Source organism: Arsenicicoccus sp. UBA2120 (assembly GCF_002330965.1).
Lineage (GTDB): Bacteria > Actinomycetota > Actinomycetes > Actinomycetales > Dermatophilaceae > Arsenicicoccus > Arsenicicoccus bolidensis.
This window is the reverse complement of record NZ_DCYC01000016.1, coordinates 1-51,992: the sequence shown is the minus strand read 5'-3', so window position 1 is coordinate 51,992 and position 51,992 is coordinate 1. Positions and strand designations below refer to the sequence as shown.

Annotated in this window: 50 protein-coding genes; 22 read left to right on the top strand and 28 right to left on the bottom strand. The window is 72.1% G+C overall.

What is annotated here, in order from left to right; all coding sequences use genetic code 11:
* Both B2P18_RS01585 and B2P18_RS01580 read right to left on the bottom strand, forming a co-directional pair.
* Positions 1-492 (bottom strand): DEAD/DEAH box helicase (locus B2P18_RS01585; protein ID WP_286955598.1); only part of this gene is annotated, 492 nt, incomplete at its 3' end.
* Positions 493-725: 233 nt separating this feature from the next.
* A complete protein-coding gene (locus tag B2P18_RS01580; RefSeq protein ID WP_286955597.1) occupies positions 726-1,130 on the bottom strand; it encodes a hypothetical protein in 405 nt (134 codons plus the stop codon).
* 129 nt (positions 1,131-1,259) lie between these two features.
* Between B2P18_RS01580 and B2P18_RS01575 the strand changes: the two genes are divergently transcribed.
* The 5 genes from B2P18_RS01575 to B2P18_RS01555 are packed head-to-tail and all read left to right on the top strand — an operon-like array spanning position 1,260 to position 6,346.
* On the top strand, positions 1,260-1,667 hold the full coding sequence (locus tag B2P18_RS01575) for a pyridoxamine 5'-phosphate oxidase family protein (protein ID WP_029212615.1): 408 nt from the start codon (positions 1,260-1,262) through the stop codon (positions 1,665-1,667).
* A 43-nt stretch (positions 1,668-1,710) separates the two neighbouring features.
* A complete protein-coding gene (gene pta, locus B2P18_RS01570; protein WP_286955595.1) occupies positions 1,711-3,816 on the top strand; it encodes a phosphate acetyltransferase in 2,106 nt (701 codons plus the stop codon).
* A gap of 31 nt (positions 3,817-3,847) precedes the next feature.
* Entirely contained in the window at positions 3,848-5,050 is a 1,203-nt protein-coding gene (locus B2P18_RS01565; protein WP_286955594.1) for an acetate/propionate family kinase, read from the top strand.
* 13 nt (positions 5,051-5,063) lie between these two features.
* The gene (locus B2P18_RS01560; protein ID WP_286955593.1) at positions 5,064-5,921 is read left to right on the top strand and encodes a HipA family kinase; all 858 of its coding nucleotides are present in this window, start codon (positions 5,064-5,066) and stop codon (positions 5,919-5,921) included.
* Positions 5,918-6,346 carry a DUF3037 domain-containing protein gene (locus B2P18_RS01555; protein WP_286955592.1) on the top strand — a complete coding sequence of 143 codons (429 nt, stop codon included), beginning with the start codon at positions 5,918-5,920 and terminating at the stop codon, positions 6,344-6,346. Before B2P18_RS01560 ends, B2P18_RS01555 begins: the two co-directional genes overlap by 4 nt.
* On the opposite strand, the gene B2P18_RS01550 is transcribed toward B2P18_RS01555, so the two are convergent.
* Together B2P18_RS01550 and B2P18_RS01545 are read right to left on the bottom strand one after the other, a co-directional pair.
* Positions 6,343-7,240, bottom strand: a protein-coding gene (locus B2P18_RS01550) for an IS5 family transposase (RefSeq protein ID WP_286955591.1) whose coding sequence is annotated in 2 segments (ribosomal slippage) — positions 6,343-6,882 and positions 6,884-7,240 — 897 coding nt in all. Because the reading frame shifts where the segments join, the coding sequence is not laid out codon by codon here. The genes B2P18_RS01555 and B2P18_RS01550 overlap by 4 nt on opposite strands.
* Positions 7,241-7,658: 418 nt before the next feature.
* Complete coding sequence (locus B2P18_RS01545; protein WP_156911443.1) at positions 7,659-8,219, bottom strand: hypothetical protein; 561 nt, start codon at positions 8,217-8,219, stop codon at positions 7,659-7,661.
* A 141-nt stretch (positions 8,220-8,360) separates the two neighbouring features.
* On the opposite strand from B2P18_RS01545, the gene B2P18_RS01540 reads away from it, so the two are divergent.
* From B2P18_RS01540 to B2P18_RS01530, 3 genes are all read left to right on the top strand, one after another.
* A complete protein-coding gene (locus B2P18_RS01540; protein ID WP_286955590.1) occupies positions 8,361-8,609 on the top strand; it encodes a type II toxin-antitoxin system Phd/YefM family antitoxin in 249 nt (82 codons plus the stop codon).
* A gap of 44 nt (positions 8,610-8,653) precedes the next feature.
* A complete protein-coding gene (locus B2P18_RS01535; protein WP_286955589.1) occupies positions 8,654-9,010 on the top strand; it encodes a PIN domain-containing protein in 357 nt (118 codons plus the stop codon).
* Between the two features lie 108 nt (positions 9,011-9,118).
* Entirely contained in the window at positions 9,119-9,655 is a 537-nt protein-coding gene (locus tag B2P18_RS01530) for a GNAT family N-acetyltransferase (protein WP_286955588.1), read from the top strand.
* Positions 9,656-9,708: 53 nt separating this feature from the next.
* Here the strand turns inward: B2P18_RS01530 and B2P18_RS01525 are convergent, their stop codons facing one another.
* The 6 genes from B2P18_RS01525 to B2P18_RS01500 form a co-directional block, all read right to left on the bottom strand.
* The gene (locus B2P18_RS01525; RefSeq protein ID WP_286955587.1) at positions 9,709-10,047 is read right to left on the bottom strand and encodes a type II toxin-antitoxin system PemK/MazF family toxin; all 339 of its coding nucleotides are present in this window, start codon (positions 10,045-10,047) and stop codon (positions 9,709-9,711) included.
* Between the two features lie 401 nt (positions 10,048-10,448).
* Positions 10,449-11,012, bottom strand: a complete 564-nt coding sequence (locus tag B2P18_RS01520) for a nucleotidyltransferase family protein (RefSeq protein WP_286955586.1) — start codon at positions 11,010-11,012, stop codon at positions 10,449-10,451.
* A 267-nt stretch (positions 11,013-11,279) separates the two neighbouring features.
* Complete coding sequence (locus B2P18_RS01515; protein ID WP_029210099.1) at positions 11,280-11,606, bottom strand: type II toxin-antitoxin system PemK/MazF family toxin; 327 nt, start codon at positions 11,604-11,606, stop codon at positions 11,280-11,282.
* Entirely contained in the window at positions 11,603-11,809 is a 207-nt protein-coding gene (locus B2P18_RS01510; protein ID WP_029210098.1) for an antitoxin MazE-like protein, read from the bottom strand. The genes B2P18_RS01515 and B2P18_RS01510 overlap by 4 nt, the downstream gene beginning before the upstream one ends.
* 405 nt (positions 11,810-12,214) lie before the next feature.
* On the bottom strand, positions 12,215-12,394 hold the full coding sequence (locus tag B2P18_RS01505) for a hypothetical protein (RefSeq protein WP_286955585.1): 180 nt from the start codon (positions 12,392-12,394) through the stop codon (positions 12,215-12,217).
* A gap of 400 nt (positions 12,395-12,794) precedes the next feature.
* Positions 12,795-16,265 (bottom strand): ATP-binding cassette domain-containing protein, encoded by a 3,471-nt coding sequence (locus B2P18_RS01500; RefSeq protein WP_286955584.1) that lies wholly within the window; start codon positions 16,263-16,265, stop codon positions 12,795-12,797.
* A 140-nt stretch (positions 16,266-16,405) separates the two neighbouring features.
* Here B2P18_RS01500 and B2P18_RS01495 point away from each other — a divergent pair, with 140 nt between their 5' ends.
* Positions 16,406-16,969 carry a YbhB/YbcL family Raf kinase inhibitor-like protein gene (locus tag B2P18_RS01495; RefSeq protein WP_286955583.1) on the top strand — a complete coding sequence of 188 codons (564 nt, stop codon included), beginning with the start codon at positions 16,406-16,408 and terminating at the stop codon, positions 16,967-16,969.
* Positions 16,970-17,057: 88 nt separating this feature from the next.
* Complete coding sequence (locus B2P18_RS01490) at positions 17,058-18,494, top strand: GuaB1 family IMP dehydrogenase-related protein (RefSeq protein WP_286955582.1); 1,437 nt, start codon at positions 17,058-17,060, stop codon at positions 18,492-18,494.
* Positions 18,495-18,518: 24 nt separating this feature from the next.
* Here B2P18_RS01490 and B2P18_RS01485 read toward each other — a convergent pair whose 3' ends face one another.
* The 7 genes from B2P18_RS01485 to B2P18_RS01455 all read right to left on the bottom strand — a co-directional run bounded on the left by B2P18_RS01485 (position 18,519) and on the right by B2P18_RS01455 (position 25,079).
* Positions 18,519-19,061: an isochorismatase family protein gene (locus B2P18_RS01485; RefSeq protein WP_286955581.1), complete on the bottom strand. Its 543-nt coding sequence runs from the start codon at positions 19,059-19,061 to the stop codon at positions 18,519-18,521.
* Between the two features lie 119 nt (positions 19,062-19,180).
* Entirely contained in the window at positions 19,181-20,590 is a 1,410-nt protein-coding gene (locus B2P18_RS01480; RefSeq protein WP_286955580.1) for a sugar porter family MFS transporter, read from the bottom strand.
* A gap of 136 nt (positions 20,591-20,726) precedes the next feature.
* Positions 20,727-21,539 carry a TrmH family RNA methyltransferase gene (locus B2P18_RS01475; RefSeq protein WP_286955579.1) on the bottom strand — a complete coding sequence of 271 codons (813 nt, stop codon included), beginning with the start codon at positions 21,537-21,539 and terminating at the stop codon, positions 20,727-20,729.
* Between the two features lie 13 nt (positions 21,540-21,552).
* The gene (locus tag B2P18_RS01470) at positions 21,553-22,320 is read right to left on the bottom strand and encodes a sulfite exporter TauE/SafE family protein (protein ID WP_286955578.1); all 768 of its coding nucleotides are present in this window, start codon (positions 22,318-22,320) and stop codon (positions 21,553-21,555) included.
* Positions 22,321-22,400: 80 nt separating this feature from the next.
* The gene (locus tag B2P18_RS01465) at positions 22,401-23,678 is read right to left on the bottom strand and encodes an SPFH domain-containing protein (RefSeq protein WP_286955577.1); all 1,278 of its coding nucleotides are present in this window, start codon (positions 23,676-23,678) and stop codon (positions 22,401-22,403) included.
* 3 nt (positions 23,679-23,681) lie between these two features.
* Positions 23,682-24,146 (bottom strand): NfeD family protein, encoded by a 465-nt coding sequence (locus tag B2P18_RS01460; RefSeq protein ID WP_019284843.1) that lies wholly within the window; start codon positions 24,144-24,146, stop codon positions 23,682-23,684.
* Between the two features lie 138 nt (positions 24,147-24,284).
* On the bottom strand, positions 24,285-25,079 hold the full coding sequence (locus B2P18_RS01455) for an ABC transporter ATP-binding protein (protein WP_029210084.1): 795 nt from the start codon (positions 25,077-25,079) through the stop codon (positions 24,285-24,287).
* Positions 25,080-25,120: 41 nt separating this feature from the next.
* On the opposite strand from B2P18_RS01455, the gene B2P18_RS01450 reads away from it, so the two are divergent.
* Positions 25,121-25,882 carry a hypothetical protein gene (locus tag B2P18_RS01450; protein WP_286955576.1) on the top strand — a complete coding sequence of 254 codons (762 nt, stop codon included), beginning with the start codon at positions 25,121-25,123 and terminating at the stop codon, positions 25,880-25,882.
* A 122-nt stretch (positions 25,883-26,004) separates the two neighbouring features.
* Here the strand turns inward: B2P18_RS01450 and glgA are convergent, their stop codons facing one another.
* Positions 26,005-27,198, bottom strand: coding sequence for a glycogen synthase (gene glgA / locus B2P18_RS01445; protein WP_286955575.1), 1,194 nt, complete (start codon positions 27,196-27,198; stop codon positions 26,005-26,007).
* Positions 27,199-27,369: 171 nt separating this feature from the next.
* Here glgA and glgC point away from each other — a divergent pair, with 171 nt between their 5' ends.
* The 5 genes from glgC to cphA all read left to right on the top strand — a co-directional run bounded on the left by glgC (position 27,370) and on the right by cphA (position 33,506).
* A complete protein-coding gene (gene glgC, locus B2P18_RS01440) occupies positions 27,370-28,623 on the top strand; it encodes a glucose-1-phosphate adenylyltransferase (protein ID WP_029210079.1) in 1,254 nt (417 codons plus the stop codon).
* Between the two features lie 26 nt (positions 28,624-28,649).
* Positions 28,650-29,417 carry a phosphoserine phosphatase SerB gene (serB, locus tag B2P18_RS01435; RefSeq protein WP_286955574.1) on the top strand — a complete coding sequence of 256 codons (768 nt, stop codon included), beginning with the start codon at positions 28,650-28,652 and terminating at the stop codon, positions 29,415-29,417.
* A gap of 12 nt (positions 29,418-29,429) precedes the next feature.
* On the top strand, positions 29,430-29,591 hold the full coding sequence (locus B2P18_RS01430; protein ID WP_156911082.1) for a hypothetical protein: 162 nt from the start codon (positions 29,430-29,432) through the stop codon (positions 29,589-29,591).
* Between the two features lie 20 nt (positions 29,592-29,611).
* Complete coding sequence (locus B2P18_RS01425; RefSeq protein WP_286955573.1) at positions 29,612-30,508, top strand: cyanophycinase; 897 nt, start codon at positions 29,612-29,614, stop codon at positions 30,506-30,508.
* A gap of 184 nt (positions 30,509-30,692) precedes the next feature.
* Positions 30,693-33,506, top strand: a complete 2,814-nt coding sequence (gene cphA, locus B2P18_RS01420; protein ID WP_286955572.1) for a cyanophycin synthetase — start codon at positions 30,693-30,695, stop codon at positions 33,504-33,506.
* 462 nt (positions 33,507-33,968) lie between these two features.
* Here cphA and B2P18_RS01415 read toward each other — a convergent pair whose 3' ends face one another.
* Positions 33,969-36,221 carry a tetratricopeptide repeat protein gene (locus tag B2P18_RS01415; RefSeq protein ID WP_286955571.1) on the bottom strand — a complete coding sequence of 751 codons (2,253 nt, stop codon included), beginning with the start codon at positions 36,219-36,221 and terminating at the stop codon, positions 33,969-33,971.
* A gap of 268 nt (positions 36,222-36,489) precedes the next feature.
* On the opposite strand from B2P18_RS01415, the gene B2P18_RS01410 reads away from it, so the two are divergent.
* Positions 36,490-38,238 carry an ABC-F family ATP-binding cassette domain-containing protein gene (locus B2P18_RS01410; protein WP_286955570.1) on the top strand — a complete coding sequence of 583 codons (1,749 nt, stop codon included), beginning with the start codon at positions 36,490-36,492 and terminating at the stop codon, positions 38,236-38,238.
* A gap of 81 nt (positions 38,239-38,319) precedes the next feature.
* On the opposite strand, the gene fabI is transcribed toward B2P18_RS01410, so the two are convergent.
* Together fabI and fabG are read right to left on the bottom strand one after the other, a co-directional pair.
* The gene (gene fabI / locus B2P18_RS01405) at positions 38,320-39,081 is read right to left on the bottom strand and encodes an enoyl-ACP reductase FabI (protein ID WP_029210074.1); all 762 of its coding nucleotides are present in this window, start codon (positions 39,079-39,081) and stop codon (positions 38,320-38,322) included.
* Between the two features lie 76 nt (positions 39,082-39,157).
* Positions 39,158-39,883, bottom strand: a complete 726-nt coding sequence (fabG, locus tag B2P18_RS01400) for a 3-oxoacyl-ACP reductase FabG (RefSeq protein ID WP_029210073.1) — start codon at positions 39,881-39,883, stop codon at positions 39,158-39,160.
* 120 nt (positions 39,884-40,003) lie between these two features.
* Between fabG and B2P18_RS01395 the strand changes: the two genes are divergently transcribed.
* Both B2P18_RS01395 and B2P18_RS01390 read left to right on the top strand, forming a co-directional pair.
* Positions 40,004-40,435: a DUF3099 domain-containing protein gene (locus tag B2P18_RS01395; RefSeq protein WP_286955569.1), complete on the top strand. Its 432-nt coding sequence runs from the start codon at positions 40,004-40,006 to the stop codon at positions 40,433-40,435.
* Positions 40,432-40,632, top strand: coding sequence for a hypothetical protein (locus B2P18_RS01390; RefSeq protein WP_029210071.1), 201 nt, complete (start codon positions 40,432-40,434; stop codon positions 40,630-40,632). The genes B2P18_RS01395 and B2P18_RS01390 overlap by 4 nt, the downstream gene beginning before the upstream one ends.
* A gap of 43 nt (positions 40,633-40,675) precedes the next feature.
* Here the strand turns inward: B2P18_RS01390 and moaA are convergent, their stop codons facing one another.
* Positions 40,676-41,713, bottom strand: a complete 1,038-nt coding sequence (moaA, locus tag B2P18_RS01385) for a GTP 3',8-cyclase MoaA (RefSeq protein WP_051273946.1) — start codon at positions 41,711-41,713, stop codon at positions 40,676-40,678.
* A 56-nt stretch (positions 41,714-41,769) separates the two neighbouring features.
* Between moaA and B2P18_RS01380 the strand changes: the two genes are divergently transcribed.
* Both B2P18_RS01380 and B2P18_RS01375 read left to right on the top strand, forming a co-directional pair.
* Positions 41,770-42,711, top strand: a complete 942-nt coding sequence (locus tag B2P18_RS01380) for an SURF1 family protein (protein ID WP_286955567.1) — start codon at positions 41,770-41,772, stop codon at positions 42,709-42,711.
* Positions 42,708-43,541 (top strand): class I SAM-dependent methyltransferase, encoded by an 834-nt coding sequence (locus B2P18_RS01375; RefSeq protein ID WP_286955566.1) that lies wholly within the window; start codon positions 42,708-42,710, stop codon positions 43,539-43,541. Before B2P18_RS01380 ends, B2P18_RS01375 begins: the two co-directional genes overlap by 4 nt.
* 31 nt (positions 43,542-43,572) lie before the next feature.
* Here B2P18_RS01375 and B2P18_RS01370 read toward each other — a convergent pair whose 3' ends face one another.
* The 6 genes from B2P18_RS01370 to B2P18_RS01345 all read right to left on the bottom strand — a co-directional run bounded on the left by B2P18_RS01370 (position 43,573) and on the right by B2P18_RS01345 (position 50,761).
* Complete coding sequence (locus B2P18_RS01370) at positions 43,573-45,441, bottom strand: ABC transporter ATP-binding protein (protein ID WP_286955565.1); 1,869 nt, start codon at positions 45,439-45,441, stop codon at positions 43,573-43,575.
* Between the two features lie 114 nt (positions 45,442-45,555).
* Complete coding sequence (locus B2P18_RS01365) at positions 45,556-46,335, bottom strand: enoyl-CoA hydratase/isomerase family protein (RefSeq protein WP_286955564.1); 780 nt, start codon at positions 46,333-46,335, stop codon at positions 45,556-45,558.
* A gap of 57 nt (positions 46,336-46,392) precedes the next feature.
* Entirely contained in the window at positions 46,393-46,689 is a 297-nt protein-coding gene (locus B2P18_RS01360; RefSeq protein WP_286955600.1) for a type II toxin-antitoxin system VapC family toxin, read from the bottom strand.
* Between the two features lie 32 nt (positions 46,690-46,721).
* Positions 46,722-47,987, bottom strand: a complete 1,266-nt coding sequence (locus B2P18_RS01355) for a DUF480 domain-containing protein (protein ID WP_286955563.1) — start codon at positions 47,985-47,987, stop codon at positions 46,722-46,724.
* A complete protein-coding gene (locus B2P18_RS01350) occupies positions 47,984-49,093 on the bottom strand; it encodes an NYN domain-containing protein (RefSeq protein ID WP_286955561.1) in 1,110 nt (369 codons plus the stop codon). Before B2P18_RS01350 ends, B2P18_RS01355 begins: the two co-directional genes overlap by 4 nt.
* Before the next feature lie 69 nt (positions 49,094-49,162).
* Positions 49,163-50,761, bottom strand: coding sequence for an ABC-F family ATP-binding cassette domain-containing protein (locus B2P18_RS01345; protein WP_286955560.1), 1,599 nt, complete (start codon positions 50,759-50,761; stop codon positions 49,163-49,165).
* 175 nt (positions 50,762-50,936) lie between these two features.
* Here B2P18_RS01345 and B2P18_RS01340 point away from each other — a divergent pair, with 175 nt between their 5' ends.
* Positions 50,937-51,863 (top strand): KPN_02809 family neutral zinc metallopeptidase, encoded by a 927-nt coding sequence (locus B2P18_RS01340; RefSeq protein WP_029210061.1) that lies wholly within the window; start codon positions 50,937-50,939, stop codon positions 51,861-51,863.
* Positions 51,864-51,992 lie beyond the last annotated feature (129 nt).

The window sequence follows — 51,992 nt, the reverse complement described above, 5'->3', positions numbered from 1 at the left end:
GGCCATGTGGTCGGCCTCGTCCAGGATCGTGATCTCGATCCCGCCGAGGTCGCACAGACCCTGCTGGACGAGGTCCTGCAGCCGACCGGGGCAGGCGATGAGGATGTCGACGCCACGCTTGAGCGCCGACACCTGCGGGCCCTGGCCGACCCCGCCGAAGACGGTCAGCGTGCGCTGGCCCTCGGCCGCGACGAGCGGCGCGGCGGCCGCCTCGATCTGGGTGGCGAGCTCACGGGTCGGCGCCAGGATCAGCGCGCGGGGGCGGCTCGGGGTGCGGCGGCTGCCCGACGACGCGAGACGCGTCACGAGCGGCAGCAGGAACGCGTAGGTCTTGCCGGAGCCGGTGCGGCCCCGACCGAGGACGTCGCGGCCGGCGAGCGAGTCCGGCAGGGTGACGGCCTGGATGGGCGTCGGCTCGGTGATGCCCTTGCCCTCCAGGACAGAGGACAGGGACGTGGGCACGCCGAGGCGCGCAAAAGCATTGTTGCTCAAAACATCTCCGTAAGACGGCGAGCGTCTCGCCGGGCACGAGCGACGCGATGACGCATCGACGTGTGCACCTGGCGCGCCGGCACGAGCCGACGAGCGTGACCGGGGTGAGGACACCGGTCGTGACACCTGCAGCCCGAGGCAAGACAGGGCGGACCGCTGCCCAAACCCTACGCCATCGACGGCGAGGTTCTGGTCAGCCGCGCTGGGAGAGGCTCAGAGACGCTCAATGACGTTCAGCGACGCACGTGGCGATAGACGCGCGAGGCGGCCACCGCACCCACCGTGAGCGTCGTCGCGAGGCAGCCGATCGGCAGCGGCAGGCAGCAGCCGCCGACGGAGACGGAGGTGCCGTTGCGGGTGCGCGTGCTCCAGTGCGGGAAGGGGAAGAGCCTCGGGCCGGACCGGCCGGACTCCTGCGCCTCGTACTGGCCCTGCTGGCCGCCATACTGCCCAGGCTGTCCACCGAACTGTCCGCCCTGCTGGCCGTAGGCGTCGGTCGGGTTACCGTAGGCGTCCGTCGGGCGGTTGGCGTAGGCGTCACCGCGGCGCGGGTCGTAGGCGTCGCCGGGGCGCGGGTCGTAGGCGTCGCCGGGCCGGGGGTCGTAGGGGCCGGAACCGGGCTGCGGGGGGTAGGTCATGGCAGGTCGGATACCCCGGTCGCCCGGGGGCTCAACCCTCGGGCCTCCGACCGCGCGGGCGCGCGGGCGTGAGGAAGCAGACACGACGCTCCGGTCGACAACCCCCGGGGGCGGGTCTTGGATTGACCCATGAGCGACGTCAACGAGCCCGTGCAGCAGATGACCGAGGAGCAGTGCTGGGAGCGGCTGGGGTCCACCACCTTCGGCCGACTCGCCACCGCCGCCGTCGGGGACGTGCAGATCACCCCCATCAACTACGTCGTCCACGACGGACGCCTCGTGTTCCGCACCGCCGAGGGCAGCAAGCTCGCCTCCCTGGTCGTGGCCTCGCGCGTCGCCATCGAGATCGACGACGTCACCACGCAGACCGCGTGGAGCGTCATCGGCAAGGGCGACGCGCACGTGGTGCACAACATGGACGAGGCGGACCGCCTCGAGGAGCTCGGCCTGCACCCGTGGGTGGACACGCGCAAGGAGGTCTTCGTCCTCGTCGAGCTCGACGAGGTCTCCGGGCGCGTCTTCGCCCTCGCCCGCTGACCCCGCCCGACGTCGACGGGCGCTGGCCGTTACCCTCGTCCCTGTGGAGACCAGCGTCTATGTCGCGTCCGCCGAGGGCCACAGCGGTAAGTCCGCCGTGGCCCTCGGGCTGCTCGAGTCCCTGACCCGGCGCTATGCCCGGGTCGCGGTCTATCGACCCGTGACCGAGGGGGTGCCCGAGGACGACACGGTCCTCGCGACCGTCCTGTCGCGCAGCTCGGTGCCGTTGTCGCCGGCCGAGGCGGTGGGCGTGTCGTACGACGACGTCCACCAGGACCCGGACGGCGCGCTGTCCCGGATCGTCGAGCGCTACCACGAGATCCAGCACGACGCCGACATCGTCCTCGTGCTCGGCTCCGACTTCACCGACGTCACCAGCCCGACCGAGTTCTCCTACAACGCCCGGATCGCCGCCAACCTCGCGGCCCCGGTCCTGCTCGTCGTCGGCGCGCACGGCCGCGAGACCGAGGACGTCGCCACCGTCGTCGAGATGGCCCTCACCGAGCTGCGCACCAACTCCGCCACTCCCCTGGCCGTCGTCGTCAACCGCGCCGACGCCGCTGCGGAGGACCTCCGGGCGGCGGTCCAGGGCGTGACGGCGGGCTCCGCGGGAGGCGCCGGCCTGCCGACATACGTCATCCCGGCCTCGACCGTGCTGTCCGCCCCGACGGTCCGCGACCTGCTCAAGGCCACCGACGCCGAGCTGATCTCCGGGGACGAGTCGCTGCTCGACCGCGAGGCGCTCGCCTTCGTGACCGCGGCGATGACCATGCCCAACGTGCTCGACCGGCTGCTCGACGAGTCCCTCGTGCTGACCCCCGGCGACCGGGCCGACGTGCTGCTGAGCGTGCTGCTCGCGCACCAGTCGAGCACCTTCCCGAGCATCGCCGGCGTCATGCTCAACGGCGGCTTCGAGCTGCCCCCGCAGGTGCGCCGGCTGATCGACGGCCTCGGCTCGAGCCTGCCGATCATGACCACGCAGGGCGGCACCCACGACACCGTCATGGCGCTGAGCGGGGTCCGCGGCCGGATGACGCCCGCCTCGACCCGCAAGGTCGCCACCGCCGTCGAGCTGTTCGCCGAGCACGTCGACACCGACGCGCTGCTCGGCCACCTGCGCGAGCCGCACCCCTCGATCGTCACGCCGCTGATGTTCGAGCACCGCCTCCTCGAGCAGGCCCGCGCCGCCGACCGCCACATCGTGCTGCCGGAGGGCCAGGACGACCGGATCCTGCGCGCCACCGAGATCCTGCTCAGCCGCAAGACGGTGCGCATCACGCTGCTCGGCGTCGCCGATGAGCTGCAGGCGCGGGCGCGCGAGATCGGCGTCGACCTGACCGGCGCCCAGATCATCGACCCCCAGGACCCTGACCACGTCGAGCGGTTCGCGGCGCGCTATGCCGAGCTGCGGGCGCATAAGGGCATGACCGTCGAGCGGGCCCGCGAGGTCGTGATCGACCCGTCCTACTTCGGCACGATGATGGTGCTGATGGGCGAGGCCGACGGCATGGTCTCCGGCGCGGTCAACACCACGGCCCACACGATCCGGCCGGCCCTCGAGGTCGTCAAGACCAATCCCGGTGTCTCCGTGGTCAGCTCGAGCTTCCTCATGTGCCTCAAGGACCACGTGACGGTGTATGGCGACTGCGCCGTCAACCCCGACCCCGACGCCGAGCAGCTCGCCGACATCGCCATCTCCTCGGCGCAGACCGCCACGGCGTTCGGGATCGAGCCGCGCGTGGCGATGCTGTCCTACTCCACCGGCACGTCCGGGTCCGGCGCCGACGTCGACAAGGTCCGCGCGGCGACCGAGATCGTGCGCCGCCGCGCGCCGGAGCTGCTCGTCGAGGGACCGATCCAGTTCGACGCCGCCGTGGACCCCGCGGTCGGGTCGAGCAAGGCGCCCGGCTCCGCCGTCGCCGGGCAGGCGACCGTGCTGATCTTCCCCGACCTCAACACCGGCAACAACACCTATAAGGCCGTCCAGCGGACCGCCGGCGCCGTGGCGATCGGCCCGGTGCTGCAGGGCCTGCGCAAGCCGGTCAACGACCTGTCCCGCGGCGCCACCCTGCGCGACATCGTCAACACGGTGGCGATCACCGCCATCCAGTCCACCCTGCCCGCGCCGGCCGCCCAGTCGGTCGACTGACCCCCCGACCCGCCGAGCCAGAGAGCCTCCCATGCCGTCCGTCCTCGTCCTCAACGCCGGGTCGTCCTCGCTGAAGTACCAGCTCGTCCAGGTCGGCACGCGTGACGTGCTCGCTGTCGGGCTGGTCGAGGCGATCGGGCTGCCCAGCGCCAAGATCACCCACACCGGCGGCGGCGACAAGGTCGCCAAGGCCATCGACTGCCCCGACCACAAGGCCGCCATCGCCGCCGTGGTCGAGATGTTCGACCGCGTCGGGCCGAGGCTCGCCGACGCCGAGCTCGTGGCGGTCGGCCACCGCGTCGTCCACGGCGGCGAGAAGTTCAGTGACGCCGTCCTCGTCACCGACGAGCTGCTGGACACGCTCGACGAGCTGACGCCGCTCGCGCCGCTGCACAACCCCGCCAACCTCGTCGGGCTGCGCGCCGCGCTCGAGCTCTTTCCCGACCTGCCGCAGGTGGGCGTCTTCGACACCGCCTTCCACCAGACGATGCCGGACTACGCCTACACCTACGCCGTCCCGCACGAGTGGCGCGAGAAGCACGGCGTGCGCCGCTACGGCTTCCACGGCACCTCGCACCTCTACGTGTCGCAGGAGGCCGCGCGGATGCTCGGCAAGGACCCGAGCGAGGTCAGCGTCATCGTCCTGCACCTGGGCAACGGTGCCTCCGTCACCGCCGTCCAGGGCGGCGTCAGCATCGACACCTCCATGGGCCTCACCCCGCTCGAGGGCCTGGTCATGGGCACCCGCAGCGGTGACATCGACCCCGCGATCCCGATGCACATGGTCCGCGCCGCCGGCCTGACCATGGAGGAGGTCGACCACGCGCTCTACAAGGAGTCGGGGCTCAAGGGCCTGACCGGGCACAGCGACAGCCGCGACGTCGAGGACCTGCGCGCCTCCGGCGACGACCGCGCCCGCCTCGCGCAGGAGGTGTCGACCTACCGGCTCAAGAAGTACATCGGCGCCTACGCCGCCGCCATGGGGTCGCTCGACGCCATCGCCTTCACCGGCGGCATCGGTGAGAACTCCGTCGTCGTGCGGCGCATGGCGACCGAGGGCCTCGGCATCCTCGGCATCGAGGTCGACCCCGAGCTCAACGCCGGCCGCTCCAAGCAGGCCCACGACATCGCCACCGCCGACTCGCGGGTGCGCGTCTTCGTCATCCCGACCGACGAGGAGGGCGAGATCGCCCGCCAGACCTACGCGGTCGCCAAGGAGGCCGGGCGCGTATGACGGTCGCCCGCCGATGACCCTGTCCACCGCCCTCGCGCGGGTGACGGCGACACGCTACGTCCTGCCGCTGCGTGAGGGCGGCTCGCTGCCCGGCCTCGTGGAGGCGTCCGACGACGGCACCTATGTCATGAAGCTGACCGGCGCCGGCCAGGGGCCGCGCGTGCTCGTGGCCGAGGTCATCGTCGCCGGGCTGGCGCGGGCGCTGGAGATCCCGACGCCCGAGCTCGTCATGCTGGACCTGCAGGAGCCGATCGCGCGGTTTGAGCCCGACGAGGAGGTGCAGGACGTCCTGTCCGCCAGCCTCGGGCCCAACCTCGGGGTCGACTACCTGCCCGGCGCGTTCGGGTATGACGGGTCGCGGCCGCCCTCGGCGGGTCTCGCCGGGCGGATCCTGTGGCTGGACGCCCTCACCGCCAACGTGGACCGCACGTGGAGCAACCCCAACCTGCTGGTCTGGCACGGGCGGACGTGGGCGATCGACCACGGGGCGGCGCTGTACTTCCACCACTCGTGGCCGTCCCGCGGCGTCGACCCCGCCCGGTTCGCCGCGCAGCCCTACGACGCCGAGCGGCACATCCTGCGCGGCCCGGCGGGTGACGTGTCGGCGCTCGACGGTGCGTGCGCTGCGGTGCTGACGCCGGACGTGGTGCGGGCAGCCGTCGAGGCGGTGCCCGCCGAGTGGCTACACCCCGTCGAGGGCCTCGCCGGCCTGGACTCCCCGTCGGCCGTGCGTGCGGCATACGTCGACTGCCTGCTCGCCCGGCTGGCCGACCGCTCGGCCTGGCTGCCCGGCCCGCCCGCGGGGCCGCCGAGCGAAGGACCGGAGGACCTGGCCCGGTCCCAGGAGGCCCGCCGGCGGTGGACCCGATGAGCGAGCCGGCCCGGCGCCTCGTCCCGACCGCCGACGCCGAGCGCTCCCCCTGGTTCGCCTACCAGTACCTCGTGCTGCGCGCCGTCCCCCGCGTCGAGCGCGAGGAGTTCGTCAACGTCGGGGTCGTGCTCTACAGCCAGGACGCGGGCTTCCTGGACGCGGCCGTGCACGTCGACGCGTCGCGGCTGCGGGCCCTCTGCGCGGACATCGACCTCGACGCGCTGGGCGACGGGCTCGAGACCGTTCGGGCCGTATGCCGTGGCGAGGCCGTCGCGGGGCTGGACGCAGCGGCCCGGCCCTGGCGCAGGTTCGGCTGGCTGGAGGCGCCCCGCAGCACGGTGATCCAGCCGTCACGCCCCCACGGCGGGCTCACCCGCGACCCCGCGGCCGAGCTGACCACCCTGCTCGACCGCCTCGTCCGCTAGGGCGTGTCTCTTAAAGTGGGCAGCCATAGGAGGATCGCGCGGAGCAGGACGCCGGCCCGGTAGGTCAGGGCGAGCTTGTCGTACCTGGTGGCCAGGGCGCGCCATTGCTTGACGCGTTCGAAGCCGTTCTCGACGACGTGGCGTTTGGCGTACGCGGTGGGGTCGGTCTTGGGTGGGCGTCCTCCCCGGGCCCCGCGGCGCTTGCGGTTGGCTTGCTGGTCGCGGGGCTCGGCGATCACGGCGGTGATCCCTCGGCTGCGCAGCAGGGCCCGGTGGGCCCGTGAGGAGTAGGCCTTGTCGGCCATGACCGCGGTCGGGGTGGTCCGGGGCCGCCCGGGCCCGACGCGTGGGACCCGAACGGCGTCAAGCAGGTTCGTGAACATCCGTGAGTCGCTGCCCTGCCCCGGACCGAGCAGCACCACCATCGGCAAACCGTTGCCGTCGCAGAGCTGATGGACCTTGGTCGACAAGCCCCCGCGGGAGCGGCCAATCGCGTGATCGTCAGGCTCGACGAGCAGATTCTTGTGATTCGACAAGTCCCCCTGTGAGGCGGGTGGTATTGGTGGCGTGCTGGTGAGCGCGGGCGATGGTGGAGTCCACCGCGACCTGCCAGTCGATGACCTCTGCCGCGTCTGCTCGAGTCAGCAGCGCGCTCAGGACACGGTCCCAGGTGCCGTCCCCGGCGAAGCGGCGGTGGCGCTTCCACACCGTCTGCCAGGGCCCGAACTCGCCTGGCAGGTCCCGCCACGCGATGCCGGTCCGGTACCGGTAGATGATCCCCTCCACCACCGTGCGGTGATCACGAAAACGCCTACCTCGCTTACCATCCGAGGTCGGCATGAACGGTTCGACCAGTTCCCACTCGGCATCCGAAAGCACCCTCATCCGCGACATGCTGTCCAGAATCGCGGGTCACCCCACACGCCATTGGGAGACACGCCCTAGCCGCGAGCACTGCGCTGGGCCCTGCCAGCGCTCGCGCCGTGGCCAACGGGTGGGTTCCACCACCGTCATCGGTGGCCTTCTCCACCCGTTGCCGCGAGCGCTGCCCGCGAGGTGGGTCGCGTGGTTAACGGGTGGATTCCGCCACCGTCATCGGTGGCCTTCTCCACCCGTTGCTGCGAGGCGCTGCCCGCGAGGTGGGCCGCGTAGCTAACGGGTGGATTCCGCCACCGTCATCGGTGGTCTTCTCCACCCGTTACCGCGAAGGCATCGAGGTCGAAGCCCTGGCCGGCCGGGTCTCCATCCCGCCCATCTCCAGAGGACGCGTTGCGTGTGCCGCCTCGTCCGGCTGCGGGTCCTCCTACCAGGATCAGGTCGCGGCGGGGTGCGCCCGCTGAGAATTGCGCCGAGCGGGGAAGTCTCGAACTGTTATGGCCGCAGCCGCCGCCAAAAGGGTCCCCGCGACGACATACTGCGCCGGCCCGAAGGGGCCGCCCGTCTCGTCGATCGAGACGTTGAACGACGCAAGGTGCCACGGACCAATGAGGAGTGCGCTCAAGGCGACAGCCGACATCACGTGCTCTGTGGGTGTCGCTGTGTCCTGGGCAAAGTCGGGCGCCATCAGCGCGGTCACCCACGCGAAACCCATCAAGGGCCAGACCAGGTCGGCAATCGCACCCAGACCGTCGTTCAGGTTGTAGACGGTGGAGGAGGGGTACTGCACCGCGAGGTCCCAGACGAACAGGCACCCGAGGGCGGGAACCAGCCCGACGATCGCCGTCCACCATCGGCCTCGGCTCAGCCCGAGGAGGAGAAAGCCGACCGCCATGGCGAGGTAGGCCGAGGGGTGGGAGTCGACCAGGAAGATGACACCGGCGACGCCGAACGAGGCTGCACACGCCAGCGAGATGGCGCGGCGGGTTCGGCTCATGCCGTCAGTGTCCCGAGCCCGGGCACGGATGGCAACGCTCAGTCCGCAGGCCAACCCCCCCCCGGGGCCTCGCCATGGTCCGAGCTCACGATCCGGGGCGCCAGACGCCCCGGGATGTAGCACAAGAGTCACCATGGACCTATGGAGACGGTTGGACTACGTGAGCTGAGGCAGGACGCCTCCGGGCTTGTGCGGCGCGTCGAGCGGAGCGAGGGAATCGTCATCACCGTCTCCGGCCGGCCCAGCGACAGACTCGTGCCGGCCCATGAGACCCGCTGGCGCCGGTGGGAGGACGTCGCGGACCTGTTCACTGGACCGGGCGACCCGGACTGGAACGCAGACAGGGAGCTGCTCGACGACACCATGCGAGACCCGTGGGGCGACCAGTGAACGGTCGACCCCAGACGAAAGAACGGGGCCTGCTCGACACGCGTGTGGAGATTGCGAGCGACGCCGACTACGTGCCAGGCGTCCTGGCCATCAGCGCCGCCACCTTGGCAGAGCTGCCCTTCGGAGTCCTCGTAGCGAGCTCTGCGCAGGTGCGCGCCGAGCGGCTCAGGCGCTTGAGCCTCCTCCAACGTCGGTTCGACGCCTTACCCCTCGACGAGGCAGTCGCGGCCAGCTACGGACGACTCGCCGCCGCCGTCGTCGAAGCCGGTCGCCAGCCTCGCCGACGCACCGTGGACTTGCTCATCGCGGCGACAGCCCACGCCCACGATGCCGTCCTATACACCCGCAACCCGGACGACTTCGCCGGCCTCGAGGGACTGATCGACGTTCGCGTGGTGTGACGAACTGCGGCACGCGCGGGTGCAGGACAAGCAGCGGTGTGCGCACGCTGCGCTGTCCGACGGAGCACGCAGGTGGTCGTCCCTCCGCCCCCGTGGCACAGTCGTCTCATGAGTGCGGCAGACCACACTCCTCGGGAGCCGAGGCTGGGGACCCCTCGGCTGGTGCTGCGGCCGTGGCGACCGAGCGAGTCGCCCGTCCTCCGCGAGCTGTGGAGCGAGCGAGACCCGCGGGTGCCGCCCCACCGGCGGATCGGTGACGATGGGAGCCCTACGGTCGAGCAGCTGGCCCAGTCGATTCTCTCCCATCCACCCACGTCGCTCGGGCTCATCGCCGTCGAGCTCGCGGAGAACGGGGAGGTCATCGGCTCCTGCGGGTTGGCGGACGGCGCACGTCCTGGCCCAGGTGAGTCAGAGCTGGCCTTTGAGCTGCTGCGCCGCCATTGGGACCGGGGCTATGCCACCGAGGCGTCGCATGCGGTCCTCGGCCGGGCCAGATCGTCGGGACATCGACGCCTGTGGGCGACGGTTTGGGACTGGAACAGCGCCTCCCGGCGAGTTCTGGCCAAGCTGGGATTCGCCGAGACCGGGGAGCATGAGCTCGACGCGTCCGGTGGAACCTCGCTGCTCCTCGTTCGACAGCTCTGAACACGTATGTCGCAGACGGGTCCTCGCTGACCGGTGGAAAGCGCTCCAGGCCGTCACAGGTCCATGAGCAGGGCAAGGGTCTCGCGGATCTCACCCAGGGACACCGGGCCGACGTTCCCCGTGCGTGCATGGATGCGACTCGTGGCCACCGACCGCACGTGCTGACACTGCGCTGCAGACGGCTCAGCGAGCTGGTTGTGCTCGTCTGGGTCGAGGCGGACCTCGCTGCGGTTCTGGCGCAGGGTTCGGGTCAACGGCACGACCTGGATGACGTTGGGGCCGCCGCCCAAGATTCGAGCGGCCGTGACGACGACGGCTGGCCGGCGCAGGCCGGCCTCGCTGCCCGTGGGCATGCCCAGGTCGAGTTCGACAACGTCACCCGGCGTCAGCATTGAGCCAAGCGACTTCGTCGTCCGACAGCCTCCCCGCCAGGTCGCGTGCTACCGCGTCCTGGTCCAGGGCGCGGATTGCTCTCATCACCGTCTCGTCGACAGTCTCGTGACGCTGAGCCGCCAAGCGGGTCACGCGCGCGTGAGTGGTTCTGCTGACGCGGATCGTCGTTGTTTCGGCCATGGGATGACCGTATGCGCTGTAGACGGTCTCGTCTACAGCGCGGGTCGTGGACTCGGCACGCAGGAGTGTGTCGACGTCGCACGAGTCTGGGAAAGTGTCGGCGAGCCATCACAATTGTGGCGCTGTAGGGCGTCCGTGGCCACCCAGACGTGCGCACCCAGGGGAGGCGCCCCCTGGTCGGACCGACGTCCGTGCGAGTGGCTGTCATGAACTCTGGTCGCTACCAGGGCTCGACGGTGAGGCTGGGCCACCGAGCGGCATAGTCGCACGCTTTGGCGTCATAGACCTGCTTGGGCGCGAGGCGACGGTGCGGGCGGAGGTGCATGCCGAGGACATCGTCGAGGCCGAACGGTGCATAGAGCCGTAGCCCGGACTCGTCCCTGGTGACGCCGACGCAGCAGGCCGTTGAGGCGAAGGCCCGGATGGCGTCGGTGGCGCTGCTGAAGGGAGGGCAGGGCTTCCCGAACTTCTTTTCGTACCAGAGGTGGACGCGTGCCTGGTTCCGGACCTCGAGCGGTGCTGGGATGTCCGCCATGAGCTCGTCGGCGGCGCGGATGACGCCGTCCTCGGCCTCCCAGCTCAGGTCGGAGTCGTCGTGGTAGAAGACGTCGTAGTCCTTGATGCCGTACCCGGCGGGCTTGCCCTCGACGGAGTTCCAGACGTTCTGAAAGACCGCACCCGCCGTCAGCCACCATTCCGTCAGGCCCAATGATGGGAAGCGGTCCAGGACCGCGGCACACACAGGGTCGGCGAGCACCGCCGCCAGCACGATCTCATCGTGCACGTCCGAGGAGTGGCCCACCGCGTCAGCGTCTCACAGGGTCGGCCTCGCGCTTGGTCGTCTGGTCATCGGGCGCGAGACTGGGGCCCATGGGCACCTGGCTTGCATGGGGGGGCTGCTCGAGGACGTCAAGCGAGCGGCGGAGGCCGACGACCGCTCGGTCTCGGCGTGGATCCGCCGAGCCGTCGAGCACGAGCTGTCCCGCTCCGCCTAGAACCTCTGACGTCCGACGCGCGGCAAGAGCGGATGACGTCGGGTCTGCTGGGTGGCCTATCTGGCCAGACCGAGGAACGCCATCAGGGCCCGTTCGACCTCTACGAGGCCTTCGGGAGTCAGCCGACCCACACGAGTACCGACGTTCTCGCGGCGAACGGTAGTGATCTTGTCGATCATGACGTGGCTCTCGTGCTGCAGGCCGGTGAGGTCGTCCGCGACGACGCGAACGCGTAGCAGAGGAGCATCGACCAAGGTCGTCGTCAGCGGCATGACCGTCACCGAGGCGGTACCGGCGAACAGGTCGTCCTGCACGATCAGCGCAGGCCTGGGCTTGGACGCGTACACGCCCCCAGCCACGGTCCACAGCTCGCCGCGTCTCACTCCTCGTCCCAGGAAGCGCTGATCGCCTCGACGAACGGCTGGTCATCGGCCAGCTCGTCCGAGCCTGCGACGATCCCTGCCTGACGGTGCGCCTCCTGCGCAAATCGCTCGCTGCGCACGTCAGGGACCCAGATCTGCACCGGCCGAAGGCCGCGTGCACGCATCCTGCGCCGGTACTCACTGACTCGATGCTTCACCGTCATGCCCACCACGTTACATGTAACAAGCGTTCAGGACCGATAGGTGAAGCGCGCTGCCATCGGCATGAGCGGACGTCCCGAGCCCGACCCACGCTCCGACCCTGACGCCAGACCACCGGAATGGCTCGACGACCAACGTCCGTGAGGAAGTCGTCGAGCGTCTTCGCCATGTCGATCACGTTCCCGTCAGTGCTCGTTGGGCTCACGAGCTTGTCCAACAGACACACGGCGGGGTCGTGCTCCACAACCAGGACGCGGGCTTCGTCGACGGTGCGCGTCGACGCGCTGGGCGACGGGTTCGGGACACTGCGGGCCGTATGCCGTGGCGGGGCCGCCGCGGGGGCGAGCTGACCACCCTGCTGGACCGCCAGCCTCGAACCAACAGACAGGGATCGAGGTGGTGCCGGGTCAGCGCTGAGCCCGCGCCGTGTCGAGCACGACCGAGGTGGAGCCGACCTCGGTGCACGTGAAGGTGATGTCACCCTGGACGAAGTCCTCCCCCTGCGCGCACACGTTGTCTCCTTCGCCGACCTGGATCGTGGCGGTGCCGCCCTGGGTGGCCTCGGCCAGCCTGATCTTCTCCCGCACCCTCCTGAATCGGCCCTGCGAGTTCAGCGAGCGCGGCAGGTCGTGGAACTCGGTGCCTGAGATCTCGAGGCGGCAACTGCCGCTGCTGTCGCACCGACTGCTCCACGAGCCCGTCTCGCACGCTGAGAGCAAAAGCGTCGCGGCGACGGTGCCAAGAGCGGTGGCGAGGTGACGACGAGACCTGGTCATGGGCACGACAGCAGTATAAGGGTGAGGCTAGAGGGTCACGGGTCGACCGTCTCGCCGACCGGCGCGCCGCCGCAGCGTTGTCGTGCACCGCGAACGCGGACATCGTTCTGCAGCTCAGGCAGGTCCCGCGGGTCTGTCGACTCCCAGGTGGTCAGTCGGAGTCGGTCAGTGGTGAGCACCGTGGTCCGCACACCCCACAACCTGGCCTGGCTCACCCGGCGAGGTGTCCCCAGCGTCCGGCGAGGTCGGACCAGGGACCGACCTCGGCGACGCGGCCGTCCACGACCACGACGACGACGTCCGCCTGCGCGAGCGCCGCGCGCTTGGAGCTGGCACCGACGACGGTCATCGACCGGGCGCGCAGGGCCTGCCACAGCTCGATCTCGGTGCGCGCGTCCAGCGCCGAGGAGACGTCGTCGGCGAGCAGCAGCTCGGCGTCGGCGGCGACCGCTCGGGCCAGGGCCAGGCGCTGGACCTGACCGCCGGACAGGCGGACCCCGCGGTGGCCGACGAGCGAGTGGGCCCCGCCGGCCTGCTCGACGTCCGGTCCGAGCCGCGCCACCCCGATGGGGCTCTCGAAGGCACGGTCGAAGCCGAGGCGGACGTTCTCGTCGAAGGTCCCCGACAGCACTCGGGGCACCTGTCCGACATACGCGACCTGACCCGGCCGCAGGAAGACCTCGGGGTCGGTGATCTCCTCGCCGTTCCACCGCAGGGAGCCGCGGTGGTCGGCCAGCCCGGCGACGGCGCGCAGCAGGCTCGACTTACCGGAGCCGACCTGCCCGACCAGCAGCACGAGCTCGCCCCGGTCGATGTCGAGGTCCACGTCCTCGACGCCCACCGTGCCGTCCTCGTGCACGGCGGACAGCCCGCGCATCGACAGGCGCTGCAGCGGCACGCGGGGGGTGGAGGCCGGCTCCGGGGCGGTGCCGGCGACCAGGTCGACGTCCGTCGGCAGGGCGACGAGGTCTGCGCCCCCCGCCATCCGGCTCGTCGCCACCTGCCAGGCGCGCGTGCCCGGGGCCTCGGTGACCACGGCGCCGGCGACCCGGCCGAACCAGTCGAACCCGTTGACCGCGCTGACGACCAGCAGCGCGGTGGCCAGGCCCCACCGGCCCGTCAGGACCCCGCCCCACGCCGCGACGGCGCCGGCCTGGACCATGACGGTGGGCACGCCGTCCAGGAAGGCCTGGACCCGGTGCTCGCGCACCGCGGCTGCCACCCGTCCTGCGTCGACGTGGCGCAGGTGGCGGCGCACCTCCGGCATACGGCCGGCGAGCTTGACCGTGCGGGCCGACTCGAGCACGGACACGAGGACCCGGCCGAAGCGGGCCCGGGTGGCCGAGGCCTGGGCCGCGGACCGCCCGGCGACGGGACGACCCACCGCGGAGGCCGTCGCCGAGGCGACCATGACGACGAGCAGGACGAGGCCCGCCATCCAGGTCCCGGCGGCGATCGCGGTGACCAGGCAGATCAGCAGGCCGTTGACGAAGTCGACCCACCGGTCGGCGTAGCGCGCGTAGCGGTCGGAGTCCATGGCCCGGGCCACGACCTCGCCGGCGGGGACGCGCTCGAGGCGGCGCTGCCCGGTCTGGCCGACGAGCACGGACATGCGTACCCGGAGCAGGACCTCGATCCACCAGCGGGGATAGCGCACGACCGCCGAGGCGAGGGCCACCGGGCCCAGGAGCGTGACGGCCACGACGAGGCCCAGCCACCACCACGGGGAGGCGCCACCCTGGAGGGCCTGCACGGTGTGGCCCCAGGCATAGCCCGTGATGGCGCCCAGCGCGCCACCGAGCGACTGCGCGAGAAAGAGCGACGCGGCGAACAACCCCCACGTCGGTCGCACCGCGAGCACGTTGAGAATGCCTCGGGCCAGGGACGGTCCGTTGCCCGGGTCACGGGGGTTCGGGGGCTCGCCGCGCCGGCGGACGGTGCCCAGAGCGGTGACGGCGGTGCTGCCCTCGGGGGCGACCGGGGTCGTCTCGCCCTCCGGCCGAGGGGCCGGGCGCACGTCCGTCTCCCGCGCCGCCTCCAGGAGGGTGAGGAAGGGGCCGGGCTCGGCGGCGAGCCGGGCCCGCTCCCCCGCCTGCACGACCCGGCCGTCCGCGAGGACGGCGACGAGGTCGGCGCGGGCGATCGTCGACAGCCGGTGCGCGATGAGGATGCCGGTGCGGCCGTGGAGCAACCGCTCGGACGCGGCCACGACGCGGGCCTCGGTGAGGGGGTCCATGCGGGCGGTCGCCTCGTCCAGCACGACGACCTGCACGTCCCGCATCAGCAGCCGGGCGAAGGCGAGCAGCTGCTCCTCCCCCGCGGACAGGACCGTGCCGCCGGGGCCGAGCAGGGTGTCGATGCCGTCGTCGAGACCGGCGACCCAGTCACCGAGCCCCAGCTCGGCCACGACCTCCTCGATCCGGTCGCGGGGCGCGTCGGTGAACAGCGAGATGTTCTGCGCGAGGGTGCCGGCCAGGATCTCGGTGCGCTGCGTGACGACACCCACGGTGCGACGGAGCTCCTGCAGGTCGAGGTCCAGGACGTCGACCCCGCCGAGGAAGACCTCGCCCGGACGCGGGTCGACCGCGCGCGAGACCAGCGAGGCGAGCGTCGACTTGCCCGACCCCGTGCGTCCGACGAGCGCCAGGGTCTGCCCCGCGGGCAGCGTGAGGTCGACGTCGCGCAGCGCGAACGCGCCCTCGGCGTACGCGAAGGTCGCGTGGCGGAACTCCAGGGTCACCGGGCCTGGGGGCAGCTCCTCGCCGCCGTCCGGCTCCGGCTCGACGGCCATCATCTGGCGCAGGCGCAGGATGGCGCCGAGCCCCGCCTGCAGGTCGGGCAGCTGGTCGGCGACGCGACCGATGTAGCCGACGAACGTCGCGGTGATGAGGAAGAGCGTGACGAGCTGGGGGACGGACAGCCGGTCGGTCGTGGCGAGCATGACCCCGACGGCGGCGACGGCGGCGAGCAGGGCGTGGAGGATCACCCCGGTGCGCAGGGTCACCGCGCGCTCGAGGGTCAGCACCTCGTGGAAGCGCCGGTGCACCTCGGCGGACAGAGCGGCAAGACGGCGTATGGCGAACGCCTGGCCGAGGCTCGTCCGCAGGTCGTCCTGCGCGGCGATGCCCTCCTCGAGGGCTGCGGCATGGTCGGTCCACGCGGCCTCCTCCACCACCTTGCGCCGGGCGATCTCGTCCAGGAGGCCGCGCACGGACAGGATGGCGGCCGCCGCGAAGACCGGAAACAGGAGCACCGACGGCCACCAGGTGAAGCCGGCGACGACGAGCATCGGGACGATCGAGACGATGGCGCGCAGCATCATCCAGACCTGGATCCGCACGAGGGAGCCGACCTCTCGGGTGTCGTCGTCGACGCGGTCGAGGATCTCCCCCACAGGCTGCTCCGACAGCGTCGGGAGCGGCTGGCTCAGCGCGGCGTCGAGCAGGTCGTCCCGCAGCCGCCCCTCGGCCCGGTCGGACACGGCGGCCCACAGCCAGCGGCCGAGGGTGTCGACGGCGGCTCCCCCGATGACGCAGGCGGCGAGCACCCACAGGAGGGTCCACGAGACCTGGTCGGCGAGCCGCCCCGCCACCACGGTGCCGAGCGCCGTGCCGACGGCTCCGGTGGTGAGCGCCAGGAGTGCCGCACCGGCCGTGGGGCTCCGGAGGCGGTGCCAGGTCACGGTGCGGTGATCAGCGGGGCGAGCACGGCGGCCGGACACAGTCACGGCGGTCGAGCCTACGCGAGCGAGGAGCCCGACCACCACGGACTTTCGGTGCCCCACGCTGGGTGCGCTCGGAGGGCTCGGCATAGGGTCGGAACATGAGCTCCCTCGACCGACCCATGGCCCCGGACCCCTACGAGCTGCTCCCCCAGGTGGCGTCGTTCACCGTCACCAGCGAGTCCTTCGACGACGGCGCGGACCTGCCCGACGCCCAGCTCTTCGACTCCTGGGGGATGACCGGCGACAACCGGTCCCCCCAGCTGAGCTGGACCGGTGCTCCCGCCGAGACCCGCGGGTATGCCGTCACCTGCTTCGACCCGGACGCCCCCACGCCGAGCGGCTTCTGGCACTGGCTGCTCGTCGGCCTGCCCGCCGACTGCACCTCGCTGCCCGAGGGCGCGGGCGCCGAGCGTGGCAAGCACCTGCCCAAGGGCGCGTTCATGATGGCCAACGACTACGGACTCAAGGCGTTCGGCGGTGCCGCCCCGCCCGCCGGCGACCGCCCGCACCGCTACATGTTCGCCGTGCACGCCCTCGACACCGACGACCTCGGCCTCGACGACACCGCGAGCGGCGCGGCGACCGGCTTCACGCTGGGCTCTCGCACGCTGGCGCGCGCCGTGATCACCGGGATGTGCGAGGTGCCGGGCGACGACGCCTGAGCCCGGCGGCTGAGCCCCTGAGTCCGGGCCGGGGCTGCGCCCGTGGCGAGCCGCTCGTGCGGGCAGTCCTCGCAGTAGACTCGGACGAGTGCGCTTTCTCAACGGCCTGGAGCCGAGCTTCGACCTGACCTACGACGACGTCTTCATGGTCCCGTCCCGGTCGTCCGTCACCTCCCGCCTCGACGTCGACATGTCCACGGACGACGGCAGCGGCACGACGATCCCCCTCGTGGTGGCCAACATGACCGCCATCGCGGGGCGTCGCATGGCCGAGACGGTGGCCCGTCGAGGCGGGCTGGTCGTCATACCCCAGGACATCCCGACCGACATCGTCGCCGAGGTCATCGCGGACGTGAAGTCGCGCCACCTGGTCTATGACACCCCCATCTCGGTCAAGCCGCACCACACCTGCGGCTATGCGCTCGGCCTGCTCCCCAAGCGCGCGCACGGCGCCGCGATCGTACAGGTCGACGACCGGCCCGTGGGCATCGTCACCGAGAACGACCTCGTCGGCGTCGACCGCTTCACCCAGCTGTCCGAGGTGATGAGCACCGAGCTGCTCACCGTCCCGGTGGACACCTCGCCGCGCGACGCGTTCGCCCTGCTGCACGACCACCACCGCAAGCTCGCCCCCGTCGTGGACGCCGACGGCCGGCTCGTCGGTCTGGTCACGCGTCAGGGCGCGCTGCGCGCCTCGCTCTACGCCCCCGCCACCGACGACCAGGGCCGGCTGCGGATCGCCACGGCCGTCGGCATCAACGGCGACGTCGCCGCCAAGGCCGCCGCGCTCGTCGAGGCCGGCTCCGACCTGCTCGTCGTCGACACGGCCCACGGGCACCAGGACAAGATGATCGAGGCGCTGCGCGCGGTGCGCTCCACCGGCATCGACGTGCCGATCGTCGCCGGCAACATCGTCTCCGCCGACGGCGTCCGCGACCTCGTCGAGGCCGGGGCCGACATCATCAAGGTCGGCGTCGGCCCGGGTGCCATGTGCACCACCCGCATGCAGACGGGCGTCGGCCGCCCGCAGTTCAGCGCCGTCCTCGAGTGCGCCGCCGCGGCGCGCGAGCTCGGCAAGCACGTCTGGGCCGACGGCGGCGTCCGTCACCCCCGCGACGTGGCGCTCGCGCTGGCCGCCGGGGCGTCCAACGTCATGATCGGCTCGTGGTTCGCCGGCACGCTCGAGTCGCCCGGCGACCTGCAGCGCGGCAGCGACGGCCGGGCCTACAAGGAGTCCTTCGGGATGGCGTCCAAGCGCGCGGTCGCCAACCGCACGGCCGCGGAGTCGAGCTACGACCGCGCCCGCAAGGCGCTGTTCGAGGAGGGCATCTCCGCCGCGCGCATGTACGTCGACCCGACTCGCCCCTCCGTCGAGGACCTGATCGACGCGATCGTCTCCGGGGTGCGCTCCTCCTGCACGTATGCCGGCGCCCGCTCCCTCGCGGAGTTCCACGACCGCGCGGTGGTGGGGATCCAGAGCTCGTCCGGCTACGCCGAGGGACGGCCGCTGCACCAGTCCTGGTGACCCCTGCGCGGTGAGCGTGCTGTGTCAGCCGCCGAGGGCGTCCGCCGTGGTCGTGACGCTGCCGCGGACGCCTGGCAGGACGGTGTTGTCGGCGTGCAGATTGAGCATGCTGATCACCTGCTCGGGCGCGTACTCCGCGCCCCACTGCCGCAGGTCGCCCGTGGTGTGGGCGTCCGCGACGAGGGTCATGGGGTAACCGCGGTAGAGCCCGCCGTAGAAGGTGCTGCGGATGCAGGCGTCCGTCTGGGCGCCGCACAGGACGACCTCCTGTGCCCCGACCTGCCGGAGCTGGTCCTCGAGGTCGGTGTCGGCGAAGGCATCGCCGTAGCGCTTGTCGACCACGGGCTCCTCGCCCGGGTCGAGCTCGCTCACGATCTGCCACCCGTCCGAGCCGAGGACCAGCTCCTGGTCCGCGTTGTGCCGCACCCAGATCACGGGGACCGAGCGCTCACGCGCCCGGTCGACCAGGGTGCGGACGTTGCCGATGACGGCGTCGCTGTTGATGGACTCGGCCATGACGTCACGCTGGACGTCGACGACGAGCAGGGCTGCTGTGGTGTCTGTCATGGCTCGACGCTAGCGACCGTTGCGGACGGAATCAGTCCTGAGACCGTTCCGTCCGCAACGAGCAGCAGACGTCCAGCACCTGGCCGCACCCCGCGAGGCGGCGGCCCGTCATACGACCGTCAGTGCATGACCGGGGTGGGGCCACCGGCCGAGTCGCGGGGGTCGTGGGTGAGGCCGAGCTTGGCCTCCATCTCCTCGAGCGGCACGCCCTTGGTCTCGGGCATGACCTTGAGGACCCAGAAGAGCTGACCAACCATGAACACCAGGAAGATCGCGAACGCCACGCCGCCGCCGAGGGCGCCGATGATGGGCGGGAAGAAGGTCGAGGTCAGCCACGCGAACACCCAGTGGGTCAGCGAGCCGAGCGACTGGCCGCGGCCGCGGATGCGGTTGGGGAAGATCTCGGAGATGAAGACCCAGATGACCGCGCCCTGGCCGAACGCGTGCGCCGCGATGAAGACCAGCAGGCCGATCAGCACCAGGATGCTCGAGGTGGAGTCGAAGGCCCCGCCCTTGCCCTTCTCGTAGTAGAACATCAGGCCGGACAGGAAGCCGAGGCTGATCAGGTAGCCCACGGAGCCGATCAGCATGAGGCGCTTGCGGCCGATCTTGTCGATCACGGTGAGGGCGGTCATGGTGGCGACGAGGTTCATGAAGCCGACGGCCACCGACATCAGGAAGGCCGCGTCCGTGGAGGCGCCGGCCTTCTTCATGACCTCGGGGGCGTAGTAGAGGATCGCGTTGATGCCGGACATCTGGTTGAACATCGCGATGGTGAACGCGAGCAGGATGACCTTGCGGTGCTCCTTGACGAAGAACGGCACGGAGGGCGCGTTGGCCGCGGACGCCAGCGAAGAGTTGATCTCCTGGATCTGGAGGTCGGCCTCCTCGCGGGTCTGGGTGAGCCGGCCGATGACCTCGCGGCCCTCCTCGCCGCGGCCGTTGGCCATGAGCCAGCGCGGCGTCTCGGGGACGGCCGTCAGCATGATCAGGAAGATCACGGCGGGGACGGCCATGACGCCGAACATCCAGCGCCAGTCGGTGGCCTCGTCGTTGATGATGATGCGGATGAGGTAGTTGGACAGGTAGGCGAGCAGGATGCCCAGCACGATGTTGAACTGCACCAGCCCGACGAGGCGGCCGCGGACCTTGGCCGGGGCGATCTCAGCGGTGTAGATCGGGGCGCACACCGAGGCCGCGCCGACGCCGATGCCCCCGAGGAAGCGGAAGATCGACAGGATCAGGATGTTGGGGGCGAAGGCGGTGCCGAGGGCGCCCAGGACGTAGAGGATGCCGATGACGAACAGGACCTTCTTGCGGCCGAACTTGTCCGCGGGCTGACCCGCCGTCAGCGCTCCGAGGATCGTGCCGAGGAGGGCGACGCCCACGGCCCAGCCCAGCGCCGAGTCCGACAGGGAGAACTGGGCCTTGAGGGCCTCGGTGGTGCCGGAGATGACTGCGGTGTCGAATCCGAAGATCAGACCACCGAGCGATGCGACGAGAGCGCTGCGCAGGACAAGTGGCTTCATGGCGCATGATCCTGCCCCCACCGACCCCGCATCGCGCGCCGAAAAATGGTGCAGGGGCGCAGTTTCGACGATCGTGACCCGAGCGATACCTACCGGGCCGTCAACCGGGCCGTCAATCGGGCGGTCGCCCGGCTGGTCAGACCCCTACCCGCAGCGCCCACATGGCCACCGCCGAGGCCGCCGCGACGTTGAGCGAGTCCACTCCCCCGGCCATCGGGATGCGCACCACCGAGTCCGCCGACGCGACGGTCCGCGCGGACAGGCCGTCGCCCTCGGTGCCCATCACGACCGCGAGCCGCTCCGGCGGCGCGGCGGCCAGCTCGTCCAGGGACACCGAGTCGTCGCTCAGCGCCATCGCGGCGACGTGGAAACCGTTGTCCCGCAGCAGGTCCACGCCGGCAGGCCAGGGGTCGATGCGGGTCCACGGGACCTGGAAGACCGTGCCCATCGACACTCGGATGGAGCGTCGATAGAGGGGATCGGCGCACCGCGGCGTCACCAGGACGGCGTCGACCCCGAGCGCCGCGGCCGAGCGGAAGATCGCGCCGACGTTGGTGTGGTCGACGATGTCCTCCAGGACGACCACGCGCCGCGCAGCCTCCAGCACCGAGCCCACCGTCGGCAGGTCGGGGCGCTGCATCGACGCCAGCGCACCACGGTGCAGGTGGAAGCCCGTGAGGTCCTCGATGATGGGGTGGGTGCCGACATACACCGGGATGTCGCAGGACTCGGCCCAGGTGACGAGGTCGGCGAGGTCGGTGAGCCAACGCTCGGCCATCAGGAAGGAGCGCGGCCGGTGCCCGGCGGCCAGCGCGCGGCGGATGACCTTGTCGCTCTCGGCGATGTAGAGCCCGCGCTCCGGCTCGGTCCGGCGCCGCAGCGCGACGTCGGTCAGCCCCACGTAGTCGAGCAGTCGGGGGTCGGCGGGGTCGGTGATCGCGATGGGCACCGAGCAAGCCTAGTCAGGGAAAGACGACGAGCTTGACGATCGCGGCAACGCCCACGACGACGATCACCGCGCGCAGCGCCGCGGCCGAGATGCGGGTCCCGATCCGGGCGCCGAGCCAGCCGCCACCGAGGGCACCGAGGGCGATGAGCGCCGCCACGTCCCAGCGCATCTGGTCGCGGGCGACGACGATGAAGACGATCGCCGCGACGAGGTTGGTCAGGTTGGACAGGACGACCTTGACGGCGTTGACCTGCTGCAGCGGGTGCGGCAGGAGCAGGCTCAGCAGCGAGATGAGGATGATCCCCTGCGCGGCGCCGAAGTAGCCGCCGTAGACGCTCGTCGCCCCCACGGCCGCCACCGCCAGCCGCGTCCGCCGGGGGCTGACCACGTCCTGGTGCACGGCCTTGGTCCACCGGTTGATGCGCGGCCCGAGCACGACGAGCACCAGCGCCAGCGCGATGAGCACGGGCACGATCACCCGGAACGCCTCGGCCGGCAGTACCAGCAGCAGGACGGCCCCGGTCACGGCGCCGACGCACGCGGCGGGCAGGAAGCGCCGCAGCAGGTCACCGAGGCCGGACAGCAGCGAGCGGAAGCCCGGGATGCTCGTGATGGCGGCGGCGCACAGCCCGAGGCTGTTGGAGATGTTGGCCGAGACCGGCGGGATCCCGAGCAGCAGCAGCGTCGGAAAGGTGATCAGCGTGCCTGACCCGACGACGGTGTTGATGGTCCCAGCGCCGAGACCGGCGAGGACGATGACCAGGGCTTCCCACAGCGACACCCGGCCACCATAGGTGGTGACCGGGTGTCCGTGCCCCGACGGGGCACATGCTGATCAGGCCGTATGCCGTGCGCCCGCCGTCAGCGCTGCTCGCTGCCAGGCGGCGGCGGGGTCGGGCCGGCGGGCGGCTCGACGTGGGGCGCGGCCGGCGGCTCGGCGGCGGGCATCGCCTGGGTCGGCGCCGTCGGCATACCGGCGGGGTCCGTGGTCACGTCCGGGGCCAGGTCGGGCTGCCCGGACGTGGTGACCGGCTCCGCCGCGGGAGCCGCTGCCGGCGCAGCCGACGGCATGGACGCGGAGGCCCCGCCACGACGGCGGTCCTGGGCGTGGTCCTCGGCCTCGCGCTCGGTGGCCTGCGCCTGGCTGCGGGCCTCACGCAGGGCCTCGGCCGGGTCCTGCAGCTGCACGTCGTCGAAGGCCGCGCGGGACAGCTCGGCGTCCGCCGGGGTGTAGGGGTCGGACGCGTCGCTGCCCCAGCCGCCGCCCTTGGTGTCGGTGCCGCCGAGCGCGGAGCCGATGCCCTTGAGCGCCTCGGTGAGCTCGGACGGGATGACCCACAGCTTGTTGGCGTCGCCGCGGGCGAGCTGCGGCAGGACCTGGAGGTACTGGTAGGCGAGGAGCTTCTGGTCGGGCTTGCCGCGGTGGATGGCGTCGAAGACCTGCGTGATGGCGCGGGACTGACCCTGCGCCTCGAGGATGCGGGCCTGGGCCGAGCCCTCGGCGCGCAGGATCGAGGACTGCTTCTCGCCCTCGGCGGTCAGGATCTGGGACTGCTTGACGCCCTCGGCCGTGAGGATCGCGGCGCGGCGGTCACGCTCGGCGCGCATCTGCTTCTCCATCGAGTCCTGCACGGAGTGCGGCGGGTCGATGGCCTTGAGCTCGACGCGGTTGACGCGGATGCCCCACTTGCCGGTGGCCTCGTCGAGGACACCGCGCAGCTGCGCGTTGATCTGGTCGCGCGAGGTCAACGTCTGTTCGAGGTCGAGGGATCCGATGACGTTGCGGAGCGTGGTGACCGTCAGCTGCTCGATGCCCTGGATGAAGTTGGCGATCTCGTAGACGGCGGACTTGGCGTCGATCACCGAGTAGTAGATGACCGTGTCGATGGAGACGACCAGGTTGTCGCTCGTGATCACGGGCTGCGGCGGGAAGGACACCACCTGCTCGCGCAGGTCGATGTTGGCGCGCACCTTGTCGAAGAACGGGACGAGCAGGTGCAGGCCTGCCGTCAGCGTCCGCGAGTAGCCGCCCAGCCGTTCGATGATCAGGGCGGTCTGCTGCGGCACGATCTTGATGGTCTTGGCGATGACGATCACCGCGAAGAGGACCAGGATGCCGAGGACGATCAGGGTCTCCATGGGTCAGATGCCTTCCCGGCTGTCCGCAGCGTCGGCAACGACGGCGGTAGCCCCCTCGATGGACACCACCCGGACCTCCTGGCCCGGGGGTATGGCGGGTTGCCCCGCCTGGGTGCGCGCCGTCCACGTCTCCCCCGCGAGCTTGATCAGCCCGCTCGTGGTGGTCACCGTCTCGGTGACCAGGGCTGCGCGCCCGATGTTGGCACCAGCACCGATGCTGGTGTCCGGCGCGACGGTGAACCGCCGCTTGACCATGGGCCGCACCAGGAGGACGAGCAGCAGGGCGACCACGACGGCGACGACGACCTGCACCGCGAACCCGCCGCCCAGCGCGGCCGTGACGGCTCCCGCCAGGGAGCCTCCCGCCAGCATCAGCCAGAAGAAGTCGACGCTGGCCGCCTCGATGGCCCCCAGGATCAGGGCCAGTCCCACCCAGGCCAGCCAGCCGTTGTCAGCGAACCACTCCATGTCGTCCTACTCTCCTCGTCTCCAGCACGCCGGGCACCACGGGGTGCGCCTGCGGCGCGGACACTTGTATGACGCCCCCCGCGCCCCTGCGGTTCCCCGCGTGGGTCATCGTCGTGGGGGTGATCCGCGCGGGGACGGTCACTCCCCGTCCGGGCGGGCGCGGGCGGCATACCGCTCGCCGTGCTGCTCGAGGACCAGGGGCAGGCCGAAGGTCTCGGACAGGTTGTCCTCGGTGAGAGTGAGCTCGAGCGGCCCGGCGGCCACGACCATGCCGTCGCGCAGGAGCAGCACGTCGGTGAAGCCCGGCGGGATCTCCTCGACGTGGTGGGTGACCAGGACCAGGGCCGGTGACATGACGTCCTGGGCCAGCTCGCCGAGGCGACGCACCAGGTCCTCGCGGCCCCCGAGGTCGAGGCCGGCGGCGGGCTCGTCGAGGAGCATCAGCTCGGGGTCGGCCATGAGGGCGCGGGCGATCTGGACGCGCTTGCGCTCCCCCTCGCTCAGGGTCCCGAAGGTCCGGTCCGCCAGGTGCGCCACGCCGAGGGTGCCGAGCAGTTCGTCGGCGCGCTCCTCGTCCAGCTCGTCATAGCTCTCGCGCCAGCGCCCGATCACTGCGTAGGTCGCCGTCAGCACCACGTCGCGCACCCGCTCCGAGAGGGGGACGCGCTCGGCCGTGGCGGCGCTGGCGATGCCGATGCGGGGACGCAGCTCGAAGACGTCGACCGCGCCCAGGGTCTCGCCGAGGATGCTCGCCGATCCGCTCGTCGGGTGCATGCGCGCGGCGGCCAGCTGCAGCAGCGTCGACTTGCCAGCACCGTTGGGGCCCAGCACGACCCAGCGCTGCCCCTCCTCGATCTCCCAGTCGATCCCCTCGACCAGCGTGGTGTCGCCACGGCGGACCGTGACATCGTCGAACTCGAGGACGTCGCTCATGCTCCGACCCTATGGCACCTCGCGCGCCTACGATGGACGGGATGTCCGAGCTGCCCCTGTCGTGTCGGCTGTCCCTGTGGGTGACGAGCGCGTATGCCGGCCGCCTGCCCCTCGATCGCGCCCTGGTGGCCGCGGCGGCCGAGCTGGACCACGTCTCCGGAGCCGAGCGCGTGCAGGACTGGAGCGCCCTCGGCGAGCGCGTCGTGGCGGTGGCCCTGCCCCGCGCCGGAGCCACCGCCTCGGTGCCGCGCGGCAACCCGGAGCTGGCGGGGGCGGCGGCCGGGGCGGGCGAGTGCTGCTACTCCCCCGCGCTGGGCGTGGCGCTGGTCCCGACCGTCGAGCCGTTCGGGCCTGCGGGGGACGTCGGGTGGGCGGCGCGGTTCACGGCATACGACTGCGACCCGGTGCCGACCCACCGGCTGGAGATGCTGTCGGTCCGCGAGGCGGAACGGGCCCTGCGGGCCGAGATCGCCTCGGCGACGGAGGATCTCGCGTCGCTGGGCGCGGTGTGGGGCGCTGCCGCGCGGGACGTGGCCGACGAGGCGCTGGGCTCGCAGCGCTCGGGCCTGCCGCCCGACCTGCCCGTCCGCGCGGTGTCGGTGATCACCCTGGCCGCGACGGTCGGGCGCATCGCCGACCTGGGGCTCGAGGCGGCCGACCCGTCGCTCGTCGCGGGCGAGGCCGGACGCCGGCTCCAGGCGCTGCGCCGGCTCCAGCGGGCGGCGGACGAGGCGCTGGAGACGGCCACCAACGTGGCGGCGCTGGCGATCGCGGGCTACCTCCCCGCCGACCGCCTCCCCTGACCCCGCCTCCCCGTCCCGTTGTTCCCGCTCCCCCGCCCCCTCCCGCGATCGTGAGGGTTTCCTCCACCATCCTTGGACGAGACGCTCACGATCCTGCGGGATGCGGGATGCGAGGTGCGGGGTCAGGCGTCGAGGACGGTGCGATAGACCTCGAGGGTCTTGTCGCCGATCGCCGCCCACGAGAAGTGCTCGACGGCGCGCTGCCGTCCCGCTTGCCCCATGGCCCGCGCGCGCTCGACGTCCGACACGGCATCCGTCAGCGCCGCCGCCAGGTCGGCGACGAACGTCTCCTCGTCCAGCGGGGTGCCGGAGCCGTCCTGCACCTGCTCGATGGGGACGAGCCAGCCCGTCTCGCCGTCGACGACGACCTCCGGGATGCCGCCGGTGGCCGTGGCGACCACGGCCGCCTCGCAGGCCATCGCCTCGAGGTTGACGATGCCGAGCGGCTCGTAGATCGAGGGGCACGCGAACACCGTGCACGCCGACTCCAGCGCCACGATCTCGTTGCGGGGCAGGTGCTCGGCGATCCAGACGACGCCGTCGCGGCGCGTCTTGAGGTCGTCGATGAGGGCCGTGACCTCGGCCTTGATCTCCGGGGTGTCGGGGGCTCCGGCGGCCAGCACCAGCTGCACGCCCTCGGGCAGGCGGGCGGCGGCCTTGATGAGATAGGGCAGCCCCTTCTGCCGGGTGATGCGGCCCACGAAGCAGACGAACGGCCGGTCCGGGTCGATGCCGTACTTCTCGAGCACCGCCGGGTCCGGCCCGGGCTTCCAGTCCTCGGAGTCGATCCCGTTGTGCACCACGTGGACCCGCGCGGGATCGAGCGCTGGGTAGCACCGCAGGATGTCCTCGCGCATGCCCGCCGAGACGGCGATGACGCCCGCCGCGGCCTCGTAGGCCGACCGCTCCACGAAGGACGAGAGCGCGTAACCGCCACCGAGCTGCTCGGCCTTCCACGGGCGCAGCGGCTCCAGCGAGTGGGCCGAGATGACGTGCGGGATGCCGTTGAGCAGCGACGCGACGTGCCCGCCGAAGTTGGCGTACCACGTGTGCGAGTGCACCAGGTCTGCCCCTGCCACGTCGGCCGCGATCCGCAAGTCCGTGCCCATCGTCACGAGGGCTGCGTTGGCCCCGGAGAGCTCGGGCAGGTCGGCATACCCGGTCGTCCCCTCCTCGTCCCGGGGGCCGCCGAAGCAGCGCACCTGGACGTCGATGTCGCCGCGGGACCGCAGGGCCCGGACGAGCTCGGTGACGTGCACCCCGGCGCCGCCGTAGACCTGGGGCGGGTATTCCTTGCTCACGATGTCGACTCGCACGGGACGAACCTATCCGGCGACGGGGCGGGCCGCTCGTCCAGCGCCGACGACGCGTCTGCCGGAGTCGAATTCGCCGTCGAGCCCGGAGTCGAATTCCGGGCCCGCCACGATTCCCCGCCACGGCCGATCCCTCCCGTGGCAGGCCGATCCCGACGACCTTAGGGTGAGGGCATGTACAACCGCCGCGGCCACAAGAAGGTCCTCGCCATCGTCCTCGCAGGTGGAGAGGGCAAGCGACTCATGCCCCTCACCGCCGACCGCGCCAAGCCGGCCGTCCCGTTCGGCGGCAACTACCGGCTCATCGACTTCGCGCTGTCCAACGTCGTCAACAGCGGCTTCCTCAAGGTCGTCGTGCTGACGCAGTACAAGTCGCACAGCCTCGACCGGCACGTGTCCCGCACCTGGCGCATGTCGCAGATGCTCGGCAACTACGTCACCAACGTGCCGGCGCAGCAGCGCATCGGCAAGGAGTGGTACCGCGGGTCCGCCGACGCGATCTACCAGTCCATGAACCTCATCCGTGACGAGGACCCGGACATCATCGTCGTCGTGGGTGCCGACCACGTCTATCGCATGGACTTCTCGCAGATGGTCGCCCAGCACATCGACACCGACGCCGCGTGCACCGTCGCCGCGATCCGTCAGCCGCGGTCGATGGCGGACCAGTTCGGCGTCATCGACGTCGAGCCGAGCAACCCCTCCAAGATCCGCGAGTTCCTCGAGAAGCCCACCGACCCGGCCGGCCTGCCGGACTCCCCCGACGAGATCCTCGCGTCCATGGGCAACTACGTCTTCACCAAGGACGCCCTGGTCGAGGCGCTCGAGAGCGACAACGCGCGCGACGACACTAAGCACGACATGGGAGGCGACATCGTCCCGGCCTTCGTCGACGCCGGTGACGCCTATGTCTACGACTTCAAGGACAACATCGTCCCGGGCGAGACCGAGCGCGACCACGGCTACTGGCGCGACGTCGGCACGATGGACTCCTACTACGACGCCCACATGGAGCTCGTGTCGCTCAACCCGGTCTTCAACCTCTACAACATGGAGTGGCCGATCTTCACGCAGATGGAGTCGCTGCCCCCGGCCAAGTTCGTCACCGGGATGGCGTCGCGCGCCGCCAAGGTCACCAACTCCACCGTCTGCCCCGGCGTGGTGGTGTCCGGCTCCGAGGTCACGACCTCCGTGCTGTCGCCCGGCGTCAAGCTCAACTCCTACTCCACCGTCGAGGGCTCGGTGCTCTTCGACGACGTGGTGGTCCACCGCAACGCCACGGTCCACAAGGCCGTCCTCGACAAGGGCGTCGACGTCCCCGAGGGCGCGATGGTCGGCGTGGACAAGGAGCACGACCGGGCCCGCGGATACTACGTGACGGAGTCCGGGATCACGGTGGTGGGCAAGGGAGTCCAGATCGTTCCTTGAGCAAGGAGCCATGACCACGACGTCGTATGCCGGACAGCCCACCGGCATACGACGTCGCCGTCTCTAGGCTGGGCACCGTGCCCGACGACACCCCCGCCGCTCCTCTGGTCCGCCGCCCCGAGGTGCTCGAGCGCACGCGGGTCGCGCTGACCGAGGGGCCGCCGCTGCTGCTCACCGACGTCGACTCCACCCTCATCGGGGACGAGGTCATCGAGCTGCTCGCCGCGCACGCGGGCAAGGAGCCCGAGGTGCGCGCGGTGACCGAGGCCGCCATGCGGGGCGAGCTCGACTTCGCGCAGAGCCTGCACGCCCGCGTGGCGGTCCTCGAGGGGCTGCCCGTCACGGTCGTCGAGGCGGTGCGGGCCGCGGTGCGGGTGACGCCCGGCGCGCAGGAGCTCGTCGACGCCGTGACGGCCGCGGGCGGCGTGGTGGGCGTCGTGTCGGGCGGGTTCGTCGAGGTCGTCGGCCCGCTCGCGGAGACGATGCGGATCCACCACGCGGTCGCCAACACCCTCGAGGTGAGCGACGGACGCCTGACCGGGCGCGTGACCGGCGAGGTGGTGGACCGCGCCGTCAAGGCCCGGGTGCTGCGGGAGCTGGCCGAGCGGCACGGCATCCCGATGGAGCGGACGATCGCGGTGGGCGACGGCGCCAACGACCTGGACATGCTGGAGGCTGCCGGGCTCGGCGTGGCCTTCGCCGCCAAGCCCGCGCTGGCCGACCGCGCCGACGTGTGCCTGCCCGGGCCCCGCCTCGACGACCTGGTCGAGCTCCTGGGACTCCCCCGCGCCTGACCGGCGGCTGAGATGAGGCAGCCGGACGAGGACCTCGCGACCACCCTGGACGGACCGGCCCGCACCCGTCGCACGGTGGACGGGATCGTCTCGCTCTGCGGCGCGGCGACCCCGGGCTCCCGCAGCAGCGGCCTAGGGTGGCCCGAGCGCGCCGTGGTCCGTGCGCTGCCATGACACCGGGAGTTGATCCGCACATGTCCGCCCAGCCGGAGCCGACCATCCATCGTTCGCTGCTCATCATCGGCGGCGCCGAGGACAAGATGGGCCGGGCGACGGTGCTGCGGCGCTTCGTGCGGCTGGCCGGCGGCGAGCGGGCCCGCATGGTCGTGATCCCCTCCGCCTCCGCGTTCGCCGACGAGGCCGCCGAGGTCTACGCCGACGTCTTCGCCCGGCTGGGGGCGGAGCGCACGGTCACCGTCGACATCCAGAGCCGCGCCGAGGCCGACCGCACCGACGAGGGCTGCGGGGCCGCTGCCATCGACGAGGCCACCGGCATCTTCATGACCGGCGGCAACCAGCTCAAGCTCGCCCAGCTCATCGGCGGCACCGAGGTCGGCCGGTCGATCCACCAGGCCTACGAGCGGGGCGCCGTCATCGCCGGCACGTCGGCCGGCGCCTCGATCATGAGCCGGTTCATGATCTCCATGGGCGACGAGGGCATCACCCCGCGGCAGCGCTCCAGCCAGCTCACGGCCGGGCTCGACCTGCTGCCCGACGTCATCGTCGACCAGCACTTCGCGCAGCGCACGCGCTACGGACGGCTGCTGTCCCTCGTGGCCGGGTCCCCCGCGCTGCTCGGCATGGGCATCGACGAGGACACCGCCGCCGAGATCACCGACGGCCGCGTCCTCACCGTCATCGGCGACGGCGGCGTCTTCATCGCCGACGCCCGACGGGCCGTCACCGACGCCTACGAGGCCGCCGAGGACGCACCGCTGCTCGTCAGCGGCGCCGTGGTCCACACGCTGCCCGCCGGGTCGACCTTCGACCTGCAGACGGCCACCCTGATGAGCTTCTCCGAGATGCACCCGGACGTCGACGTGCGCCGCTCCGAGCGCGAGCACCCGGACGGGTCCTCGCCCGTCGCCTGAGCCGTCTCCGAGCGAGAGGGCGGCCCGTCGAGGCGGCGGTCCCGGCATACGGCCGCTGGTCTCGCCTGCTCGACCTCGGGCGCAGCCTGCTCACCCCGTCTCACCCCCTCCCAGCACGGACGAAAGGGACAGGGAGGTCGGGTGCCGCTAACGTGGGGGCCGCATCCCCAGCCAGGAGGTCTCCATGGATAGCGCACGTCCCAGCCCCTCCGGGCCGGCCCGACCCGACCTGCGGGTCCTGTCCCAGCGGGTCTACCGCGGGCCCAACGTCTGGTCCTACGAGCAGGCGATCCACCTCGTCGTGGACCTCGGCATCCTGGAGGAGTACCCGACCGACCTGCTCCCGGGCTTCACCGAGCGCCTGGTCGAGCTGCTGCCGGGGCTGCAGCGGCACACCTGCTCGATCGGCACACCGGGGGGCTTCGTCCAGCGGATGCAGGACGGCACCTGGCTGGGTCACGTGGCCGAGCACGTCGCGCTCCAGCTGCAGCAGGAGGCCGGGCACGACCTGCGCCGCGGCAAGACGCGCTCCGTGCGCGGCAAGGCCGGCCAGTACAACGTGATCCTCGGCTACATCGACGAGACCGTCGCCCTGGCCGCCTGCGAGTTGGCCGTCCGCCTCGTCAACGACCTGGTCGAGCACGACGAGGCCTTCGACTTCGAGGCCGAGCTGGACGCCTTCCTCCGGCTCGCGCAGCGTCAGGCCTACGGCCCGTCCACGATGGCCATCCTCGAGGAGGCCGTCAGCCGCGACATCCCGTGGCAGCGCCTCAACCGCGGCTCGCTCGTCCAGCTCGGCCAGGGCGTCCACGCCAAGCGGTTCCGGGCCACGATGACCTCGCTCACCGGTGCGCTGGCCGTCGACATCGCCTCGGACAAGGACCTCACCGCGCAGCTGCTGGCCTCCGCCGGCCTGCCGGTGCCCAAGAGCGAGCTGGTGCGCGACGTCGACGACGCGGTGGCCGCGGCCCGCCGCATCGGCTACCCCGTCGTCGTCAAGCCTCTCGACGGCAACCACGGTCGCGGCGTCTGCCTCGACCTGCGCGACGAGCAGGACGTGCGAGAGTCCTTCCCCATCGCCCAGGACCAGTCCCGGCGCGGGTCGGTCATGGTCGAGTCCTTCGTGACCGGCAAGGACTACCGCTGCCTGATCATCGGCGGCCGCATGCAGGCCATCGCCGAGCGAGTCCCCGCGCACGTCGTCGGGGACGGCGAGCACACCGTCGCCGAGCTCGTCGACATCACCAACGAGGACCCGCGGCGCGGCGTCGGCCATGAGAAGGTCCTCACCAAGATCAAGGTTGACGAGGCTGCCGTCGAGCTCGTCCAGTCGCAGGGCTACGCGATGGACGCGGTGGTGCCGAGCGGCGAGATGGTCAAGCTCGCCCTCACCGCCAACATGTCCACCGGCGGGATCTCGATCGACCGCACCTGGGACGCGCACCCCGACAACGTCGACGTCGCCGAGGAGGCCGCCCGGCTCATCGGGCTGGACGTCGCGGGCATCGACTTCATCTGCCCGGACATCACCGAGCCGGTGCGCGAGACCGGCGGCGCGATCTGCGAGGTCAACGCGGCGCCCGGCTTCCGCATGCACACGCACCCCACGGTCGGCGAGCCGCAGTTCATCGCCAAGCCGGTCGTCGACCTGCTGTTCCCGCCCGGCTCCCCCTCTCGGGTGCCGATCATCGCCGTGACCGGCACCAACGGCAAGACGACGACCAGCCGGATGATCTCCCACATCTTCAAGGGGCTCGGGCGCAAGGTCGGCATGACCTCCACCGACGGCGTCGTCATCGACGAGCGCCTCGTCATCAAGGCGGACGCGTCCGGCCCGCGCTCGGCGCGCATGGTCCTGCAGAACCCCCGCGTCGACCTCGCCGTCATGGAGGTCGCCCGCGGAGGCATCATCCGAGAGGGCCTCGGCTACGACCGCAACGACGTCGCCGTCGTCACCAACGTCGCGGCAGACCACCTGGGGCTCAAGGGGATCGACACCCTCGAGCAGCTCGCGGCCGTCAAGCGCGTGGTGGTCGAGGCGGTCCCCCGCAGCGGCTACGCCGTCCTCAACGCGGACGACCCCAACGTCCGCGCCATGCGCCGCCGCTGCTCCGGCTCGGTCGTGTGGTTCTCGCTCAAGGCACCCGGGTCCGACGAGCGCACCATGATCGACGAGCACTGCCGCCGCGGTGGTCGCGCCGTGGTGCTCGAGGAGACCGAGCGCGGCGAGATGATCGTCATCCGGCAGGGTCGGCGCACCATGCAGCTGGCGTTCACCCACCTGCTGCCGTCGACCTTCGAGGGCACCGCGCGCATGAACGTCGCCAACGCCCTCGCCGCCGCCGGTGCGGCCTTCGCCCTCGGCGCGCCGCTGCAGGACATCCGCCAGGGGCTGCGCACCTTCACCACGAGCTACTACCTCTCCCCCGGCCGCATGAACCTCCTCACCGTCACCGGCCGCCAGATCATCGTCGACTACTGCCACAACGCGGCCGGGATGCGGATGCTGGGTGACTTCGCCCAGCGGTATGCCGACCGCCAGGAGGAACGCGGGGCCGGCGGCACGGTGCGCCGCATCGGCCTGGTCGCGACCGCCGGCGACCGCCGGGACGACGACATGGCCGAGCTCGGCGCCGTCGCCGCCGAGTACTTCGACAGCATCATCGTGCGCGACGACGCCCACCTGCGCGGGCGCGCCCCGGGCGAGCAGGCCGAGCACGTGGCGCGCGGCATACGGCAGTCGCAGGAGGCCGGGCGGGCCCGGTGCACCGAGGTGGAGGTCGTGCTCAACGAGCTCGACGCCACCGACCGGGCGCTGGAGATCGCCGAGCCCGGCGACCTCGTCGTGCTCTGCGTCGACAAGCACGCGCAGGTCATGGAGCGCCTCGAGCAGCGGACCAAGGTCGCGACCCCGCGTGGCGACAACGAGCAGGACGGCCGGGCGTACGACCCCGACTTCGTGCTCGACAAGGACGCCGCGGAGGCCGAGACCGCCTGAGCACCCGCGTCCTTCGCAGCGAGCGCGCCACCCCGATCGCGGGGCGGCGCGCTCGTCGCGTGCGGTGGCAACCGCGGACCGCAGTTTATGAGCTGGGAGCCCATGAAGGAGTGGCTGGAGGCGTCCACGTCAGCACTTTGTGAGCTGGGAGCCCACGAAGGATCGGCTGGAGGCGTCCGGGAGGGGCGTGGGCGACACGTCGTGAGCTGGGAGCTCAGTTCGGGTCGCCTGGAGGCGTCCGGGAGGGGCGTGGGCGACACGTCGTGAGCTGGGAGCTCAGTTCGGGTCGTCCGGAGGCGTCGGGGAGTCGCGTGGGCGGCACGTCGTGAGCTGGGAGCTCAGTTTGGGTCGCCTGGAGGCGTCCGGGAGGGGCGTGGGCGGCACGTCGTGAGCTGGGAGCTCAGTTTGGGTCGCCTGGAGGTGCCGGGAAGGCGCGTGGGCGACACATGGTGAGCTGGGAGCTCAGGACGCGCTGACGGAGGTGTCCCTCGAGGCGGCGGCGTCCTGCTCGCGCATGATCTCCACGCGGCGGTGCAGCCCGTCGCGGTAGTAGTCGTCGTCCGGCGTCGCCGCACGCCGCAGCAGCGCGTCGATGAGCGAGGCCACCGCTTCCTGGGCGTGCCCGGCGTCGATCTGGGCGAGGGCGCGGAAGGCGACGTACGCGCCGCTGTCCTGGCGCCGGACGTCCACGGACTCGAGCATCGCGAGCGCCTCGGCGGGTTGCCCCTGGCGGCGCACGGCCGACGCCTCGCTGATCAGGGAGCGGGTGCGCCACGGCTCGTCGAGCCCGGCCTCGCGGGCCTGCCGGAAGAGCTCGATGGCGGCCGACTCCTCGTCGCCCCGGTTGCGATAGGCCGCGAGCTCGAAGAGCAGCCGGCCGTCGGACGGCGACTCGGCCAGCAGACCCTCGATGGTCGCCACCCGCTCGGCGATGGTGGCCGCGGTGTCGGCGCGGAGCGCGCGGAGGGTCTCCTCGTGCTCGTGCTCGCCACGAGCACGCTTGACCTTGGCCCGGATCGAGGAGGCGGTGTCGGGGCGGGCGCCCTGCTCGAGCAGCCAGGCGTTGAGCTCCGGCCAGTCGGCGTGCACCATGACCGCGACGACGTCGCCGTTGCCGGCCTGGCCGAGGATGCCCTGCAGTCCCTCGAGCTCGGAGGGATAGGAGTCGACCTCGGCCACGCCGACGCGGGACAGCCCGATCCGCAGGTGGGCCTCGAGGTCCTCGCGGGTGCGGTTGCGCAGGTAGCGCTCCTTGTGGACGACGTGCACGACGTCGGCGCTCGACCCGGCCATGGCGCCCATGGACTCGAGGATCTCGTCGGTGCGGTCGCCGCCGGTGCCCACCCCGAGGTGGAAGCGGGCACCTGGCCGCGTGAGCCCGCGCGCGACCTCGATGAGGGCCTGGAGGCCGTCCTCGTTGTGCGCCATGTCGAGGATGACGGTCGCGGCGCCGCCGGACGGCACCCGCACGGTGTAGGTGTTGAGGCGGCCCGGGTTGTGCTCCCCGTCGGGGGCGAAGGTGCGCAGCCCCTCGACCACGGCCTCCCGCGGGAGACCGAGACCGAGGGCGGTCGCGGCGGCGGCGAGGGCGTTGGCGGTGTTGTGGCGGGACAGCCCGGCCATGGTCATCGGCACGTCGGTCAGCGGCAGCAGCCGGTCGACCTCGCCGTTGCGCTCCAGCACGGCGATGGCGTCGTCGAGCACCGTGATGCCCCGCCCGCCGTCGTCGACCGCCTCGCGCAGCGCGGGCGAGGACGGGTCGGTGCTGAACGCCCACGGGCGTGCCTCGGTGCCGGCGCGCATGGCCCACACGCGGGGGTCGTCGCCGTTGAGGACGGCCCACCCGTCGGGGCGGGTGACCTTGGTGACGATGGCCTTGACCTCGGCGAGCTGGTCGACCGTGTCCACGCCCTGCATCCCGAGGTGGTCCGCGGTGACGTTGGTGACGACGGAGACGTCGTTGTGGGTGACGCCGATGCCCTTGAGCAGCATGCCGCCGCGGGCGGTCTCGAGGATGCCGATCTCGACGCCGGGCTGGTGCAGCACGGCCGACGCGCCGGCCGGCCCGGAGTAGTCGCCCTCCTCGATCTCCTCGCCCTGGGCGTAGACCCCGGACGTGCTCGACCACCCTGTCCGCAGGCCGGCGGTCATGGCGATGTGGGCGACGAGGCGGGTGGTGGTGGTCTTGCCGTTGGTGCCGGTGATGGAGGCGACGGGAATCTTGGGGGTGATCGTGGTCGGTCGGGCGCCGGCCGCGGCCGTGGCGATCTGGCGGGTCGCCTCGTCCATGGCCTGCCGGGCCTCGTCGTCGTCGCCGGTCAGCAGGGCCGACAGGACCGGGCCGAGGGCCTCGGCCATCGCGACGCCGCGGCCACGGCGGCTCCACGGGAACGCGACGACGATCTCCTGCGGACGGTTGCCCGCCCGCGTCTTGGTCGACAGGCCTCGTATGCCGGCGCCCGCCCCCAGGCGCCGGACCAGCCGTCGCGCGAGGCGCAGCGCCATCGCCTGACGCTCCAGGGTGTGGGCACCGCCGGGGTCGGCCTGCCGCAGCCCCAGCCGCGCCGCGAGGCGCCGGGCCTGGGGTCGGCGGAGCTCGAGGATGCCGGGCACCTCGAGCACGACCTTCATGGCCGGACGCGTGAAGTAGAGGTTGGGTCCCTCGAGGACCCGCACCTCGGTCACGGTGATGGGCGTCACGGCGGCGTCAGTCATGGGGCCGATCCTAAGGGCAGGTCACGGCCCGGTCCTGCCGGTGCCGCAGGGATGGGCGGCACCCGTCTCAGGATTGGCCTCGACGGCCGCGACGGCCTCGCCGCCGGCGTCGCAGGCCATCGTCGTAGGCCCACACCGAGCGGAACGTGGTTGAGCCGGACGGCGGATCCCTCTAGCCTGGGCGGCGTGATCATCTCCTGACGACGTCGCCCTGCCGCGCGCCGAGGCCCGGCCCCGCGTGGCGCACCAGACCGTCCAGGAGCACCCCTTGTCACAACCCCTGCACCCCCTCCAGAGCGCTGCCGCGTCCGGCGCCGACCACCTGCGCGTCGACGGGGTCTCTCGCACCTATCCCGACCGCCGCGTCCTGACCGACGTCTCGTTCGTCGTGAGCTCGGGCGAGATCGCCTGCGTCATCGGCGAGAACGGCTCGGGCAAGTCCACCCTGCTGCGGATCCTCGCCGGGCTCGACCAGCCGGATGCGGGGTCCGTCCAGGCCCCGGGAACCGTCGGCCTCTACCACCAGGAGCCGCCCTATCCGCTGGACCTCACGGTCGACCAGGTGCTGCGGGACGCCACGGCACCGGTGCGCGCGATGGCTGCCCGGGTGGAGCGCGAGGGCCTGGCCCTGGCGGACCGCGACCATGGCGCCGCAGCGCGACTCGACGCCGCCATCGAGGACGCGCACCGCCACCACGCCTGGGACCTCGACCACCGCGTCGACCGGGTCGTGGCCGGCCTGGGGATCGGGCACCTGACGCGGGACCGTCGCGCGAGCGAGCTGTCGGGCGGGCAGGTGTCGCGCCTGAGCCTGGCCTGGCTGCTGCTGCGCTCCCCCGACACGCTGCTGCTCGACGAGCCGACCAACCACCTGGACGCGGCGGCGACCGAGCTGCTGGTGGAGCTGCTGCGGACGTGGTCGGGGCCCGTCCTGGTGGCGAGCCACGACCGGGCGTTCATCGACGAGGCCGCGACCACGCTGCTGGACCTCGACCCGGCCCCGGTGGCTCACGCCGCGGTGGCCCACGACCAGGGTTCCCCCGGCTCGGGATTCGGGGTGACGCGGTTCGGTGGCAGCTACACCGACTACCTGGCGTCGCGGCGCGAGGAGCTGGGGCGCTGGGCGCGCCGCTACCGCGACGAGCAGGACGAGCTGGACCGGCTGCGGGCGCGCGTCCGCGAGGACCACACGGTCGGCAACCCGTCCCGCGGCCCCCGCACCGAGGCCCGCGGGTCCAAGAAGTTCTACTCCGACCGCAACGCCAAGGTCGTCTCGCGCCGCGTCAACGACGCCTCGACCGCCCTGGAGCGGCTGGAGGCCGAGCAGGTGCGCCGGCCCCCGGCGCGGCTGCGCTTCAGGGGATTTCGGGATCCGGCCTCGTCCGGGGGGCGGGTCGGTGGGCCGCAGCGCAGCGGGCCTCAGGGCAGCGGGCCGGTCCTCACGGCCACCGGGGTCGCCGTGACGGGCCGCCTCGCGCCGACCAGCCTGTCGCTGGGCGCGCGCTCCCGCCTCCTCGTGACGGGTCCCAACGGCTCGGGCAAGTCCACGCTGCTGGCGGTCCTCGCCGACGTCCTCGCCCCGGACGCCGGCGCCCTCACGCGCGAGTCCCGGCTGCGGGTCGGACTGCTCGCCCAGGAGCCACCCGTCGTGGACCCGGGCCTGAGCGTCCGGGCGGCCTACGCCGCCGCGGTGGGCGAGGCGCTGGCGGAGCGCGTGCCCCTGTCGACCCAAGGCCTGGTGGCGGGGCGCGACGCCGACCGTCCCGTGGGGGCGCTCAGCGTCGGTCAGCGCCGACGCCTGGACCTCGCCACCGTGCTCGTGGACCCGCCGGACGTGCTCCTGCTCGACGAGCCCACCAACCACCTGTCGCTGCTGCTGGTGACCGAGCTCGAGCGGGCGCTTCTCGACTACCCGGGCGCCGTCGTGATCGCCAGCCACGACCGGTGGCTGAGCGCGGGATGGTCCGGCGAGCGTCTGCGGCTCGAGGACGAGGCGGGCGGTCCGGCATACGACTGATGCCCGGGGACCAGCAGTCCCCGGGCACCAGCCCTCATCACGTCACCGCGCCGACGCGGCGGCGGTCAGGCGGTCAGGCGGTCACTGCCCCATCGCGTGGACGCCGCCGTCGACGTGCACGATCTCGCCCGTCGTGGCCGGGAACCAGTCGGACAGCAGGACCGCGCAGGCCTTGGCCGCGGGCTCGGCGTCCTTGACGTCCCAGCCGAGGGGCGCACGGTCGTCCCACACTCGCTCGAACTGCTCGAAGCCCGGGATCGACTTGGCCGCGGTGGTGCGGATCGGGCCGGCCGCCACCAGGTTGCAGCGGATGCCCTTGGGGCCCAGGTCGCGGGCGAGGTAGCGGTTGGTGGACTCGAACGCGGCCTTGGCGACGCCCATCCAGTCGTAGACGGGCCAGGCGAACTTCGCGTCGAAGGTGAGGCCCACGACCGAGCCGCCCTCGGCCATCAGCGGCTCGCAGGCGACGGCGAGCGACTTCAGCGAGTAGGCCGAGATCTGCAGCGCCGTGGACACGTCCTCCCACGTGGCGTCGAGAAAGCTGAAGGCCCCCTGCGGCGCGAAGCCGATGGAGTGCAGCACGCCGTCGAGCCGGTCGGTGTGCTCGCCGAGGCGCTCGGCCAAGGTGTCGAGGTGCTCCTGGTCGGACACGTCGAGCTCGATCACCGGCGGGGTCTGCGGGAGACGCTTGGCGATCGTCTGGGTGATCTTCATCGTGCGGCCGAAGCTCGTGAGGATGACCTCGGCGCCCTCCTCCTGCGCGATGCGCGCCACGTGGAAGGCGATGGAGGAGTCCATCAGGACGCCGGTGACGAGGAGCTTCTTGCCGTCGAGCATGCCCATGGGACAGGTCCTTTCGTATGACGGATGAGGGGTTGCCGGGTGTCGGGGCCGGCCGTGGTGGTCGCCGCAGGCGTGGTCAGTGGCCCATGCCCAGGCCACCGTCGACCGGGATCACGGCGCCGGAGATGTAGGACGCGCCGGGCGAGGCGAGGAAGGTGACGACGGAGGCGATCTCGTCGGTGGAGCCGAGGCGGCCGGCGGGGATGGCCTTCTTGTAGCCGGCGACGGTGTCCTCGGGCAGGACCGCGGTCATGTCGGTCTCGACGAAGCCGGGGGCGACGACGTTGGCGGTGATGCCGCGGCCGCCGAGCTCACGGGTGATGGAGCGCGCCAGGCCGACGAGGCCGGACTTGGAGGCGGCGTAGTTGGCCTGGCCCGGGCTGCCGTAGAGCCCCACGACGCTGGAGACGAAGATCAGGCGCCCGCGGCGCAGCCGGATCATGCCCTTGGAGGCGCGGCGGGCGCAGCGGAAGGCGCCGGCGAGGTTGGTGTCGATGACCTGGTCGAAGTCCTCGTCCGACATGCGCATCAACAGCGTGTCCTTGGTGACGCCGGCGTTGGCGACGACCACCTCGATCGGCCCGCCCAGCAGCTCCTCGGCCGCCGTGAACGCCGCGTCCACGGACTCGGTGCTCGTCACGTCGCCCTGGACGGCCTGCAGACCCTCGGGCGCCTCGCCGGACCGGCTCGTGACGACGACCTTGTCCCCCTGGGCCGCGAAGGCCCGCGCGATCGCGAGGCCGATGCCGCGGTTGCCTCCGGTGACGAGGACGGTGCGTGGCTCGGGACGGTCGGTGGTCATGGTGCTCCTCACCAGTGGGGCCTGCGGGTTCCCGCCGACGCTAGCGGACTACCCCGCGGTAGCGCTCATCGAACGCTGCTCATCGGCCGGAGGCTCGGCGAACGAGCGTAGGCTTGGTCGGTGGCCAGCTCATCCCCCTCTCACCCGACGGTGCACACCGTCACGTCGGTGCAGAAGTCCCTCGCGCAGGACCGGGCCGAGCGCACCCGCCGCTACCTGATCTCGATGTCGATCCGCACCGTCTGCTTCGTGCTGTTCGTGGTGGTCGACCACCCGATGCGGTGGGTGTTCGTGATCGGGGCGGTGTTCCTGCCCTACATCGCGGTCGTCCTGGCCAACGCCGTCGACCGCAGCGGCGAGGGCCAGCTGGAGGCCGTGGACCACCAGCAGCGGATGCTGCCGCCGGGCAGCTGGTCGGAGGGCGCGATCGAGGGCTCGGTCGAGGGCGCTGACAAGGGCTCTGACAAGGGCTCGGCAGAGGGCGGATCGGCACGCCCGGCAGAGGGCCAGTCGGACGAGCGCCGCGACCGGTCGCAGGACGGTGCCGTATGACGGGTGACCGCTGCTCGGCCAAGGGATGCAGGGCCGACGGGACCTGGCAGCTGCGCTGGAACAACCCGTCGCTGCACGCCCCGGACCGCCGCAAGGTGTGGCTGGCCTGCGACGAGCACAAGGTGTCGCTGTCGGAGTTCCTGTCGATGCGGGGCTTCCTGCGCGAGGTCGAGCCGCACGAGCCGCTCGGGAACTGACCAGTCGGCGGGGTGGGAACTGACCGGTCGGCGGGGTGGGGGTTCAGCCGCCGATGGCGGACATGGGCCGGTCGGGCTGCTCGAAGTCGGGGTCGCCGATGCCGTGGCCGCGCCGCTTGACCCGCATCTCCCCCGTGATCAGCGCCGCGAGGTCGTCGTCGGAGGCGCCGTCGCGCATCGGGCCGCGCAGGTCGGTCTCGGTGCGGGAGAACAGGCAGTTGCGGACCTGACCGTCGGCGGTGAGCCGGGTGCGGTCGCAGTCGCCGCAGAACGGCCGCGTGACGCTGGCGATGATCCCGACGGTGGCCTGCTGCCCCTCGAGGTCCTCGTAGCCGACCACGTCGTAGAGCTCGGCCGGGGCGCTCCCCCGCGCCGTCTCCGGGCGGGCCCGCAGCTCGAACCGCTCCGACAACCGCGCGATCAGCTCCTCCGCGGTCACCATCTGCGCCCGTTCCCAGCCGTGCTGGGCGTCCAGGGGCATCTGCTCGATGAACCGCAGCCCGTAGCCCCGGTCCAGGCACCAGCCCAGCACGTCGGCGACGCCCTCGTCGTTGATGCCCCGCATGGCGACGGCGTTGACCTTGACGGGGGTCAGCCCCGCCGCGGCAGCGGCCGTCATACCGCCCTCGACGTCGGCCAGCCGGTCGCGGCGGGTGAGGTCGCGAAAGACCTGCTCGTCGATCGTGTCGAGGCTGACGTTGACGCGGTCCAGGCCGGCCTCCGCGAGGTCCGCGGCGACGCGGGCGAGGCCGACCCCGTTGGTGGTCATGGCGATCTGGGGGCGCGGCTCGAGGGCTGCGATGCGGCGCACCACGTCCACGATCGACCGGCGCAGCAGCGGCTCTCCCCCGGTCAGCCGGACCTTGGTGACCCCCAGCTCGACGAAGACGCGCACCAGTCGGACCAGCTCGTCGTCCGTCAGCATCTCGGGCTTGGGCATCCACGGCAGGCCCTCGGCGGGCATGCAGTAGGTGCAGCGCAGGTTGCACCGGTCGGTGACCGAGACCCGCAGATCCTGTGCGACGCGGCCGAATCCGTCGGCGAGCGCCGGGCGCACGCGGGGATCCGGCAGAGTCGTCATAGGCTCCACAGTAGGCGTCCGACGTGCCGCCACCGAATTACCACGGGAAGTATTCAGTGATCCAGACCCTCCGCAAGCCCCGGTGGCTCAAGGCCCTGGCCGGAGCCTTCGTCTTCATGCTCGCCTGCATCTGGCTCGGGCAGTGGCAGCTCGGGCGCTACGAGCACAAGCAGGCGACGGTCGCGGCGATCGACCGCAACTACGCGGCGGACCCGGTGCCGCTGCGGACCATCCTCCCGACGCCCACCAGCGGCGTCACCGAGGACACCCTGTGGCGGTCGGTGACGATGACCGGCACGTATGACGGCGCGGCCCCCCTCCTCGTGCGGAACCGTCCCCGCGCCGGGGACCGCGGCTACGAGGTCGTCTGGCCGTTGCGGCTGCCGGACGGGTCGACGCTGCTCGTGGACCGCGGCTGGCTCTCGGCCGGCAGCGGCGCGGCGGCGGACCTGCCGACGATCCCGCCGGCGCCCAAGGGTCAGGTCGCCGTGACGGGGTGGTTGCGGTGGGGCGAGCAGGACCTCGACAAGTCCCCGGCCAAGGGGCAGCTCGCGTCCATCAACTACACGGTGGCGCAGCGCGAGATCGGCGGGACGGTCAACCACGCCTACCTGGTGCTCGGGTCCGAGGGCTCGGTCAAGGCGGGCGACCCCTCGACCGGGCTCGCCGCGCCCAACGGCCCGGACCGCGACGAGGGCTGGAACAACGTCTCCTACTTCGGCCAGTGGTGGCTCTTCGGCCTCGTGGCGATCGGGATGGTGCTGTATGCCGCCCGCCGCGAGCACCTGGAGGAGCAGGCAGCGCGCGGCACCGGGGCAGACGGTGGGACCGCCGGCGGGGCCGACGGCGGGACCGGCGACAGGACGGGGAAGGTCGACGCGGTCGATGACGCGGTCGTGACGTCAGGATCGTCCCAGGTCAACCGGTCCGGACGCGCGCGGCAGACGAGGCCGCCGAAGCCCAAGAAGGTCCGGATCTGGGACGAGGAGGACGAATGAACGACGGGCGCGCGGCTGCTGACGAGCCTGGTGCCGAGCCTGCTGTCGATGGTGCCGACGGCAACGACGGCTCTGCCGCCGAGGCGAGGGCGCACCGGGAGCGGCTGGGGGCGACCTTTGCCGAGGGCGGGGCGCGCTATGCCTCGCTGCGGCCGGCGTATCCCCGCGAGGCGGTGGCCTGGGGCGTGGGGACGACCCCGTGCGACGTCGTCGACGTGGGCGCCGGCACCGGCAAGCTGACCGAGGTCATGCTCGGGCTCGGGCACCACGTGGTGGCCGTCGACCCCAGCGAGGACATGCTGGGGCCGCTGCGGGTGGCACACGGGCAGGTCGAGGCCAGGGTGGGCACGGGAGAGGCGACCGGTCTGCCGGACGCGTGCGCCGACGTGGTCACGTATGCCGCGGCGTGGCACTGGGTGGATCCGGAGGCGGCGTCGCGCGAGGCCGCGCGCCTGCTGCGACCCGGTGGACGGCTGATGCTCGTGTGGAACGTCATGGACCTGCGGGTGCCCTGGGTGGCGGGGCTCAACCAGACGATGCACTCGATGGAGGGCGGCTACGAGCCGCGGTCGGAGTCGGCGGCGCTCGTATCACGTGCGGCCTTCGGCGAGGGTGAGCACCACGACCATCCCTGGGGCTTCGAGACGACGGCGCGCGGCCTGGCCGGGCAGGTCACGACGCGGTCGTACTACCTGGCGCTGGACGCCGACCGCCGCGCGGAGCTGGCGAGGCGCGTGGCGGAGTACGTCGAGGCGCACTGCGGCGGGCTCGACGAGCGGCCGGTCACGGTGCCGCACGTGTGCGACGTCTACCGCTTCCCGCGCCTCTGACCGGACGCCGTCGCGATCGGTGCCGGCGGCGTCAGTCGGTGAACTGGGTGCGATAGAGCTCGGCGTAGAGCCCACCGCGCGCGAGGAGCTCGGCGTGGGTGCCCTGCTGGACGATGCGGCCGCCGTCGACGACGAGGATCAGGTCGGCGCCGCGCACGGTCGAGAGGCGGTGCGCGATGACCATGGCGGTGCGGCCGTGCAGCGCGCTGTCGAGGGCTCGCTGCACGGCGGCCTCGGACTCGCTGTCCAGGTGGGCGGTGGCCTCGTCCAGGATCACGAGGCCGGGGCCCTTGAGCAGCAGGCGGGCGATGGCGAGGCGCTGCTTCTCCCCACCGGAGAGGCGGTGGCCGCGGTCGCCGACCACCGTGTCCAGACCCTCCGGCAGGGACTCCACCAGCGAGGCGACCTGGGCCGCCCGCAGGGCGCGCCATACGTCGTCGTCGGTCACGCCGGGGCGGGCGTAGTCGAGGTTGGCGCGGATGGTGTCGTGGAAGAGGTGGGCCTCCTGGGTGACCATGCCGACGACGTCGTGCAGGGAGTCGAAGGACGCCTCGCGCAGGTCGATGCCCCCGATCCGCACGGTGCCCGTCGTGGGGTCGTAGAGACGGGCGACCAGCGACGTGATCGTCGTCTTGCCGGCGCCGCTGGGCCCGACGAGGGCGACCAGCTGGCCGGGCTCGACCCGGAACGAGACGCCTTGCAGGACAGGCCCGCCCGAGGCCCGGTCGCCCGTCGCGCCGCCCTGCTCGAGCGACTCCAGGGAGATCTCGTCGGCCGAGGGGTAGCGGAAGACGACGTCGTCGAGCTCCACCGACACCGCCTCGTCGGGGATGGCCCGCGGGTGCTCGACCTCGCGCACGAGGGGCTGCAGGTCGAGGACCTCGAAGACGCGCTCGAAGCTGACCAGGGCGGTCATGACGTCGACGCGGACGTTGGACAGCTGGGTGAGGGGGCCGTAGAGCCGGCTCAGCAGCGCCGCGAGGGCGAGCAGGGCGCCCACGGACAGCGAGCCGTCGATGGCCATGAGCCCGCCGATGCCGTAGACGACGGCCGTGGCCAGGGCCGCGACGAAGGTCAGCCCGGTGAAGAAGAACGTGCGGTTGAGCGCGATGCGGATGCCGATGTCGCGGACCTGGGCGGCGCGGTCGGCATACTGCTGCGACTCGTCCCGCGGGCGGCCGAACAGCTTGACCAGCAGGGCCCCGGCGACGTTGAACCGCTCGGTCATGCGTGTGCCCAGCTCGGCGTTGAGCCCCATCGACTCGTGCTGCAGCCCGGCCAGCCGGCGCCCCATCACCCGCGCGGGCAGCATGAAGACCGGGAGCAGGGCGAGGGCGGCGAGGGTGAGGACCCAGGACTTCGAGGCCATGGCGGCGACGATGAAGACGACCGACACGAGGTTGCTCACGGTCGTCGACAGGATCGAGGTGAACGCCGACTGCGCGCCGATGACGTCGGAGTTGAGCCGGGTGACGAGGGCGCCGGTCTGGGCGCGGGTGAAGAACGCGATCGGCTGGTCCAGGACGTGCCCGAACACCTGGGTGCGCAGGTCGTAGATGAGGCCCTCGCCGATGCGGGCCGAGAACCACCGCTGCACCAGGGCCAGCGCGGCGTCGACGAGGGCGAGGCCGGCGAGGACGATCGCGATGGTGATCACGACCGAGCGGTTGCCCGGGATGACGCCGTCGTCGACGACCTTGCCGAGCAGCAACGGGGTCGCGACCACGAGGGCCGCGTCGATGAGGATGAGGACGAGGAAGACAGCGATCTGGCCGCGGTAGCGGTCGGCGTAGCCGAGGACGCGACGGGCGGTGCCGGGCGCGAGGCGGCGGTCCTTGACCGAGGAGTCCTTGGTGAGGGACCGCATCATCTGCCAGTTGCCCATGCCGGGTCCGCTCATGCGCCGGTCCTCTCGTGTCGGTGGTCGGTCAGGCCGGCGCCCGCCGGTCAGGTCTGGCGGCGGCCAGGTCCGCCTTGCTCGCAGCAATCGTCACAGCAGTCGTACCAGGTGTCCTCACTCCTGCCCCTGCGCCAGGGCCCCGAGCCGCCGGACCTGCGCCTCGCGCTCGTGCCGCAGCTGGTCCTGCGCCGATCCCTCGGTCGCGGACCGCAGCAGGGGCTTGAGCTCGCGCAGGGCGCCGGCCGGGGCCTCGAGCAGGGCCTGGACGAGGTCGTCGGTGGTGGCGTCGAGCTCGGCGCGCGGCACGGCCACGGTGGCCAGGCCGATCGCGGTCGCCTCGGCCGCCCCCACGAACCGCCCGGTGGCGCAGATCTCCAGCGCCCGAGCGTAGCCGACGCAGGCCACCAGCGGTCGCGTGCCCGCGAGGTCCGGCACCAGGCCGAGGCTCGTCTCCCGCATGGCCAGCTGGGCGTCGTCGGCGAGCACCCGCAGGTCGGCGGCCAGGGCCAGCTGGAACCCCGCCCCGATGGCGTGCCCCTGCACCGCTGCGACGACGACCTGCGGCATCTCCTGCCACACTCGGAACGCCCGCTGGAAGCCCGCGATCATCTCCGCCGTGTCGGCGGGAGCGCTCGTGGCGGTGGCCACGAGGTGCGGCTCGCCCGGCATACCGGCCGGGGAGAGCATGCCCCGGTGCAGCCCCGCGGAGAAGCTGGTGCCCTCGGCCCGCAGCACGACGACCCGTATGTCGTCGCCCACCGCCTCCCCCGCCGCCGCCAGGGCGCGCCACAGGGACGGCGTCTGCGCGTTGCGCTCCTCGGCGTTGGCCAGGGTGACGGTGAGGACCTGCCGGCTGTCGTCGACGGTGACGCGCAGGTGCGGGTGATCAGTCATGCCCAGACCCTAGCGCTGGCACCTGGCCACCTCGGTGGGATCTCAGCCGACCGTCGGTCACTCGACGACGATCACGTCGACCTGCGAGCCGACGGCCCGGGCCAGCCGTCGGTCGACCGTCACCAGCGGGGCGGCCGCCCCCGCCGCAACGACGACGAACGCCGCGTCGTACGGGGTCACGTCGTGACGGACCTGCCACACGGCCGAAGCCAGGGGCGGCAGGTCGACGTAGGTGATGGGGAGGGCACGCAGCCGATCGACGGCCGCGCCGGCTCGGGCCGCGGGCAGCTGGCCACTCGCCGACCATCCGCGCACGACGGACAGGACCTCGATCACGAGCAGCTGCGGCGCCAGGAGGTGGGTCAGAGGGTCAGAGGGTCAGAGGGTCAGGTGCGGCGGGCGAGGACGTAGAGGCGGTCGGTGCCGACCTCCACGTCGGCCAGCGGGCCCCGCACATAGCGCTCCTCGACGCGCAGCCCGGCGGCCTGCACCGCCGCGAGGACACGGCTGGGGTCGTGCAGCGCGAAGTCCAGGTCGACCGGGTGGCCCCACCACTCGTCGTGGTGGCGCACCTCGACGCCCACGTGGGTCGCGAGGGCGAGCAGCCCACCGGGACGCAGGGTCCGGGCGAGGCCGCCGAGGGCGTCCGGCAGCTCGGAGGGCGCGAGGTGGACGAGGGAGTACCACGCCACGACGGCGGCCCAGCCGTCGGCGGCCGGCGGGCGCAGGACGCGCCTGAGGTCGCCGACGTCGAAGGTCAGGTCGGGGTGCGCGTCCCGGGCCAGCTCGACCATGCGCGGCGAGACGTCCAGCCCGTGGGCCTGCGCGCCGGCCACGGCGAGGGCCGCGGTGACGTGCCCCGGGCCGCAGCCGACGTCGAGCACCGGTCCGCCGTCGGCCTCCTCGCCGATGCGCGCCAGCAGCCAGCGGTCGAACGGCTTGTGGGCGAGCTCGTCGGAGAGCTCGCGCGCGTAGTCCTCCGCGACGTCATCGTAGGCGGCGAGCACGCGTGCGTCCCGCGCCTCGCGGCCGTCCCGCAGGACCACCTCCAGGTCGACCGCGGCCTGGGCCGGGCCCGCGGTCCCGCGACCGCTCCCCCGTATGGCGTCGTCCCCGGGCGAGCTCGGGGGCGTGGCTACAGCGGTGGGGGCCGGGCCCAGCAGGTGCGTCCACCGCGGGTCGTGCTGCCCCGGCCGACGCTCCAGCTGGGCGACGAGCGGCTCGGGCCGGCGGGACAGTCGCGCGAGGCACTCCTCCACCTCCGTGCGGTCGGCGAAGGGGTGCAGGCGCTCGGTGCGGGTCCGCAGCTCGCCCGCCGCCTGCGGCCCGCGCAGCAGCAGGACCGTGACGAGGGCGCGCTCGTCCGGGGCGAGCCCGTGCACCTCGCTCAGCAGCTCGTGGTGCTTCAGGGTGCGGGAGCCCTTGCCGGCCCAGACGACCCGCACCAGCCCGCGGCCCTTGAGCTCGCGGATCCGCTCCTCGAGGGTCGGGTCGTCGTAGTCGGTCACGGGGTCGCGGCTGCTCGACTGGTTGCAGGCGCCGCGCAGCGCGTTGAGGGTCAGCGGGTAGCCGGCGGGGACGGTGACCTGCTTCTCGAGCAGGCTGCCGAGGATGCGCTGGTCCAGGGCGTCGAGGGTGGGCAGCTCGGTCATGAGGTCGTCCTCCCGACCAGCTCCTCGGCGACGTCCCAGAAGCGGTGCCTCAGGGTGAGCCGGTCGGACTCGATGATCTCGTAGACGCCGAGCCGCGCGGACAGGTCCATGAGCAGCGCCCGGTCGACGTCGGAGGGGATGGTCGGCCGCCCCGCGAACAGCGCCTGGTGCTGGGCCTCGGTGGCGGAGGCGCGCCAGGTGCGGATGACGCTGCGGCATACCTCGGTGATCTGCTCCGGGGTCGCCTCCAGGGGCGCGGGAAGGTGCGGCTCGGAGGACCGCCCCGTGGTCGAGGAGTAGACGAGCGACGAGCGTGACGCGTCGGGGGACGCCGCTCTCGAAGGCGTCGGGGACGTCGGGGACGTCGGGGACGTGGAGGTGTGGCTCGGAGCTGTCCCGCCGGCGGGCCGGGGGCGCGCGGCGAGGTCGGCCGGCGAGGGGCAGGGGGCCTCCGACGCGGCGGCGGCCTGGTCAGGGACGTGACCAGGGCCGGGGATCGGATCAAGGTTCGGATCAGGGACCGGCCCCGCGGCCGCCGGCCGGGGCTCGAACGGCGGGGCCCGGTGGACGGTGTCGTCGATCGCGGCGGTGTCCACGAGGATCAGGCCGTCGGCCTCGCGCTGCAGGTGCCGGGCCACCGCGTGCGGGCGACCGTCGGCGTCCGGCACCCCGACGAGGATGACTTGCACCCCGTGCCCCTGGGCCTCCTCGACGGCCTCGGTCAGGTCGTCGTCACCGCAGAGGAGATACATCACGTCGACGATCCGGTTGCGGGCGTGCGTCACCAGGTCCAGGCCGAGGCGCAGGTCGACGCCCTTCTGCTCTCCCGCCGGCGACAGCCGCCCGAGCCGCAGCTTGACCCGCGGCAGCATGCCGATGGCGAGCTGCGACGAGCTGGGGGCGCCGTTGACGTTCCCGCCGGAGTCGTACCAGTTGACGCGCAGGAGCGGGAGCCCGCTGTCGTCCTCGACCTGCGCCAGCAACCGCTCGATGAGCGCCTGGTGGTCGACGCGGACGCCTCCCCGCAGCGAGGTGCCGGTGACGCGCGTCGCGCTGGAGGAGAGCAGGTAGCCGGCGTCGACATACAGGGCGCAGTAGGAACGCATGTCCCCGATGGTCGCAGGCCCGGCGGTCGACCGCACGGACCGGGCCGACGCGCGCGAGCCGCCCTCGGCTCAGGCGAGGGAGATGAGCTCGAGGTACTCCGGGCCCCAGAGGTCCTCGACGCCGTCGGGCAGGACGAGCACCCGCTCGGGCTCGAGCGCCTCGACGGCGCCCTCGTCGTGGGACACGAGCACCACGGCTCCGGTGAACGTCCGCAGGGCCCCGAGGATCTCCTCGCGGGAGGCCGGGTCGAGGTTGTTGGTGGGCTCGTCGAGGAGCAGGACGTTGGCGCTGGACACGACGAGGAGGGCCAGGGACAGGCGGGTCTTCTCGCCACCGGACAGGACGCCCGCGGGCTTGTCGACGTCCTCGCCGCTGAACAGGAAGGACCCGAGGACCTTGCGGACGTCGGTCTCGCCGAGGTCGGGGGCGGCGGACTTCATGTTCTCCAGGACGGTGCGGGAGGTGTCGAGGTTCTCGTGCTCCTGGGCGTAGTAGCCGATCTTGAGGCCGTGCCCGGGCAGGATCTCCCCCGTGTCCGCCTCGTCGACCCCCGCGAGCATGCGCAGCAGGGTGGTCTTGCCGGCGCCGTTGAGGCCGAGGACGACGACCTTGGACCCGCGGTCGATGGCCAGGTCGACGTCGGTGAACACCTCGAGCGAGCCGTAGCTGCGGGACAGGCCCCGGGCCATCAGCGGCGTCTTGCCGCAGGGCGAGGGGTCGGGGAAGCGCAGGTGAGCGACCTTGTCCTGCTGCCGCTCCCCCTCCAGGCCGCTCAGCATCCGCTCCGCGCGGCGGGCCATGTTGTGGGCGGCGGTCGCCTTGGTCGCCTTGGCGCCCATCTTGGCGGCCTGGGTCAGGAGGGTCGAGGCCTTCTTCTCGACGTTGGCGCGCTCGCGCTTGCGGCGCTTCTCGTCGGTCTCGCGCTGGGCGAGGTAGGCCTTCCAGCCGAGGGAGTACTGGTCGATCGCGGCGCGGTTGGCGTCGAGGTGGAACACCTTGTTGACCACCTGGTCGAGCAGGTCGACGTCGTGACTGATCACGATAAGCCCGCCCTTGTAGCCCTTGAGGTAGTCGCGCAGCCAGATGATCGAGTCGGCGTCGAGGTGGTTGGTCGGCTCGTCGAGCAGCAGGGTCTCGTTGCCGGAGAACAGGATCCGCGACAGCTCCACGCGGCGGCGCTGGCCACCGGACAGGGTCAACAGGGGCTGCCCGAGGATGCGCTGGTCCAGGCCGAGGGCCGACGCGATGGTGGCGGCCTCGGACTCCGCGGCATACCCACCCGCGGCCTCGAAGCGCGCCTGCAGCTTGGGATAGCGCTCCATCGCGGCCTCGTGCGTCTCGACGTCGGCGCTGGCCATCGCCCCCTCCGTCTCGCGGAGCTTGCGCACGAGCTCGTCGAGCCCCCGCGCGGAGAGGATGCGGTCGCGAGCCAGGACGGTGAGGTCGCCGGTGCGGGGGTCCTGCGGGAGGTAGCCCACCGTGCCGGAGCGGGTCACGGATCCGGCCGCCGGCTGCCCCTCCCCCGCCAGCACCTTGGTGAGCGTGGTCTTGCCGGCGCCGTTGCGACCGACCAGGCCGATCCGGTCCCCGGCACCCACGCGGAACGAGGCGCTCTCGATGAGGATGCGGGCACCGGCCCGCAGCTCGATGTCGGTCGCGGCGATCACGTGGCAGGGCCCCTCGGGATAGGTGGTGCGGTGGTGGGTATCAGGTCGGCGGTGAACCGCCCCCGAACGCCCCGTCTCCGCGGGGCAACCGGGTTAGTCTACGGGCAGGTTTCGGCCCCCCCCCAACGCGATCCCCCACGTCAGGGCGGCGGACGATCACGAGTCAGGAGCAAGGATGAGCTTTAACGAGGGATCCCAGCTCGACACCTCCGGCGTCGACTCGGGCAGCGGCGGCGGGGGCATGAGCCCGGGCGGCATGATCATCGGCGGTGGCGGTGGCCTCGGTCTGCTGGGTCTGATCGTCGTGCTGCTGCTCAACATGTGCGGCGGCGCCAACATCGATCCCGGCTCGATGGGTGCCCAGCCCGGCCCCCAGCAGACCCAGGCGTCCGGCAGCGACGACGCCTTCGCCAAGTGCAAGACCGGCGCCGACGCCAACAACGACGTGCAGTGCCGCGTCATCGGCACCAAGAACTCCGTCGAGGCGTACTGGAAGAAGGTCCTGCCCGAGCAGGCCGGCCGCAACTACACGACCGCCAACATGAGCCTCTACAACGGTCGCACCCAGTCGGCGTGCGGCACGGCGTCCAACCAGGTCGGGCCCTTCTACTGCCCGTCGGACCGCAAGGTCTACATCGACGCGTCCTTCTTCAACACGCTCACCCGCGACTTCGGCGCCGACAGCGGAGCCCTGGCGCAGGAGTACGTCGTGGCGCACGAGTACGGCCACCACATCCAGAACCAGCTCGGCCTGCTGCAGAAGGCCCAGCAGGACCCCCAGGGTCCGCAGTCCGGCGGCGTCCGCGTCGAGCTCATGGCCGACTGCCTCGCGGGGATGTGGGCCAAGGACGCCTCGACCGTGCCCGGTGCCAACGGTCAGCCCTTCCTGAAGCCGCTGACGCAGGACGACATCGACTCGGCCCTGTCCGCGGCCAAGTCGGTCGGTGACGACAACATCCAGTCCAAGATGGGCTCCGGCCAGGTCAACCCCGAGTCCTGGACGCACGGCTCGTCCGAGGCGCGCCAGCGCTGGTTCATGACCGGCTACACCAAGGGCAGCCTGCAGGCCTGCAACACCTTCGCGGTCGACCGGGTGGAGTGACCCGGGGAGCCTCAGCGCACCTCGCGGCGCAGGACGACTGACTCCCACCCCGCGAGGGTGGCGGACCCGTCGGGGTCACGCACGAGGGCCTCGGCGCTCGTGGCCAGCACCGGGTCCAGGTCCTCGAGG

Bases quoted from the DNA above. Each gene is read 5' to 3' on its own strand.
- B2P18_RS01495 (WP_286955583.1), top strand. From the start codon at position 16,406: ATGAGCTCCCTCGACCGACCCATGGCCCCGGACCCCTACGAGCTGCTC.
- B2P18_RS01460 (WP_019284843.1), bottom strand. From the start codon at position 24,146: ATGGAGTGGTTCGCTGACAACGGCTGGCTGGCCTGGGTGGGACTGGCC.
- B2P18_RS01530 (WP_286955588.1), top strand. From the start codon at position 9,119: ATGAGTGCGGCAGACCACACTCCTCGGGAGCCGAGGCTGGGGACCCCT.
- B2P18_RS01580 (WP_286955597.1), bottom strand. From the start codon at position 1,130: ATGACCTACCCCCCGCAGCCCGGTTCCGGCCCCTACGACCCCCGGCCC.
- B2P18_RS01375 (WP_286955566.1), top strand. From the start codon at position 42,708: ATGAACGACGGGCGCGCGGCTGCTGACGAGCCTGGTGCCGAGCCTGCT.
- B2P18_RS01340 (WP_029210061.1), top strand. From the start codon at position 50,937: ATGAGCTTTAACGAGGGATCCCAGCTCGACACCTCCGGCGTCGACTCG.
- B2P18_RS01565 (WP_286955594.1), top strand. From the start codon at position 3,848: ATGCCGTCCGTCCTCGTCCTCAACGCCGGGTCGTCCTCGCTGAAGTAC.
- B2P18_RS01455 (WP_029210084.1), bottom strand. From the start codon at position 25,079: ATGAGCGACGTCCTCGAGTTCGACGATGTCACGGTCCGCCGTGGCGAC.
- B2P18_RS01425 (WP_286955573.1), top strand. From the start codon at position 29,612: ATGTCCGCCCAGCCGGAGCCGACCATCCATCGTTCGCTGCTCATCATC.
- B2P18_RS01415 (WP_286955571.1), bottom strand. From the start codon at position 36,221: ATGACTGACGCCGCCGTGACGCCCATCACCGTGACCGAGGTGCGGGTC.
- B2P18_RS01485 (WP_286955581.1), bottom strand. From the start codon at position 19,061: ATGACAGACACCACAGCAGCCCTGCTCGTCGTCGACGTCCAGCGTGAC.
- B2P18_RS01480 (WP_286955580.1), bottom strand. From the start codon at position 20,590: ATGAAGCCACTTGTCCTGCGCAGCGCTCTCGTCGCATCGCTCGGTGGT.
- fabI (WP_029210074.1), bottom strand. From the start codon at position 39,081: ATGGGCATGCTCGACGGCAAGAAGCTCCTCGTCACCGGCGTCCTGATG.
- B2P18_RS01545 (WP_156911443.1), bottom strand. From the start codon at position 8,219: ATGAGCCGAACCCGCCGCGCCATCTCGCTGGCGTGTGCAGCCTCGTTC.
- B2P18_RS01560 (WP_286955593.1), top strand. From the start codon at position 5,064: ATGACCCTGTCCACCGCCCTCGCGCGGGTGACGGCGACACGCTACGTC.
- B2P18_RS01525 (WP_286955587.1), bottom strand. From the start codon at position 10,047: ATGCTGACGCCGGGTGACGTTGTCGAACTCGACCTGGGCATGCCCACG.
- B2P18_RS01350 (WP_286955561.1), bottom strand. From the start codon at position 49,093: ATGCGTTCCTACTGCGCCCTGTATGTCGACGCCGGCTACCTGCTCTCC.
- serB (WP_286955574.1), top strand. From the start codon at position 28,650: ATGCCGGACAGCCCACCGGCATACGACGTCGCCGTCTCTAGGCTGGGC.
- B2P18_RS01355 (WP_286955563.1), bottom strand. From the start codon at position 47,987: ATGACCGAGCTGCCCACCCTCGACGCCCTGGACCAGCGCATCCTCGGC.
- moaA (WP_051273946.1), bottom strand. From the start codon at position 41,713: ATGACGACTCTGCCGGATCCCCGCGTGCGCCCGGCGCTCGCCGACGGA.
- cphA (WP_286955572.1), top strand. From the start codon at position 30,693: ATGGATAGCGCACGTCCCAGCCCCTCCGGGCCGGCCCGACCCGACCTG.
- B2P18_RS01365 (WP_286955564.1), bottom strand. From the start codon at position 46,335: ATGACTGATCACCCGCACCTGCGCGTCACCGTCGACGACAGCCGGCAG.
- B2P18_RS01370 (WP_286955565.1), bottom strand. From the start codon at position 45,441: ATGAGCGGACCCGGCATGGGCAACTGGCAGATGATGCGGTCCCTCACC.
- fabG (WP_029210073.1), bottom strand. From the start codon at position 39,883: ATGACCACCGACCGTCCCGAGCCACGCACCGTCCTCGTCACCGGAGGC.
- B2P18_RS01430 (WP_156911082.1), top strand. From the start codon at position 29,430: ATGAGGCAGCCGGACGAGGACCTCGCGACCACCCTGGACGGACCGGCC.
- B2P18_RS01390 (WP_029210071.1), top strand. From the start codon at position 40,432: ATGACGGGTGACCGCTGCTCGGCCAAGGGATGCAGGGCCGACGGGACC.
- B2P18_RS01450 (WP_286955576.1), top strand. From the start codon at position 25,121: ATGTCCGAGCTGCCCCTGTCGTGTCGGCTGTCCCTGTGGGTGACGAGC.
- B2P18_RS01465 (WP_286955577.1), bottom strand. From the start codon at position 23,678: ATGGAGACCCTGATCGTCCTCGGCATCCTGGTCCTCTTCGCGGTGATC.
- B2P18_RS01510 (WP_029210098.1), bottom strand. From the start codon at position 11,809: ATGACGGTGAAGCATCGAGTCAGTGAGTACCGGCGCAGGATGCGTGCA.
- B2P18_RS01540 (WP_286955590.1), top strand. From the start codon at position 8,361: ATGGAGACGGTTGGACTACGTGAGCTGAGGCAGGACGCCTCCGGGCTT.
- B2P18_RS01575 (WP_029212615.1), top strand. From the start codon at position 1,260: ATGAGCGACGTCAACGAGCCCGTGCAGCAGATGACCGAGGAGCAGTGC.
- B2P18_RS01555 (WP_286955592.1), top strand. From the start codon at position 5,918: ATGAGCGAGCCGGCCCGGCGCCTCGTCCCGACCGCCGACGCCGAGCGC.
- glgC (WP_029210079.1), top strand. From the start codon at position 27,370: ATGTACAACCGCCGCGGCCACAAGAAGGTCCTCGCCATCGTCCTCGCA.